Annotated in this window: 47 protein-coding genes (1 of these 47 cut by a window edge); 20 read left to right on the forward strand and 27 right to left on the reverse strand. The window is 68.3% G+C overall.

Annotated features, from left to right (window positions below; translation table 11 throughout):
- Window positions 1–129: 129 nt before the first annotated feature.
- Window positions 130–993, reverse strand: a complete 864-nt coding sequence (locus tag H3H36_RS00005) for a LysR substrate-binding domain-containing protein (RefSeq protein ID WP_229219644.1) — start codon at window positions 991–993, stop codon at window positions 130–132.
- A gap of 164 nt (window positions 994–1,157) precedes the next feature.
- Here H3H36_RS00005 and H3H36_RS00010 point away from each other — a divergent pair, with 164 nt between their 5' ends.
- Complete coding sequence (locus H3H36_RS00010; RefSeq protein WP_182212933.1) at window positions 1,158–1,445, forward strand: DUF1330 domain-containing protein; 288 nt, start codon at window positions 1,158–1,160, stop codon at window positions 1,443–1,445.
- Between the two features lie 931 nt (window positions 1,446–2,376).
- On the opposite strand, the gene H3H36_RS00015 is transcribed toward H3H36_RS00010, so the two are convergent.
- The 3 genes from H3H36_RS00015 to H3H36_RS00025 form a co-directional block, all read right to left on the reverse strand.
- Window positions 2,377–2,586 carry a DUF6500 family protein gene (locus H3H36_RS00015; protein WP_182212934.1) on the reverse strand — a complete coding sequence of 70 codons (210 nt, stop codon included), beginning with the start codon at window positions 2,584–2,586 and terminating at the stop codon, window positions 2,377–2,379.
- A gap of 239 nt (window positions 2,587–2,825) precedes the next feature.
- Window positions 2,826–3,221: a VOC family protein gene (locus H3H36_RS00020; RefSeq protein WP_182212935.1), complete on the reverse strand. Its 396-nt coding sequence runs from the start codon at window positions 3,219–3,221 to the stop codon at window positions 2,826–2,828.
- A 111-nt stretch (window positions 3,222–3,332) separates the two neighbouring features.
- The gene (locus tag H3H36_RS00025) at window positions 3,333–3,482 is read right to left on the reverse strand and encodes a hypothetical protein (protein ID WP_182212936.1); all 150 of its coding nucleotides are present in this window, start codon (window positions 3,480–3,482) and stop codon (window positions 3,333–3,335) included.
- Between the two features lie 597 nt (window positions 3,483–4,079).
- Here H3H36_RS00025 and H3H36_RS00030 point away from each other — a divergent pair.
- The 4 genes from H3H36_RS00030 (at window position 4,080) to H3H36_RS00045 (ending at window position 9,078) form a co-directional block, all read left to right on the forward strand.
- Entirely contained in the window at window positions 4,080–4,478 is a 399-nt protein-coding gene (locus H3H36_RS00030) for an OsmC family protein (protein ID WP_182212937.1), read from the forward strand.
- Between the two features lie 17 nt (window positions 4,479–4,495).
- Window positions 4,496–5,374 carry a pirin family protein gene (locus tag H3H36_RS00035; RefSeq protein WP_182212938.1) on the forward strand — a complete coding sequence of 293 codons (879 nt, stop codon included), beginning with the start codon at window positions 4,496–4,498 and terminating at the stop codon, window positions 5,372–5,374.
- Between the two features lie 195 nt (window positions 5,375–5,569).
- Window positions 5,570–7,348 carry a sigma-54-dependent Fis family transcriptional regulator gene (locus H3H36_RS27405; RefSeq protein ID WP_182212939.1) on the forward strand — a complete coding sequence of 593 codons (1,779 nt, stop codon included), beginning with the start codon at window positions 5,570–5,572 and terminating at the stop codon, window positions 7,346–7,348.
- Window positions 7,349–7,431: 83 nt separating this feature from the next.
- Window positions 7,432–9,078 carry a methyl-accepting chemotaxis protein gene (locus tag H3H36_RS00045; RefSeq protein WP_446033173.1) on the forward strand — a complete coding sequence of 549 codons (1,647 nt, stop codon included), beginning with the start codon at window positions 7,432–7,434 and terminating at the stop codon, window positions 9,076–9,078.
- A 78-nt stretch (window positions 9,079–9,156) separates the two neighbouring features.
- Here H3H36_RS00045 and H3H36_RS00050 read toward each other — a convergent pair whose 3' ends face one another.
- The 8 genes from H3H36_RS00050 to H3H36_RS00085 form a co-directional block, all read right to left on the reverse strand.
- Window positions 9,157–10,674, reverse strand: coding sequence for an FHA domain-containing protein (locus H3H36_RS00050; protein ID WP_182212941.1), 1,518 nt, complete (start codon window positions 10,672–10,674; stop codon window positions 9,157–9,159).
- Window positions 10,675–10,849: 175 nt separating this feature from the next.
- Entirely contained in the window at window positions 10,850–11,890 is a 1,041-nt protein-coding gene (locus H3H36_RS00055) for a PP2C family protein-serine/threonine phosphatase (protein WP_182212942.1), read from the reverse strand.
- Window positions 11,887–12,408, reverse strand: coding sequence for an SH3 domain-containing protein (locus H3H36_RS00060; RefSeq protein WP_229219646.1), 522 nt, complete (start codon window positions 12,406–12,408; stop codon window positions 11,887–11,889). The genes H3H36_RS00055 and H3H36_RS00060 overlap by 4 nt, the downstream gene beginning before the upstream one ends.
- A gap of 20 nt (window positions 12,409–12,428) precedes the next feature.
- The gene (locus H3H36_RS00065; RefSeq protein WP_182212944.1) at window positions 12,429–14,027 is read right to left on the reverse strand and encodes a hypothetical protein; all 1,599 of its coding nucleotides are present in this window, start codon (window positions 14,025–14,027) and stop codon (window positions 12,429–12,431) included.
- 12 nt (window positions 14,028–14,039) lie between these two features.
- Window positions 14,040–16,442: an FtsW/RodA/SpoVE family cell cycle protein gene (locus tag H3H36_RS27410; RefSeq protein WP_182212945.1), complete on the reverse strand. Its 2,403-nt coding sequence runs from the start codon at window positions 16,440–16,442 to the stop codon at window positions 14,040–14,042.
- A gap of 122 nt (window positions 16,443–16,564) precedes the next feature.
- Window positions 16,565–17,605, reverse strand: a complete 1,041-nt coding sequence (locus tag H3H36_RS00075) for a serine/threonine-protein kinase (RefSeq protein WP_182212946.1) — start codon at window positions 17,603–17,605, stop codon at window positions 16,565–16,567.
- A gap of 139 nt (window positions 17,606–17,744) precedes the next feature.
- Window positions 17,745–18,215: a glycine zipper domain-containing protein gene (locus tag H3H36_RS00080; protein ID WP_220459543.1), complete on the reverse strand. Its 471-nt coding sequence runs from the start codon at window positions 18,213–18,215 to the stop codon at window positions 17,745–17,747.
- Window positions 18,216–18,319: 104 nt separating this feature from the next.
- Window positions 18,320–18,895 (reverse strand): GNAT family N-acetyltransferase, encoded by a 576-nt coding sequence (locus H3H36_RS00085; protein ID WP_182212947.1) that lies wholly within the window; start codon window positions 18,893–18,895, stop codon window positions 18,320–18,322.
- Window positions 18,896–19,098: 203 nt separating this feature from the next.
- Here H3H36_RS00085 and H3H36_RS00090 point away from each other — a divergent pair, with 203 nt between their 5' ends.
- Both H3H36_RS00090 and H3H36_RS00095 read left to right on the forward strand, forming a co-directional pair.
- Window positions 19,099–20,547 carry a M20/M25/M40 family metallo-hydrolase gene (locus tag H3H36_RS00090; RefSeq protein WP_182212948.1) on the forward strand — a complete coding sequence of 483 codons (1,449 nt, stop codon included), beginning with the start codon at window positions 19,099–19,101 and terminating at the stop codon, window positions 20,545–20,547.
- 129 nt (window positions 20,548–20,676) lie between these two features.
- Window positions 20,677–20,925 (forward strand): hypothetical protein, encoded by a 249-nt coding sequence (locus H3H36_RS00095; RefSeq protein WP_182162365.1) that lies wholly within the window; start codon window positions 20,677–20,679, stop codon window positions 20,923–20,925.
- Between the two features lie 15 nt (window positions 20,926–20,940).
- On the opposite strand, the gene H3H36_RS00100 is transcribed toward H3H36_RS00095, so the two are convergent.
- The 4 genes from H3H36_RS00100 to H3H36_RS00115 form a co-directional block, all read right to left on the reverse strand.
- A complete protein-coding gene (locus H3H36_RS00100; RefSeq protein WP_182212949.1) occupies window positions 20,941–22,110 on the reverse strand; it encodes a GGDEF domain-containing protein in 1,170 nt (389 codons plus the stop codon).
- 107 nt (window positions 22,111–22,217) lie between these two features.
- Window positions 22,218–22,463 carry a helix-turn-helix domain-containing protein gene (locus H3H36_RS00105; RefSeq protein WP_182212950.1) on the reverse strand — a complete coding sequence of 82 codons (246 nt, stop codon included), beginning with the start codon at window positions 22,461–22,463 and terminating at the stop codon, window positions 22,218–22,220.
- On the reverse strand, window positions 22,460–23,521 hold the full coding sequence (locus H3H36_RS00110) for a response regulator (protein WP_182212951.1): 1,062 nt from the start codon (window positions 23,519–23,521) through the stop codon (window positions 22,460–22,462). The genes H3H36_RS00105 and H3H36_RS00110 overlap by 4 nt, the downstream gene beginning before the upstream one ends.
- Window positions 23,522–23,544: 23 nt before the next feature.
- Window positions 23,545–24,396, reverse strand: a complete 852-nt coding sequence (locus H3H36_RS00115) for a GGDEF domain-containing protein (RefSeq protein ID WP_182212952.1) — start codon at window positions 24,394–24,396, stop codon at window positions 23,545–23,547.
- A gap of 242 nt (window positions 24,397–24,638) precedes the next feature.
- On the opposite strand from H3H36_RS00115, the gene H3H36_RS00120 reads away from it, so the two are divergent.
- The 4 genes from H3H36_RS00120 (at window position 24,639) to H3H36_RS00135 (ending at window position 29,836) form a co-directional block, all read left to right on the forward strand.
- Window positions 24,639–25,283, forward strand: coding sequence for a response regulator (locus H3H36_RS00120; RefSeq protein WP_182212953.1), 645 nt, complete (start codon window positions 24,639–24,641; stop codon window positions 25,281–25,283).
- Between the two features lie 115 nt (window positions 25,284–25,398).
- The gene (locus H3H36_RS00125) at window positions 25,399–27,087 is read left to right on the forward strand and encodes a sensor histidine kinase (RefSeq protein WP_182212954.1); all 1,689 of its coding nucleotides are present in this window, start codon (window positions 25,399–25,401) and stop codon (window positions 27,085–27,087) included.
- Complete coding sequence (locus tag H3H36_RS00130) at window positions 27,084–27,464, forward strand: Hpt domain-containing protein (protein ID WP_182212955.1); 381 nt, start codon at window positions 27,084–27,086, stop codon at window positions 27,462–27,464. Before H3H36_RS00125 ends, H3H36_RS00130 begins: the two co-directional genes overlap by 4 nt.
- Window positions 27,461–29,836 (forward strand): hybrid sensor histidine kinase/response regulator, encoded by a 2,376-nt coding sequence (locus tag H3H36_RS00135; RefSeq protein WP_182212956.1) that lies wholly within the window; start codon window positions 27,461–27,463, stop codon window positions 29,834–29,836. Before H3H36_RS00130 ends, H3H36_RS00135 begins: the two co-directional genes overlap by 4 nt.
- On the opposite strand, the gene H3H36_RS00140 is transcribed toward H3H36_RS00135, so the two are convergent.
- Entirely contained in the window at window positions 29,742–30,761 is a 1,020-nt protein-coding gene (locus H3H36_RS00140) for a LysR family transcriptional regulator (RefSeq protein WP_182212957.1), read from the reverse strand. The genes H3H36_RS00135 and H3H36_RS00140 overlap by 95 nt on opposite strands.
- Window positions 30,762–30,867: 106 nt before the next feature.
- Here H3H36_RS00140 and H3H36_RS00145 point away from each other — a divergent pair, with 106 nt between their 5' ends.
- From H3H36_RS00145 to H3H36_RS00155, 3 genes are all read left to right on the forward strand, one after another.
- Window positions 30,868–31,500 (forward strand): glutathione S-transferase, encoded by a 633-nt coding sequence (locus H3H36_RS00145; protein ID WP_182212958.1) that lies wholly within the window; start codon window positions 30,868–30,870, stop codon window positions 31,498–31,500.
- Complete coding sequence (locus tag H3H36_RS00150) at window positions 31,497–32,366, forward strand: pyridoxamine 5'-phosphate oxidase family protein (protein WP_220459545.1); 870 nt, start codon at window positions 31,497–31,499, stop codon at window positions 32,364–32,366. Before H3H36_RS00145 ends, H3H36_RS00150 begins: the two co-directional genes overlap by 4 nt.
- Window positions 32,367–32,738: 372 nt before the next feature.
- Window positions 32,739–33,815, forward strand: coding sequence for a GGDEF domain-containing protein (locus H3H36_RS00155; protein ID WP_220459546.1), 1,077 nt, complete (start codon window positions 32,739–32,741; stop codon window positions 33,813–33,815).
- 18 nt (window positions 33,816–33,833) lie between these two features.
- Here the strand turns inward: H3H36_RS00155 and H3H36_RS00160 are convergent, their stop codons facing one another.
- The 10 genes from H3H36_RS00160 to H3H36_RS00205 form a co-directional block, all read right to left on the reverse strand.
- On the reverse strand, window positions 33,834–34,751 hold the full coding sequence (locus H3H36_RS00160; protein ID WP_182212959.1) for a diguanylate cyclase: 918 nt from the start codon (window positions 34,749–34,751) through the stop codon (window positions 33,834–33,836).
- Window positions 34,732–38,637 (reverse strand): hybrid sensor histidine kinase/response regulator, encoded by a 3,906-nt coding sequence (locus H3H36_RS00165; RefSeq protein ID WP_182212960.1) that lies wholly within the window; start codon window positions 38,635–38,637, stop codon window positions 34,732–34,734. The genes H3H36_RS00160 and H3H36_RS00165 overlap by 20 nt, the downstream gene beginning before the upstream one ends.
- 165 nt (window positions 38,638–38,802) lie before the next feature.
- Window positions 38,803–39,426: an Hpt domain-containing protein gene (locus H3H36_RS00170; RefSeq protein WP_182212961.1), complete on the reverse strand. Its 624-nt coding sequence runs from the start codon at window positions 39,424–39,426 to the stop codon at window positions 38,803–38,805.
- 13 nt (window positions 39,427–39,439) lie between these two features.
- Window positions 39,440–40,369: a diguanylate cyclase gene (locus H3H36_RS00175; RefSeq protein WP_182212962.1), complete on the reverse strand. Its 930-nt coding sequence runs from the start codon at window positions 40,367–40,369 to the stop codon at window positions 39,440–39,442.
- Window positions 40,366–43,833: a hybrid sensor histidine kinase/response regulator family protein gene (locus H3H36_RS00180; RefSeq protein WP_229219647.1), complete on the reverse strand. Its 3,468-nt coding sequence runs from the start codon at window positions 43,831–43,833 to the stop codon at window positions 40,366–40,368. Before H3H36_RS00180 ends, H3H36_RS00175 begins: the two co-directional genes overlap by 4 nt.
- A gap of 116 nt (window positions 43,834–43,949) precedes the next feature.
- Complete coding sequence (locus H3H36_RS00185; protein ID WP_182212964.1) at window positions 43,950–45,338, reverse strand: oxygenase MpaB family protein; 1,389 nt, start codon at window positions 45,336–45,338, stop codon at window positions 43,950–43,952.
- Entirely contained in the window at window positions 45,338–46,186 is an 849-nt protein-coding gene (locus tag H3H36_RS00190) for a carotenoid biosynthesis protein (protein WP_182212965.1), read from the reverse strand. The genes H3H36_RS00185 and H3H36_RS00190 overlap by 1 nt, the downstream gene beginning before the upstream one ends.
- Before the next feature lie 95 nt (window positions 46,187–46,281).
- A complete protein-coding gene (locus H3H36_RS00195; protein ID WP_182212966.1) occupies window positions 46,282–48,537 on the reverse strand; it encodes a TonB-dependent receptor in 2,256 nt (751 codons plus the stop codon).
- Between the two features lie 358 nt (window positions 48,538–48,895).
- Window positions 48,896–50,089 carry an E22 family MetX-like putative esterase gene (locus H3H36_RS00200; protein WP_182212967.1) on the reverse strand — a complete coding sequence of 398 codons (1,194 nt, stop codon included), beginning with the start codon at window positions 50,087–50,089 and terminating at the stop codon, window positions 48,896–48,898.
- A 66-nt stretch (window positions 50,090–50,155) separates the two neighbouring features.
- Window positions 50,156–51,382: a porin gene (locus H3H36_RS00205; RefSeq protein WP_182212968.1), complete on the reverse strand. Its 1,227-nt coding sequence runs from the start codon at window positions 51,380–51,382 to the stop codon at window positions 50,156–50,158.
- Window positions 51,383–51,799: 417 nt separating this feature from the next.
- Here H3H36_RS00205 and H3H36_RS00210 point away from each other — a divergent pair, with 417 nt between their 5' ends.
- The 6 genes in view from H3H36_RS00210 to H3H36_RS00235 are tightly spaced (at most 60 nt apart) and all read left to right on the forward strand, a layout consistent with a single transcriptional unit that may run on beyond the window.
- The gene (locus tag H3H36_RS00210; RefSeq protein ID WP_182212969.1) at window positions 51,800–52,570 is read left to right on the forward strand and encodes an ABC transporter ATP-binding protein; all 771 of its coding nucleotides are present in this window, start codon (window positions 51,800–51,802) and stop codon (window positions 52,568–52,570) included.
- A complete protein-coding gene (locus H3H36_RS00215; protein WP_182212970.1) occupies window positions 52,570–53,277 on the forward strand; it encodes an ABC transporter ATP-binding protein in 708 nt (235 codons plus the stop codon). Before H3H36_RS00210 ends, H3H36_RS00215 begins: the two co-directional genes overlap by 1 nt.
- 60 nt (window positions 53,278–53,337) lie before the next feature.
- On the forward strand, window positions 53,338–54,546 hold the full coding sequence (locus H3H36_RS00220) for an ABC transporter substrate-binding protein (RefSeq protein ID WP_182212971.1): 1,209 nt from the start codon (window positions 53,338–53,340) through the stop codon (window positions 54,544–54,546).
- A 6-nt stretch (window positions 54,547–54,552) separates the two neighbouring features.
- Window positions 54,553–55,437 (forward strand): branched-chain amino acid ABC transporter permease, encoded by an 885-nt coding sequence (locus H3H36_RS00225; RefSeq protein WP_182212972.1) that lies wholly within the window; start codon window positions 54,553–54,555, stop codon window positions 55,435–55,437.
- 10 nt (window positions 55,438–55,447) lie between these two features.
- Complete coding sequence (locus H3H36_RS00230; protein WP_182212973.1) at window positions 55,448–56,434, forward strand: branched-chain amino acid ABC transporter permease; 987 nt, start codon at window positions 55,448–55,450, stop codon at window positions 56,432–56,434.
- 11 nt (window positions 56,435–56,445) lie between these two features.
- Window positions 56,446–56,818 carry the 5' portion of a cache domain-containing protein gene (locus tag H3H36_RS00235; RefSeq protein ID WP_182212974.1) on the forward strand. It continues 89 nt past the right edge of the window, so only the first 373 of its 462 coding nucleotides appear in the window; it begins with the start codon at window positions 56,446–56,448; the stop codon falls past the right edge of the window.

Consider the following 56,818-nt stretch of genomic DNA (forward strand, 5'->3'; position numbering starts at 1 on the left):
TTACTTCGACCGGTTGGGCGTACCACGCCTGTCTTAACCTCAACTACTCGAACCGCCCGGTGCGGACCCGCATGCCGGGTGGTGTGGCAGGGGACCGGTCAGCTATGCTGGCCGCCCCTATGCCGATATTCAACCCAACCGCGCCAGCGCGAAGTCGACAAAACTGCGCACCTTGGCGCTGGGGCGCGGCTCAGGCCGGCGCACGATGTGCACGGCGCGCGATGGCAGCTCCCACTCCGGCAGCAGATGCACCATTGCGCCCGACAGCAAATGCTCCGTCAGCAGCGCATCGTTCTGCATCACCACGCCCATCCCCGCCAGTCCGGCCGCCAGCAAGGCGTGGCCGTGATTGCTGGTGAAATTGCCTTGGGCGCGCACGGCCACCATCGTTTCGCCCTGGCTGAAGCGCCAGCGGTGGTCGGCGCCCCAGCTGTCGAAGGACAGGCAGTTGTGCCGCTCCAGATCCAGCGGGTGGGCCGGCACGCCATGGCGCCGCAGGTAGTCCGGGCTGGCGGCGGCCAGCATGCGGCTGCGCGCCAGCGGACGGGCGATCAGGCCCGTGTCGGCCAGCTTGCCGGAGCGGATCGCCACGTCGATCCCTTCCTCCGCCAGGTTCACAACGCGGTCGTTCAGGACCAGATCCACGTGCACCAGCGGATAGGTGGCGGTGTAGGCATGGATGACAGGGACCAGGCGTTGCGCGCCATAGGCCACTGGCGCCGTGACGCGCAAGCTCCCCTGCGGCACTGCGCGCAGGGTTTCGGCCACGTTGTCGGCCGCTTCCACGCTGGCCAGCACATCGCGGCACCGTTCCAGGTAGCTGGCGCCGATCTCGGTCAGCGTCAGCTTGCGGGTGGTGCGTTCCAGCAGGCGGGCGCCCAGTTGCTGTTCCAGCGCGCTCACGTGCTTGCCCACCATGACGGCCGACATGTCCAGCTGGCGCCCGGCCGCAGCCAGGCTGTTGGCCGTGGCCGCCACCACGAATACTTGCATGCTGCGTAGCTTGTCGCTCATAGCCGGAATAAAAAGTTTCGATTCTCGGAATTGTAGAGTTATTTCCAGCAAATTGGTTCGGATTGATAATTTGACCACGACGAGCGCGATGGCACTCAGGCCAGCGCGCCGACCGTCACCTTCACCGACTCAAGGAGAATCCCATGGCAGCCTACGTGATTGGCGCTTTGACTGTACATAACACCGACTGGCAGCAGGAATATGGCGCGAAGATGCCGGCCCTGATCCAGAAGCATGGCGGCAAGCTGCTGGCGCGCGCGCCGGCCAGCCAGCTGGAGGGCGAGGCGCTGCTGCATGGCGTGACTGTGATGATCGAATTTCCCACTACGGAACAGGCGCAAGCCTGGCACGCTGATCCGGAACACCTGCCGCTGCAGAAGCTGCGCCAGGGCGGCTCGCACATGGACATGATGCTGGTCGGCGGGCTGTAAGGCGGTGCGCGGGCAGTTGAATATACGCATTTAAGCTGCTCTTGATTCACATAGGCGGCCATCGCGTATTCGGATTGGTCGCCACCACCCGCTCTCGTAAAACGCTACCACTGCAAAATTACAGAAAGCAGCAAGGGAGAGCGCGATATTAGCGCGAGCGAGGGCGTTAGCAGAGCAAGTCGAGGATGGATAGGCTTTGCGAATTTCCGCAGCCGAACGCGGCCGACGGCGTCCATGATAGCAGCTTACTCATCTGCAAGGCTCACGAATCCTCGCTCCAGGCCGACGCCGCACCACTAAGCGGACTTTTGCAATTGAGCAGCCTCGGACAAGATTTCTTCAGTCGTCCAATTGCGCGACAACCAGATCGCCAATGCTGCGCCGGACAAATGCCACCACCCCATCCCTTTATATCGTTTGTGAGTCACGAGGTAGTCGCGAGCAACCCACCATGTAACGAGTTGGTCAGGCGGAGTGCGGTTTGAATGTGCAAAAAGAACGCTGGCAAAATATGAATAAGGGTCATCTGGCGAGACGTAGGGTGTACCGGTTCCGCGTGCACGATTCCAGACAATGCGCTGCTGCTCAATGGAAGCAAGTTGTCGTGGCTTTTGAGGGCGACCTTCGACTGCACTTAAGCCCAACCAATAAAGGCCAAGCGGAAACACCAACAATAACGCGAACGTGGCACACGTGGCGACAGCTAAGATGTGGCGAAATCTACGCATGGCATCCCCGATTCTTAAGACTTCAACGCAGATGTCCACTGAGCAACTGCTATTGGCGGACAAGTGCCTGGACACCGCCGCCAATCTCGATAACTGTGCTCATCGGAGAATATCTATTTCCATGGCTTCACATTAATGCGCTCACCTCATTGCTCGACGCCTTTAGAGATAAGGGGGCGGCTCCTGGTTGGTTACGGTCTGGCCTACAGAACCATTTCTTTTATCTTCGTCGCTTTCTCAAAATGGTCTAGTTTTTGTTCGCGAATCCACCATTCAGCGGCCTCCATAAGCAACTCGGGATTATCATTCTTGTTGGCGAAAAATGCGTAAAAAGACAGACCGACATTCGGCCCATTTCTAGCTATTTTTTGATCGCAAACCGCAATCACTTTTTCCCTTAGTGTATTTCTCATTTTTTCAACATTTTCATGCGTTACTCCAGGCCGGAATGTACCAACTCGGCTTTTGTCCGACGCCAGGCCGAAGGAACAGGATCTTGATTTTCAGCGTCTTTTATCACCGGAATCTCGCTGACCCCCGGCATGTGTTTGCATTCGTTTACCCTCGAGAACTCGAAATCTTTATCCTGACAACCCGACCGCTCCGCAGCCGATTCCTGAAGTCATTCTCGAGCACTCTCAACAAATATTAGTCAGGCCGCGCAGTTCAGCATCCACTGCACGCCAAACCTGTCAGTCAATTTGCCGTAGTAATCACCCCAAATCTGCATATCCAATGCTGTTGTAACGACGCCGCCATCCGCCAATTGCTCAAAAAGCTGTTTGGTTAACTGCCTATCATTCATCTGCAAAATGTTTGCAGAACCTCGCATCGGTTCCGCATCATCATTGTCGGAAGCGAAGAACAAAACACCCGGCCCCTCAAATTTCGCATGCATAATTTTTCCTCGCATGGCTTCATTGTGAACTGGCATACCATCAACGCCAAATCGCAACACCTCGGTGATTTGTCCAAGCCCGCACTGAGCATAAAAAGTCAATGCTTGTTCACAAGTCGTCGTAAAAAAGAGGTAATTCGATAGTTGCATGAATTCATCCTTGGATTTAAGTTCAAAGCAGTGGAACTAATCATTTAGTGAATTTTTATCACATTTACAGATACTATGGACGCTCCGTTCATGACCGAAAGCGGGAGCGTTTCAATTCATCGAACTTCCACGAATTCGCTTGAACGATACCAGTTCAAATGCCGCACCAGCAAGAAAGAGGATGCCGGATCCATATTCGAGTCCCAAGTAGTAGGCAACCAGTGCCGCTGTAACAAATCCAGCAGTAATCAGAGGACGCATGTTATCTCCTAATTTCCCACAGGTGGCCGGCCAAACTGAGATGGATAGGTACTGCTCCCTCGACCTCTTCATTCAGCCCAAACGCCTGCCAGTCGTTATGTACAGGCTTGCCGGAAGCTTCTCGGTTTACATGCTCACTGCACATTAGCACCGCGCAAGCTGGCAGCTTCTTATTGCCGACGCCATCCGTGTTTTCAGCGGCTGACGCACATTCGATTGCCCCACCCGGTCCCGCATCTCTTGGACCACCTGGGCCCGCATATTGAGCGGGTGCTGTTGGCCGGAGTCCGATCGATGACACCGAGAATAGCATGTTAGTAATCTTGTAAATGCGTAAATTGTCACCCGGCGGCTGAGCGCGTGACTTGCAGGGCTAAACATCAGTGTTGCGGCGCAGGGATCGCCAGGCGGCGGTCAATGGTTGGGAAGCGGCTGCGTTCTATCAGTCTGTCTGGCGGCGCATTGCGCGCGTGGGCGGTTGAGTTCTGCGCGACCGGGTAGCGGTGGTCGTACGAATAATCAGGTGGTGGGGGCGGGCGCGAATCGGCCAAACGGTGTAAATTGCTGGTTCTGTATCATTGCCCAACAAGGAACGCCATGACTATCAAAGTAATCCGCGACCAGTCGCTGCCCATGCGCCACATCGTCCACGTGCGTAACCACCTGATCTCCACCGACGGCACGCTGGAGGAGGGCGGCAACGACGCCGGTCCGTCGCCGCACGACCTGTACGACGCCGCCATCAGTTCGTGCAAGGCGCTCACGGTGGTGTGGTACGCCAAGCGCAAGGGCATCCCTGTCGAGCAGGTGGAAGTGAGCTGCGAGCGCGACGCGAGCGAGGAGCGCAAGGGCACCTATCGCCTGGCCACCACGCTGCACCTGACGGGCCAACTGACGGACGAGCAGCGCGCCGACCTGCTGGCCGTAGCCCAGAAATGCCCGGTCCACAAGCTGATGACTTCCGTGACGACGGAAGTGACGACGGTGCTGGGATAACAGGCCAGGGATACGCGATGACCATTGCCACTGTATTGAAAGGCCACGAGAAGGACCTCGGCGGCGGCCTGATCGTGCGGCGCTACCTGCCGGCCGCCGTCAAGCAGGCCGTCGGCCCGTTCATCTTCTTCGACCACTTCGGTCCGATGGACGTGGCGCCCGGCGCCAACCACGACGTGCGTCCCCATCCCCACATCGGCCTGGCCACGGTGACCTACCTGTTCGAAGGGGCGATGGACCACCGCGACAGCATCGGCTCCGTGCAGCGCATCGAACCGGGCGCCATCAACTGGATGACGGCCGGGCGCGGCATCGTTCACTCCGAGCGCACCCCCAAGGACCTGGTGGACCGTCCGCACCGCACCCACGGCCTGCAATTGTGGGCCGCGCTGCCGCTGGCGCACGAGGAGGACGAACCCAGTTTCTGCCACACGGCCGCCGACGAGATTCCGGAACTGGCAGTGCAGGGCGCGCGCGTGCGGGTGCTGATCGGCAGTGCCTTCGGCAAGACCTCGCCCGTGCGCACCTACAGCCAGACCCTGTACCTGGACGTGACGCTGCAGGCGGGCCAGCAACTGGGGCTGGCGGGCCTGCCGCCGGAAGCGGCCATCTACCCCATCAGCGGCACCTTGGAAGTGGATGGCGTGCCGCTGGCGCTGCACACGATGGCCTTGCTCGACACGGTGGCCGCCCAGCGCGTGCTGGCCGGTTCGGACGCGCGCTTCGTCGTGATCGGCGGCGAGCCGCTGGAGGGGCGGCGCTTCATGTCGTGGAACTTCGTCTCCTCGCGCAAGGAGCGTATCCAGCAGGCGGCCGAGGACTGGGCCGCCCAGCGCTTCGATCCCGTGCCCGGCGAGACGGAATGGATACCGCTGCCGGCCAGGATGCCAATGTGAACGACGCTCCCGACCGCCTGTCATGGACAGCTTGTTGTCATAGCGCACCTTGGGATGCGCCTTGATCTAGATCAAAGTTCGTCGTTGTCCCAACCGGGTACAGTGTTGCGTCGGAATCACCATTCCCCAACCTACACTGTCATCCGGTAGTGCGCCCAGCGAATGCGCTCTTGCAGGTTGCAGCACGAGAGCGCCATGAACACTTTCAGTCTGCTGTCCGTACATGCATTACCCGTATTAGATCTACTGCAATATCAGCTCGGCGACAAGGACATGACGATCCTGGTGCTCGATGCCGAAGGGCAGCCGCTCCATGTCCGGGGCGATCCCGGCCTGGCCAGCCTGGGCGCCGGCCTGGCCGACACCATGCGGGCCGCGCTGGCTGGCGAATACCCGGCCTGCCTGCCGGCTCCGTGCGCCGGCCCATGTTCGCCCCAGTGCGGGCACGCCATGTCCGGCGGCGCGGCCGTCCCCATTGTGGACGCCCACGGCCAGTTGTGCGGCGGCCTGGCCATCCTCGGTGCTTGCGCCAGCGACCAGCCATGCATGCTGGCGCTGGCGCGCATGTCGGCCAACATGATAGAACGCCAAGTGTTCCTGGCCTCGGCCCCGCATGGCTTGACGCTGCACTTCCATGCCCGCAGCGCCTGCATCGGCACGCTGCAGGACGGACTGGCCAGCTGTAGCGCGGACGGCCGCGCCGTCATGGTCAACGCCGCGGGCCTGGCGCAGCTGGGCCTGCCCCGCGCGGCGCTGGCTTCGCACACTTTCCGCTCGCTGTTTGGCGCCACGCTGGCCGAGCTGGCGGAGCGTTGCCGGTCCGCCGCGCCCGGTCTGGCCAGCTTGCAATTGGGTCAAGGCGGCACGGTGCACTGCCGTGTGCAATTTTGGGACAGCTGTGACACGATGGACCGCCAGGAGGCCGTCGTCGACAGGGAGAGCGGCGGCGGCCAGGCCAGCCCGGTGCGGCGCGTGCGGGCCGGCCTGGGACGGCTGCCGGACCTGCCAGCGTCGCTGGCCGCCACGGCCCTGGGCCAACTGGACACGGGCGACGGCCGCATGGCGCAAGTGATCGCCAAGCTGCGCAAGGTGGCCGGCACCGATATCGCCGTCCTCATCACGGGTGAGACGGGCAGCGGCAAGGAATGGCTGGCGCAAGCCATACACCGCGATTCGCCGCGCGCGCGCCAGCCGTTCGTGGCCATCAACTGCGCCTCCATTCCCGAGACGCTGATCGAATCGGAGCTGTTTGGCTACGAGGAGGGGGCGTTCACGGGCGCCCGCCGCAAGGGCAGTCCCGGCAAGATCGCGCTGGCCAATGGCGGCACCCTGTTCCTCGACGAGATCGGCGACATGCCACTGCCGCTGCAGGCGCGCCTGCTGCGGGTGCTGCAGGAACGCCAGGTCACGCCGCTGGGCAGCGGCCGGTCCATCCCGGTCGATATCGCCCTGGTCTGCGCCACCCACCGCAACCTGCGCGAGCAGATCGAGGCGCGCACCTTCCGCGAGGATCTGTACTACCGGATCAACGGGCTGGTGGTGAAGCTGCCGGCCCTGCGCGAGCGCAGCGACCTGCCGGCCCTGCTGGCGCGCGTGCTGGCCGACGAGGGCAGTGGCTGCACGGTGGCGCCGGCCGTGGCGCGCCTGCTGGAACGCCACCGCTGGCCCGGCAACCTGCGCCAGTTGCGCAGCGTGCTGCGCACGGCGGCCGTGATGGCGGGGCGGGGCGAGGAGATCCGGCTCGAACACCTGGCCGACGATTTCATGGATGACCTGGCCCCCGTCGGCGCGGGCACGGAAGCTGCTTCTAACGACAGTGTACCGGCGCTAGGCCTGGACCAGATGGAATTGCAGCTGATCCAGCGCACGCTGGCCGCGCACGGCGGCAACACTTCCGCCGCCGCGCGTGCCCTGGGCATTTCACGCAACACGATTTACCGCAAGCTGGGCATGGACCGGCTGGCGGCCGCGTGAAGCGCGCCCGGGCCGGGCGCGACACCATAACGAGATAGTGGGAGACGACTATGTATGCGCAATCGGTTCCGCGGCGGCGGGTGATGGTTTGGATGACGGGGGCCTTGTTCTCCGGGCTGGCGCTGGGCATCAGCGCGCTGGCCGGCGCCGCATGGCCGGCGCAGCTGGCGGCGGCGCTGTCGGCCGCCAGCGGTATCTGGCTGGGCGCCATGCTGCGCGGGCGGGGCGCCGGCACGCCCGAACAGCTGCTGGCCAGCAGCGGCCCCATGATCGACCAGATGATGATAGGCGCGGCCGAAACGTCGCACTTCATCGACACCATCCGCAAGCAGGTCGAGCACGACCTGCAGGCCGTGCAGGAGATTGTGCGGCACGCGGCCCGCTCCACGGACAACACGGAACAGATCGCGGCCAACGCCGAACGCGCCTCGGTCGTGGCGGCGCAAGTGCGCCACGCCAGCACGGCCGGCCGCAGCGAGGCCGACCAGAGCCTGCAGCAGATCAGCCAGGCCCGCGAGGAAGCCCATGCGGCCGTCGCCCTGATGCGGGCCTTGCAGGAAAAGTCGCGCACCATCCACACCATCACCGACGCCATCAACCAGATCGCCCAGCGCACCAACCTGCTGGCCCTGAACGCGGCCATCGAAGCGGCGCGCGCGGGCGAACATGGGCGCGGTTTCGCCGTGGTGGCCGGTGAAGTGCGCCAGCTGGCCCAGCGCACCAGCGAATCGAGCAACGAGATCGGCCAGCTGGTGCGCGCCATCAGCGAACAGGCCGAACGGGCCGCCGAAGGCATGGAGGCCTTGAGCGGCAAGGTGGTGGCGGCCAGCGGCAAGGTGGAGCAGGTGCACGCCTTCTTCCAGACCATCGACCAGGCTTCGGCCACGGCCGAAGGCGAGGTGCAGGGCATCGCGCTGTCCGCGCGCGGCCATGTGGACAGCACGCGCGCCATCGGCGGCGCCATCGAGGCGATCCGGGACGGCATGCTCAACACGCAGACCGAGTTGCCGCTCGCCTCGCAGTCGGCCATGATGCTCAGCGAGCGTGCCGAAGCCCTGTTCCACGCGGGCGCAGGCGCCGGCGCCGGGGCCCATGACGCCATCCGCGCCGCCGCCCAGCAGGCCGCACGCGAAGTGGGCGAAATGTTCGAGCAGGGGATCAAGTGCGGCGCCATCAGCGAGCAAGCCCTGTTCGACCGGCGTTACACGCCCATCGCCGGCACCAATCCGCCCAAGTACCGCACCGCCTTCGACGCCTACACGGACAACGTGCTGCCGGCGATCCAGGAAGCGGTGCTGGAGCGCTTGCCGCAACTGGCCTATGCGGGCGCCGTGGACGACCATGGCTACTTCCCCACCCATAACCGCAAGTTCAGCCAGCCGCTGACGGGCGACAAGGACTATGACCTGGTGCACAACCGTACCAAGCGCATCTTCGACGACCGCATCGGCACCCGTTGCGGTTCGCACACCCAGCCCTTCCTGCTGCAAACGTACAAGCGCGACACGGGCGAGGTGATGCACGACCTGTCGGCGCCTATCATGGTGCGGGGCCGGCATTGGGGCGGGTTCCGCATCGGTTATCGTTCGGATGCGGCCAGTGCGCCGGCGACGGTGGCCGAACCGGCGGCCGCGCCAGCGCCCGCGCGCGGCGGGGCAGGCCGGAGTGCGCTCACCGCGCGCCGTCCGGCGCTGGCCGGCGCCACGGGCGTGGCCGCGCGCGCGCGTTGACGCGGCACGTCAGGCGCACAGGAACGATACCGGACGAGACAGGTTAATACGGCGAGGGCAATCCGGCGAGGCCGGCGCTCAGGCGGTCGACAGGTCGTGCGCGGCGATGGTGCTGTGCAGGCCTGCCGCGCCGGTGCGGATGATCCAGTGTTCGGGATAGGGTTCGCTGGCGAAGCGGTTGTGGCGTGCGATGCGGGTCAGCTTGTCGAGCGGGGTGGCGGGCGCCAGCGCCGTCTCCTTGCCGCTTAACTGGTCCAGGTGCCAGAAGCCGCCGTCGCGGTGCAGCAGCAGCGGCAGGCCGGACGCCAGCGGCGTGCTGGCGTAGGACGGCATCGGGTAGCCGGGATGGGTTTCCGGCGCCACCAGGTAGAAGCATTCGGCGCGCGCGCCCTCGTCGATGCGGTGCAGGATGACGGCGTGCGGCAGGATGGCCGACACGGTCAGCACCACGATGTCCCGGATGCTGGCGCTCAGTTCGATGCGCATGCCCAGCCGCAGCGGCGTGGGCTTGTGCTTGCCGGGCCAGACGCCGTCCAGCAGCAGCCCGTAGCGCGACACGTCCTCGATCTCGAACCCGTGGCCGGTGCGGCGGATCACGGCATGGCGCCCGGACAGGCGGCGCGTGAGGCCATTGGTCTCCTGGCCGTCGCCCGTGTAATGGGTGAGCAGCGCGTCGGCCTCGGGATCGACCAGCTCGAAGCGGCCGAACACGCATTCCTCAAGCGCGAACAGGCGCACCTGGCGCTGCGCGCCCGCTTCCGGCGCCGCGTTCACCAGGCAGGCCGCCCGGCTCGGATGGGGATGCAGGGCCGAGGTGGCCGGCATGTCGATCTCGATCAGGTCCTCATCCCAGGCGATGGTGGAGAAGCCCAGGTCCACCTTGCCCTGCGGCGCGCCCAGGTCCAGGTGGGCGATGCCGGCGTTGCGGGCCGTGACGTCGATGTCGAGCCGGTCGCCCCCTTGCGCGCTCACGCGCGCGATGGAGGCGTCGTCCGCCATCACGCGCACGTTCTTGTGGGTGGACAGGAAGATGCGGTGGATGTCGGTCAGCGTGGCGTCCGGCCGCGGCACCAGGATCACGAAGGTGCACACCCATTTGCGCGACGCCAGTTCCGGGTGCTGGCTGAGCACTTCGATGCTGATCTGGTACTGGCCATGCTCCATGCCGCGCGAGGAGAATTCCACGAACACGGGGCGCCACTCGCCATTGGTCGAGCGCACCATCTGCTGGCGCGCGGCGCCGTTCGGGATCAGGTCCGATTGCAGCCGCAGGTCAAGCTGGGGCGCGCAGCCTTGCGGCATGCCGCGCAATGCCATCTTCAGGGTCTGGCGGCCGCCGGCCGCGCGCGGGTCGAAGCCGCTGATGTAAAGCTGGGGACGTTCGGCCTGGGTCCGCACCAGCGTGCGGGCGTAGGCGGGGGCCAGGTCGGCGGCGATGGCGGCGGGATGGGATGCGTGGTCCGGTGCCGGGGCAGCCGCCTGCGCCGCCGCCGGAACTTCGGCGCGGGCATGGCGCACGGCACTAAGCAGGTCGTAGCTGGAGGGTTGCGCGGCGCATTGGGCGTGTCCGCCCGCGCACACATCTTCCCCAGGCATGACCCAGTACGTGCAGTGCGGGTGCTGCGGGTTACTGCATTTTTTCATGGCATTCGAACCGACGGGATAACCATGAGTTTATGCGCTTTTGCCGGCGCTTGGCAATCGACGCGGCAGGGCTGGCCATGATTTGTGGCCCGTTTGCGCCGGTTTGCTGTTTTTGTAACAACGTCCCTCAGCAAAATGTGGTCAGAATGGAATGTGGCAATGCTGTCTGGTCAATATTTTCGTTCGCGAAGCGGATGGCGATGGCCGTCATGTTGTCGATATATAACTGCGGCGGCGGGCTGCCGGTCCAGGCGTCGAACAGGCTGGCCAGCGCGTCGCCGACGCATGCCGTGCCTGGCGCGAGCAGGCGCGGCCAGCGGGCCAGCCACGGCAGCGGCTGGCCGCAGGACCACAAGCCGTCCGTGGCCAGCAGGTACAGCGCGCCGGGACGGAGCGCCAGCGCGCGGCGGTCGGCCAGCGGGTGCAGGAACGGCGGCAGCGTGGCCGGGGCCAGCGCGTGCAGGCCATCGTCCAGCACTTGCGGATTGGCCAAGGCGTTGCCGAGGATGAAGGCTTGCGCGATCTGGGCCCGGTGCTCGCCATGCACCTGCTGCCACCATTCCTGTGCGCCCAGCAGGCCGTGCATGGCGTAGCCGGTGGCCGGCACGTGGTCGATGGTGAGCGGCACGGCCATGTCGGCCGTCACCTGGTACAGGCGCGAGTCGCCCACGTGGTACAGCAGCGGCGCCTGGCCGGGCGCGATTTCCAGCAAGGTGAGGGTGGTGCCGGGACGGCGGAACGTGTCGGCGTCGCCGGGCTGGCGGAAGCGTGCCTGCAAGGCGGCGTGCAGGGCGTCGAGGCGGGACGACAGCTCGGCCAGCGTGCGGCAGGCCGGTACCGCCAGGAGGCCCGTGGCCACGGCTTCCGCCGCCTGCCTGCCGTGGCCATGGCCACCCATGCCATCGAGTACGGCCAGCCGTACGTGACCGGCGGGCCAGCCGGCCACGCGCGTGCGCCGTGGCGCTTGCCCGCACAGGTGCACGGCGTGGCCGCTGGCGTCGATCAGCAGCACATTGTCCTGGTTCTCCGGCACCACGAGCCGGCTGGCGCTGGCGGCGCTGCGGGCGGCCACCTGCAGGCCGGGGCCGAAATCGAGCCCGCCGGCCAGGCAGTGCAGGGGATCGTCCGTGGGGGGCGCCGGCGCGCGCGTGCCGCGCAGGAAGCTCATTCGCCGCTCCGGCGCAGCCACAGGCTGCTGACCCAGCCCACGCCGCCGCCATCGGCCATGGCGGCGCGCACCTGCCACCAGTCGCCCTCGCGCGCGCCCGTGGGCGTGACGGTGGCGCCGGCCGGCACGGTGGCCAGCAGCGGCGCGTTCACGCCAGCGGCCGCCCGCAAGTGCAGGGCGCGGTGGGTCAGGAACGGCTGGCCGGCCGTGGCGGGGCGCGGCGCATCATGCGCGCCGGGGGATTGCGGCTCCGGGGCCGCATCCTGCTCCGCGTTCGCGGACGCGTTGATGGGGGCGGCGGCGAGGCGGGCCGGGTCCGCCGTCCCCATCGCGCTTGCGCGCCACGCGGGCGCGAGGGCCAGGATCAGGCTGCCCAATCCCCAGCTGCCGGCCACGAGGATCAGCAGGGCGCGCGCGTTGGGGCGGCGCCACCACTGGCGCGGGGTCAGCACGGACGCCAGGAACAGCGTCAGCACCAGCCCGGCCAGGTAGGCGCCCGCGCCGTAGAGTTTAGCCATGTCCATGCCGCCTCCCGTCGTCATGCTTCGAAGCGCAGCACGTAGTGGCCCACGGCCAGGTGGTGGCCCGTTGGCAGCAGGTAGGGCGCTTCGGCGCTCGCTTCGGCGATGGTGGCCACGAAGGCCAGCTTGTCGTCCAGGTGGAACAGGGCCTGGGTGGCGGCCAGCCGGCCGATCCGGTAGCCTTGCGGCGTGGCCTCGAAGCTGAACGCGGTGCGCGACAGGCCAAGCCGGTCCGCGCTGGCGCCATCGGCGCCCGCCTCGCGCCGCAGGAAGCGGGGCGAGTCGAGCACGCGCAGCGCGGCCAGCACGGGGCTGCTGCGGCCGAAGGTGAAGCGGGCGCCGCCCGAAACAGGCGCCGTCAGCGGCTGGGCCAGCGACAGCAGCGCGCAATAGCGCTCGGCCATTTCCGGCGCCACGGGCTGTAACGCCATGCTGCGCCCGTCGACCGGGTTGAAGGTGGCCGGGGCGGCGATGCGCTGGCGGCCGGCGGCCGTGCGGGCATACAGTTCGTCGGCGGCCGTGACGCCGAAGGTGATGGCTGCCGCCGCATCGGCCGTCACGGCCAGCGTGGCGTCGAACGGCAGTTCCAGCGCGCTGGCGCCCGTGTCGCGGTAGCGGCTCAGGCGCGGCAAGGCCAGCGCCACCAGGCTCACGCGCTGCTGGGCGGTGGGGGCGTAGGTGGCTTCGCTTTCGGCCGGGCGGAACGCGGCCTTGTGGCTGGCGGGGAGGGCTGTCAGGTCGGCGCCGGCCGGGGCGGCGGCGTGGGGCGGCGCGGCGCGGGCGGCCGAACGGTTTTGCCAGACGGCGGGCCGGATGCTGTTGCGCGCCGCCGATGGCGAATCCGAGAGGGGCGGGGAGGCCTGGGCGCTCATGCTCGCCGGCGCGGGGCCGACGCGCGTGATCTTCAGCAGCAGGCGCGGGCCGGCGCCGTTGATGCCGCCGCCGGTGGACTTGATGGTGTAGTAGCCGCTGCGCGGGTCGAAGCGGCAATCGAAGCCATCCTTGGGGCGCATCTGCACACTGGGCGGCGCGTCCGGGCCATCGTTGATGATGAGGATGGCGCCGTCCGGGCCGAATGGCCAGCCGGGGGCGGCGCAACTGGCCTCGCTGGCGTCGGCGCCGATCAGCACCAGGCGCTGGTCGGGATAGACGGGGCACACGGGATGCCACACGGCGCTGTCGCGCGACACGCTGACGTTGAACAGGATTTTCTCGTCCGGCGCCGGCAAGTAGACGGCGTGGCCGAACTTGACTTCGATCTGGCCGGGCGCCAGCGCGTCCGCGCCCACCACGTCGTAGCGCACCTGGTCGGCGCCCAGCAGGTCGCCGAAGTCTTTCTGGTGCAGGGCCGTCAGCGTCTGGGCCAGGTCGCGCGCGCGGGCGCCGCGCGTGAGATGGTAGTCGTCGTCCACTTCCTCCTGCGGCAGCATCAGCGTCACGTGCGAGAAGCAGCGCGTGGCGGCGCGGCCCCGCTGTTCGCGCGGGCTGCGTTCGAGCAGGTCGCGCAACAAGGGGCGGCGCGCGAACAGCGCCAGGCCCGGCGCCTGCCAGATCGCCTCGGCGTTGAACACGTCCGGTATCCGGCCCAGGACTTGGTGTTGCACATAGATCGGCATGATGGGTTCTCCTCAAATGTCAGATGGCGCAGATGACGGCGCGCTGGCCTTGACCAGTGCTAGCAGGGGGCACAGGAAAAACAGCAGGTGGCTGCCGCCGGCCGACAGGAAACTCATGGGCTGGCCCATGATGGGGAAGATGGCCAGGTTGGTGCCCCACGACAGCAGGAAATGCCCCAGCACGAATGCGGCCCCGCCGCACAGGGCGAAATAGGCGAAGCGCCCGGCCCAGGCGGCGCGGTGGTGGCGGGCCATGGCGCCCGCGGCCAGGCGGCGCGCCGCCGCCACGGCGATGCCCGTCACGAACGCGGCCTGCGTGGCCCACAGCAGCAGGCCCGCCGCCAGGCCGTGGCGGTTCAGGAACAATGACGGCGCGAAGTCGTCCTGCACGGCCGGTATGCGCTGCACGGCGCCCAGCGGCTGGCCCAGCGTGCGCAGGCCAAGCAGGTGGTCGGCGCCCCACCAGCCGCCGTCTGTGATGGCTTGCGCGCCCAGCAGCAGTTGCTGGCCCGTGTGCGGATGTTCGGCCGGATTGAGCCAGACCAGGAAGCGGTCGGCGTAGAAGCCCCAGCGGATCAGGTCATCGGTGCCGGCCAGGCGCAGCCAGGCGATGGCGGCGATGGCCGCCAGCACCAGCAGCAGCAAGGCCGCGGCCAGCTTGCCGTTGCGCGCGGCGACCGCATAGGCGAGCGCCATCGACGTGCTCCACACCAGCAGCAGGATCAGGGGCGAATAATCGTCCACCTGCACCAGCGCCAGTCCCAGCAGCGCCAGGAACAGCAGGGCCGGCGCGGCCAGCCGCAGCCAGCGCATGGCGCGGCCGGGCCAGTCGCGCCCGTCGTGCCGCCAGCCAAAGCGCAAGGCCAGGCAGTGGGCCGTGAGGGCGGTCAGCGCCAGCTTGGCCAGTTCGACCGGCTGCAGGTCGAACACGCCCGTCTCGTCGCCCCACAGCACCTGGGCCGCCAGCGCGGCCAGGGCCACGGCGGCGAACAGCATCAGCAGCCATTCGACGCCGCGCTGCCGCAGGCGGTCCGCCAGCGCGGCGGTCCACAGCCGGCATCCGGTGGCGAGCGCCGTGCCGATGGCCAGCATGGCGGCGCTTTTCTGGTAGTAGCGCAGCCACGATGATTCGTCCGCGCCCAGGCCCAGCGCCAGTTGCGCCAGCAGTCCCGCCGCCAGCAGCACGGCGGCGGCGGCGATGGGCGGCGACCAGCGGCCCGGCGGCGCGAGCCACATGGCCAGCGCACAGCAGGCCAGCAGCAGCGAGCAGGCCGCGCCGGGCGGATGGCCGCCGCGCTGCAGCGCCAGTGCCGCCACGCCGGCCGCCAGCAGGCAGCCTGCCGCCCACCACGCCGCCACCGCTTGCCAGCTCCGCGTGGCGGCACCCGGGCCGCGAGCGTAGCGGGCCGCCAACAGCGGGCACAGGCCCGCCAGGCCGACGGCCAACAGACCCAGGACATAGCCGTCGCCGGCGCCATGCCACAGCGACCGCTGCTGCCAGCGCCATTCGACGGCGGACGGCAATCGCACCTGCGGCATGCTGTACAGGGCGACATGCCGGCCTGGCGTCATGGTCAGCTCATCCCCAGAGATGGCCAGGTCGAAGCGCGTGTGGCCCACGACGAGGGCGCGCACGGGGGCCAGCGCCGTCTCCTGCTGCCGCAGTTCATCGGGTTGCCGTTCTTGCAGCACCTGCACACTGGCCGGCTCGCCGTCCGGATTGCCGGCGCTGAGCACGATCCGCCCCCCATCGCGCGCCAGCCGCGCGGCGCCGGGCGCCACGTCGGGCAGGCCGAGGCGGTTGCCGCAGTGGAGGTTGCCGCCGAAGGTGAGCGGATGGGCCATCGTCAGCACGGCAGGTGCCCAGCGGTTCCACAGGGCCATCAGCCGTGCGCCGGGGTGGGTGTCGGGGCAGGCGGGCTGCGGCTGGCCAGCGCGGTACAGCGTGGCGCCGTCATAGCGCCAGTGCTGGCCGGCCATGCTGAAGGCGACGCTGCGGGCGTCCGCCTGCGCGATGGTGAAGCGCAGGCCGTCGATCTGGAAGGCACGCTTGCCCTGCAGGGGCGTGCTGCCCATGCGCCGTTCGCCGTCCCCGTCCTGCAGCACCAGTTGGCGGGACTGGCTCTGGTTGGCCAGCAGCCACACGCCATTGGCGTCGCGCCGCAGGGCCAGGTGGGACAGGTCGGCCTGCGGCGCGGCCAGTTCGTGCCGGCCCAGCGCAACGCCCGCGCCCGGCGCGAGCGTGACCTTGATGCTGGCGGGCAGCCACGCGGGCGGCGCGCGCCACAGCGCCCAGGCCTGCAATGCGCACAGCACCGCGATCAGCGCCAGCACGGCGGCGCGCGCGCCATTGCGGGCGATCGCATGGGCGGCGCGGTGCACGCCCATGATGAGCAACGCGCCGGATGGGGTCATGCGCGATGACGCGGGAAGTGGCCGCCGGGCCGTGCGGCCAGCTTGCCCGGCCAAGTTGGCTTTCCCGCTGGCGGCCGCGCCGGCGCGTGGCCGGTTGCGCTGGAATGGCAAGGTCGTCCCCATCATGCGCCCTGGATGGTGCGCCAGCCGTTGGCGGCGGTGGGACGGGCCAGCCCGTGCGACAGCTGGAACGGGCCAGGCTGGAACGATGCGGGCAAGCGCTGGCGGATGGCATCGAGCAGGCGGCTGATCTGCACCGCGTGCCGGGGCCGCAGCGCGGGCTCGGTGGCGAGCAGGGCGCGCAGCAGTTGCAGCGCCGGCGCGCGCGCTTGCGGCTGCGCGCGCGCGATGGCGTCACCGAAGTGCTGCGCTTCGTCCTCGCTCAAGGCGGGCGGGATGATGCCGCCGTGCGCGCTGCGCAGCAGTTGTGCGCCGGCCGTGTGATGGGCGCGGTAAGCCTGGCCGCAATCGTTGCAGAAGCGCAGCGGCTGGCCGCCGGTGGCCAGGAAGTAGAACAGGGCGCCCAGCGAGAAATAGTCGCTGCGCGCGTCGGTGGCGTAGTGGCCGTCGGCGCCGGGGAAGAACTGTTCCGGCGCCTGCCAGTTGGCGGTACCGGCGTAGGAATGGGGCTGGGCCTGATCGAGCGGGCGGTTGGTGCCGAAATCGGCCAGCTTGACGGAGGATAGTTGCGGGTCCAGCAGCACGTTGGCGGGCTTGAGGTCCAGGTAGCGCCAGCCATACTGGTGCACCTTGGCCAGCGCCTGGTTCAGCTGCGCGATCCAGTCCAGCAACTGCGCCAGCGGGATGGTTGCGCCGCGCGCCCGCAGGGCCGTGGTGTGCCGGCCCAGGTCGGTGCCCATCAATTCCAGCGCCAGCACGGGCAGGCCCTCGTGCCAGCCGCTGTCGAGCAGGCGCACGATATGGCGCTCGTCCCAAGGTTCCAGCGATTGCAGGAAGGCGATCTCGTTGCGGGCGCTATCGATCCAGCGCGCGCGCTGTTCCGGCAGCGCGCATGCCATCTGCTCCTGGTTGACCAGTTTGATGGCCACGTCGCGCGTGCCGCGCGGCCCGCTGGCGCGCCAGATCACGCCGTAGGCCGAGCCCCCGATTTGCTCACGCAGCCGGTAGTGCCCCAGCTCCAAGGTGATGACAGTATCCTTCATGATTCCCCCGCCGGCACCATGCCGTCACCTGGTGTAGCGGAGGGAGGACGAAAATGGGCGGAATATAAAAAAAGCCTGGCGCCGGGGAGACGTCAGGCCTTGGCCGCGGGGGGACGCGGCGCGTAATGCGCACGTGCTGTCAACGGTCGTAACCGCGCTCGTAGCCTCGCTCGTAACCCCGTTCGTAACCGTGCTCGTAGCCGCGGTGATGTTCGTGCTCATAGTAGCCGTGGCCACGGTATTCATGGTATTCGCGGTAGTAGGGCCGGGCCGGTTCCACGTACACCACGCGCGGCGGGCCGTAGTAGCGCGGCGGCGGGGCGTAGTAGACGGGCGCCTGCTGGTAGTACACGGGTGCCGGCTGCGTGTAGACGCGGGTCTCGGCATAGCCGCGGCGGTAGCCCCGGTCGTCCGTGCTGATGCTGTTGCCCACGGCCGCACCCAGCAGGCCGCCCACGATGGCGCCGTCGCGCCCGCCGGCGTTGCTGCCGACGGCCGCGCCGATCACGGCGCCGGCCGCCGTGTTGAAATCCCGGTCCCCCGCCATGGCGGCGGACGATACGGTCATCGCGGCCAGCGTGACCGCACCCAGGATTTTCTTGTTCAACATGGCAATTCTCCTTGCTCCGGCGCCGGTCGGAATGACCAGTTCGTCCGTTGTATGAGCTTCACTATATCGTCCGGCGGAAAATCCACCACGTCTTATACACATTCTTACATTCCGGGCAACCGTGTAACATTTGACGGCGCCCCTGCCGGGCGGGCGCGCCGGGCCTCCCATTCCGGGCGCAGCAGGCTGTAGACCGTCACGTCGCAAAAGCTGCCATTGATGAAGAACGACTGGCGCAGCGTGCCTTCGGCCGTGAAGCCGCATTTCTCGGCCACGCGCACCGAGGCCAGGTTGTCGGGCGCCGTCAGCACTTCGAGCCGGTGGAACTGGCTGGTCTTGAACAGGTGGTCGACCAGCAGGGTGCAAGCCTCGGTGACGTAACCGCGCCCGGCCAGCGTCTGGTCGAACAGGCGGTAGCCGATCTCGCGCATGGTCGGGGTGCGGGCCTTGAAATGGGTGAGCACGCCGACGATGTGGTGGGCCTGGTCCTCGATCACGAACAGTTCGCTGTCCTCGGACGCGAAGCCGCTCTGCATGAATTCCTTGCGCATGGTCTCGGGCGACTTGAACTGGCTGGAGAAGTAGTCGCCGCGCGAGGGCAGGTCGTTGACCAGCGCGATGAAGGTGTTCAGGTCGGCCGTGAGCAGGTGGCGCACGGTGCACAGTTTCCCTTTGAGCATGGACGCTTCCTTCCTGGCTGAGCACGAGCCCCCATGGTAAGGCAAGCTTGCTGTCGAATCAACAGTGCGCCGGACTGGCAAAACCGGCCCGCTTGCTGCGAAAAATAGTCAAATAGGCTATTGTTGCTATCCCCTTGCTAAGCGCCAGGGAAAGATTGTCAACTATGAAACGTTCCATCCAACACCCGAGAGACAGGATACGCATGTACACCGTTTTCAAGACCGCCCTGGGCCACAAGCCCGCACTGACCATGCTGGCCGGCTGCCTGCTGGGCGCCACCGCGCTGACGGCGCTGGCCGCACCGGCCAATGACAATGCCACGCTGGCCAGCATCCGCGACAGCGCCATGCACGATGACTGGGCCTACCAACGCCTGGCCGACTTGACGGACCTGGTGGGGCCGCGCCTGTCCGGCTCGCCCGGCGCGGCGGCGGCCGTGGAGCAGGTGGCCGACGCCATGCGCAAGCTGGGCGCCCGGGTCACGCTGCAGCCGGTCAAGGTGCCGCACTGGGTGCGCGGCGCCGAGTCGGCCGAACTGGTCGAGTATGCGGGCCGCCCGGCCGGCATCACCCAGCGCGTGGTGCTGACGGCCCTGGGCGGCTCCGGCGCCACCCCGGCAGCCGGCCTCACGGCGCCCGTGCTGGTGGTGCACAGCTTCGAGGACTTGCAGGCCCACGCGGCCGAGGCCAGGGGCCGCATCGTGCTGTTCGACGTGCCGTTCGACCAGCAGATGGCCGACCGCGGCATGGCCGGTCCCGCCTACGGCCATGGCGCCAACTACCGCGTCAACGGCCCGCGCAAGGCCGCCGAACTGGGCGCCGTGGCGGCCCTGGTGCGTTCCGTGGGCGGCGCCGATTACCGCATCGCCCACACGGGCGCCACCGTCCTCGACGACAAGGCCCGGATCCCGGCCGCCGCCGTCACCACGGAGGATGCGCTGCTGATGGCGCGCCTGTCCGCGCGCGGCGCGCTGCAGATGCACCTGACCCTGACCCCGCAAACCCTGCCCGACGCCGACAGCTACAACGTGATCGCCGACCTGCCGGGCAGCGACAAGGCCAATGAGGTGGTGATCGTCTCCGGTCACCTCGACTCGTGGGACCTGGCCACGGGCGCCAACGACGATGGCGCCGGCGTGGCCGGCGCCATGGGCGTGCTGGCCACGCTCAAGAAGCTCAAGCTGCAGCCGCGCCGCACCATCCGCATGATCGCCTGGATGAACGAGGAAAACGGCACCCGCGGCGGCAAGGCGTATTTCGCCGCCAACCAGAACCAGCTGGAAAAACAGGTGGCCGCCATCGAGAGCGACTCCGGGTCCGGCCGGCCGTTCGGCGTGTTGTCCAGTGTGGCGCCCAAGGCGGAACCGCTGTTTGAACCATTGATGGCGGCGCTGGAGCCGATCGGCGCGGGCGTGTTCACCCGCCGCGACGAGCTGGGCGCGGCCGACCTGCATCCGCTGGAACGGGCCGGCGTGCCCGTGTTCGAGCCGCACGTGGACACGCACAGCTACTTCCACTACCACCACACGCCGGCCGACACGCTCGACAAGGTCAATCCGGACGACCTGCGGCGCCACGTGGCCGTGATGTCGGCCTTGTCCTGGTACCTGGCCAACCTGGACCAGCCCATCGGCCGCAGCCTCAAGCCCTGAGGGCGGCGGCCTTGACCACGCGCGCAGGCGCGTGCCATTGCTTCGTGCTAGTCTGTAGGCTGGCGTTCGCGTGGAACGCCGGCCATCGCCGCGGCGCGCGGTGAACGGCAAACGGCAGAGGAGGACACCATGGACCAGCAGTCGAAAATCCACTACAAGGGTTGGGAAATCATGCCAGTGGCCTTGCCCACCAGCGACCGGCGCTGGACCGCCAGCTGCGACATCGCCCGCGCCGGGGTGGACGGGGTGGAAGTGTTCGAAGGGGCCACCATGCAGTTCCTGCGTGAGACCGAGGACGACGCCATCGCCGCCGCCTGCGACGAGGCGATCCGCCAGATCGACAACCTGATCGCCAACCCGCTGGTGCGGCTGGCCTGAAGCGCAAGGGCCGCCTCAGCGCGCGTGGGCCAGCGCCACGCGGTTGCGCCCGTCGTGCTTGGCCCGGTACAGGGCCAGGTCGGCGTCATGCAGCAGGGCCGGCCAGTTGGCGTGGCCGGGGCCATACACGGCCACTCCCACGCTGACGGTGAAATGGAGCGGCCCGAACGGGGTGGCGATGGCCAGCATGGACAGGCTGTGGCGCAGCCGTTCCGCACAGCGCAGCGCATCCTCGCGGTCCGTCTCGGGCAGCACGCAGACAAATTCCTCCCCGCCCAGCCGGCCGAAATGGTCGATCTCGCGCAACCCGGCGTGGCAGGTGCGCACCAGGGCCTGCAGCACGCGGTCGCCCGTCTCGTGGCCATACTGGTCGTTGACCTGCTTGAAATGGTCGATGTCGAGCATGGCCACGGCCAGCTTGCGGCCGTGGCGCTGGGCCAGCGCCAGTTCGCGTTCGGCCACTTCCTCCAGGTAGCGCCGGTTGCAGGCGCCCGTCAGGCTGTCGTGCTGGGACAGGTGCAGCAATTGTTGTTCGAGCAGGAAGGACTTTTGCTGGAACACCCGCATCACCAGCAGCACGACGACGGCCAGTGCGACGGCGAAAGCGTACTGCATCAGGCCGCTCACGCATTCCAGCCATGGCAGGCGCCACACGCTCAGCGCCACGTACAGCGCCGCCGGTCCGGCCAGCATGCGGGCCAGCACGGGCAGGCGCAGCGTGCACAGGGCCGCCGCGAAATTGCACGCGGCGATACCGGCCAAGCCATACACCAGGCCTTGCGGTAGCAGGAATTCGCACAGGACCAGCGCGCCCACGTGGGTGACGTAGATGTGGGTGCAGCGCCGTTGCACGCTCCAGCACAGCGCATTGGGAAAGTAGGCGGCGCTGCCGGCCAGCACGGCCAGCGCCCGCAGCGCCAGCGTGTAGCGGGCCAGGTGGGGATCGAGCAGCAGGTCCCACACCGAAAACAGCACCATGCCCAGGCCGAACAGGGGGCCCAGCACGGGCAGCATCTGTTCCAGTTCCGCGTCGTGCTGGGCGTGCATGGCGCGCTCGGCCGGTTGTGGCAGGGCCCGCAAGCGGTGCAGGCCCAGGCGTTGCAGGGCGGGGGTGGGGGCAGGCGTGGCGCTGTGGGGCGCGTGCGCGGCGTGGTGGGCAGCCGGGGGCCGCTGGGTGGCATTCATCGCATTTTCCGATTCGTTCGATTCAGAATAGCAAGTGAATAGTCATTCGGGTTTGATCTGCGTCAAAATGGCGGGGAAAGCCGGCCCGGGCCGGCATCCCGCGCCGTTCAGAGGCATTCCATGGTCAGGCTTTTCAGTTCCGCGATGGGGATCATGAACGTTTCGTGGATGCGCAGTACGAGGTCGGCGTTGACGGCCAGCTTGCCGTGGCGGATCTTGCTCAGGCGCGGCGCCGACACTTGCAGGGCCTTGCCGAGGGCGGCGTCGTTCTTCAGGTCGTGGCGCGCGATCACGGTGTCGAGCAGGCGGTGCGGATTGCGCGGCTTGTGCGGGCGGCGGGGCGTGGTGGTCATGCGGCTTTCCTTTCAGGCTGGGAGGGAGAGGTGTGGTGTTGTTGATGGATGGCGCACACGGCCGGCCAGTCGGCCAGCAGCGCGCGCACGCAGTCGGGATCGAAGTGGGCGCCGGCGCCGGCGCGCAGGTGCTCGGCGGCCGCTTCCAGGGTCCAGGCTTTCTTGTAGGGGCGTTCCGAGGTGAGCGCGTCGAACACGTCGGCTACGGCCGTGATGCGGCCATAGATGGGGATGGCGGCGCCGATCAGGCCCTGGGGATAGCCGCTGCCGTCGAACTTTTCGTGGTGCGACAGCGCGATCCGGGCCGCCACCTGCAATAGCGGCGAGCTGCTGCCTTCCAGGATGTCGGCGCCGATGCGGGCGTGGCCGCGCATGACGGCCACTTCCTCGCTGGTGAGCCGGCCCCGTTTGAGCAGGATGCTGTCGGCGATGCCGACCTTGCCGATGTCGTGCATGGGCGCGGCGTCGCGCACCAGCGCGCATTCGTCCGGGCCCATGCCCAGGCCGCGCGCCGTCAGCGCCGCGTAGGCCGCCATGCGCAGCAGGTGGTCGCCCGTTTCCGGGTCGCGGTATTCGGCCGCGCGCGACAGGCGCAGGATGATCTCGCGGTCGCGCTCGGCGATGGCGGCCGTGGCCTTGCGCACCTCGTCGGCCAGCCAGGTGGCGCGGTTGGCCAGTTCCTGCTGGGCCTTGCGCAGCGTGAGCAGGTTGCCGACCCGGGCCCGCAGCTCGGCCATGTTGACGGGCTTGGTGAGGAAATCGTTGGCGCTCAGCTGCAAGGCCTGGTGGCGCACGGCCGACTCGGTGTCGGCCGTCACCATCACCACCGGCGTCATGGCCTTGCCGGGCAGGGCGCGGAAGCGGCGCAGGAATTCCAGCCCGTCCATGGTGGGCATCATGTAGTCGAGCAGCACCAGGTCCGGCTCGTGGGTGGCGCACCAGTCCAGTGCCGCCACCGGGTCGCTGGCCAGGCGCGGCGTGGCGTCCACGGTGGTGGCCAGCATGTGGCTGAATAACGCGAGGTTGGTGGCTTCGTCGTCGACGATCAGCACGTTCATGGCAGTCGGGCTCCGCTCTGGGGTCAGGGGTGGCGCGCTGGTGTGGCGGCGGTGGCCAGCGCTTCGGCGCTGGCGTGCTGGCCGCTGCTGGCCACGCCGATGGCGCAGCTCAGGTGGCTGAAGCCGGCGAAGAAGGTGTGGCCGATCAGGTGCTGCAGGCGCACCGCCAGTTGTTGCGCGTCCTCGTGGGCGGTGCCGGGCAGCAGCAGCGCGAACGCCGTGTCATCCCAGCGCGCCACCACGTCGCCGCCGCGCACCTGCTGCGCCAAGAAGGCGGCCAGTTCGACCAGCACGGTGTCGGCCGCGGCCGTCCCGAACAGGGTGCCGATGCGCCCGAGCTGCTCGATGCGCACCATCACCAGCGCCAGCGGGCTGTGGAAGCGGCTGGCGCGCACGAACATCAGGGCCAGCATCTTGCGGCATTCGTGCTGGCTGTAGCTGCCCGTGAGCGGGTCGGCGGCGTCGCTGGCTGGCCTATCGTGCCCGGCCGGCTCGGCCGCACGGTGCGCGTCCGGCGCCGTCCTGGCGGGCGTGATCAAGCGTAATTGCGGGCGTGACGGCGGGCAAGCGCTCGCGGACTCGGGCGGGGCGCCGTTGCCAACCGGCGCCCGCGCCAACTGCAAGCTGTGCAGCCGGCCCGATTCGAGCACGGCGCGCAGCGTCAAGCCCGCGCCGCCGGCCACCAGCACCAGGACCACCAGCGTGTGTTGCCACGCCGCCAGGGCCGGGCCGTACAGCATGGCGCCCAGCAGCAGCAAGGCCGCGCACAGCAGCGGCACGGTGCGCAGGCTCTCCACGCCAGGCCGGGCCGGCGCCAGGCGCGGGCGGACGCCGGGCGGCGTGGCGGATGGGAAGGGGTGTTCTGGTCGGTTCATGGTGGCCTCGCGCCGTCGCCGGCATGCGTCATTCCTCGGTGGAAAAACGATAAATCCGCGCAATTCGCAATCTCGCATTGCGCCAGCCCGGCCCGCCGCTATCGCTGCGGACGTTTTGGCGGCATAATGCCCTCAGCGGTGCGAAGTGAAACATCAAAACTCCCGCCGCCTGAAACAATTATAATGAATTTATTTGCGAATTGTTGGAATTGCGAAAATTAATTTTGTCGAAAGCCCCCACCATGAAAATCAAGGAAGACACGCCGGACGAGGTGTGCACGACACAACAAGCGGCGGAGATCCTCGGTATTTCCGTATCGTCGGTGCAACAACTGGTGGAGGCGGGCGTGATCGAGGCGTGGAAGACCAAGGGGGGCCACCGGCGCATCCCGCGCCATGCCGTGCTGGCCTATAAGTCCACGCCGTCGGCGGCCACGGCGGCGCGCGCCGGCGGCGCTCAGGCCGCCACGCCGGCCGCACCGCGCGAGCTGGGGGCCGATGGCCGCGTGTCGATCATGGTGATCGAGGATAATCCCATGCAGCGCGCCCTGTACGAACGCCAGATTGGCGGCTGGGACTTGCCGGTCCGGCTCACGTTCTGCGAGAACGGCTACCAGGCCTTGTTGCAGATCGCCCGCGGCCAGCCCGATGTGCTGCTGGCCGACATCGTCATGGATGGCATCGATGGCTATGAAGTGATCAAGACCATCCTGGACGACCCCAAGCTGGCCACCATGCAGATCGCCATCCTGTCCGGCCTGACGGAGCAGCAGCTCGATGAGCGCGGCGGGGTGCCGCCGGGCGTGGTGTTCTTCGCCAAGCCCGTCAATTACGACGAATTGCGCGGCTACTTGCGGGCCTGCGTCGCCCACCGCCTGCGCGGTTGAAATGATTTTATCAAATTAACCGAATTTGACATTTCTTTGAAACGGGAGCACTATCTGACTGCAGGCGCAGCGCGTGGCCACTCCGGCCCGAGGCGGCCGCGGCGGGGAGAGCGAAATGTGGCGAGGGTCGGTCAGGAAACTGGATGTGCGCTGGCTGGTGGGCAGCTTCGGGTTGCTGCTGATCGCCGGCCTGTGGTGGTTGACGTTGACCCAGCTGGCCGACGCCAGGCGTACCGAGCTGGCCGATGCGGAGCGCGACGCGCAGGCGCTGGTGCGCCTGTCCGACGAACACGCCACCCGCACGCTGGAGGGGGCCGACCAGGCCGTCATTTTCCTGCGCCACCGCTACCAGAGCCAGGGCATGGCGCTGGACATTCCGGCGGAACTCAAGAGCGGGCTGGGCACGCTGGACTTGTACAACCTGTTCACCATCGTTGACCAGCGTGGCGACGTGGTGTTGTCGAGCCAGCCGTTCACGCCCATGAACTTGAGCGACCGCGAGCATATCCGCGTCCACATGCGCGCCGACACGGGCCAGCTGTACGTGAGCCAGCCCGTGCTGGGGCGGGTGTCGGGCAAATGGTCGCTGCAGCTCACGCGCCGCATCAACCACCCGGACGGCAGCTTCAAGGGCGTGGTGGTGGTGTCCATGGACCCCGAGTATTTCATCCGCCTGTACCGCGACATCGACGTCGGCCCGCACGGCGTGATCGCCCTGGTCGGCGAGGATGGCGTGATGCGGGTGCGGCGCGTGGGCGGCGAAGCGTCGCTGGGGCAGGATATCCATGCCAGCACGCTGTTCGCCAACATCGTGGCCCAGGGCCACGGCGGGCTGACGGCCGACGGCCCCATCGATGGCCGGCGACGCATCTACCGCTACGCCAAGCTGGAACGGTTTCCCCTGTACGTGGTGGTGGGCATCGACCTGGAGGACCGCATGGCCAATTTCGGCGTGCGGCGCGGCCAGGCGTTGCGGCTGGCGGCGGCCACCACGGTATTGATCGCCCTGTTCAGCGGCGCCATCATCGTGCTGGTGGCGCAACTGATCGCGCGCCGCGAACAGGCCGTGGCGGCCAGCCTGGCCAAGTCGCGCTTCCTGGCCAATATGTCGCACGAACTGCGCACGCCGCTCAACGGCATCCTCGGTTATTCCGAACTGCTGGCCGAGGAACTGGGCGAGAGCCGCCTGGGCGGCTTCGCGCGGGCCGTGCAAGCCAGCGGGCGCCGCCTGCTGGGATTGATCGAGTCGGTGCTGGAGCTGAGCGCGCTCGAATCGGGGCGCACCGCGCTCACCTTGCAAGCCGAGCCGCTGCGCGAAGTGGTGGAGCAGGCGCTGGGCATGCAGCGCGACACGGCCGCCGAGCGCCACGTGGGCCTGTGCGTCAACTACGGCCCCGATCTGCCGGAGCAGTTCGTGTGCGACCGGGCCCGCGTGCTGCGCGTGCTCGACATCCTGCTGCGCAACGCGCTGGCGGCCACCAGCTACGGCGCCGTGCAGCTCGACGTGCTGCCCGTGACGGAAGGCTTGCTGCTGCGCGTGACGGACACCGGCTGCGGCATTTCGCCGGAACAGCAGCGGCGCTTGTTCCAGATCTTTACCCAGCTCGATGACTCGGCCAGCCGCGCCAAGGGGGGCGCCGGCGTCGGGCTGGCCATCGCGGCGCGCCTGGTGCGGCTGATGGAGGGCCGGATCTGGGGCGAGCCGGGGCCGGTGCAGGGCAGCGTGTTTACCGTCGTGCTGCCGCCGCTGGCGCCGTCCGAGCGCCCGGCGCGGCCAGTGCTGCCCGTGGTGGAGACGGCATGATGCCGGCCCGCTACCAGGCCATCGCACCGGAGGTGCTGATGCAGGCCGTGGCCGGCGACCTGGCTTCGTTCCGCAGCCTGTCGCAGGTGTACCTGGGCATCGCGCCGCCGGCGCTGGCGCGCATGCGCGCCGCGCGCGCGGCCGGCGACGCGCGCGCGCTGGCGCACGAGAGCCACGCCTTGAAAGGCAGCGCCGTGCTGGTGGGCGCGCACGCACTGAGCGCGCTGTTGCAGCGCATCGAGCTGCAGGCCGGCGCCGGCGCGCTCGACGCCTGCGTGGCGCTGTGGCCGGAACTGGAGCGGCAATTCGGGCTGGTGATGGATGAAGTGAGCGACAGCGTCGTGCATTACCTGGGCGCGCCGCGGGAGGGGGCATGACGGAGCACGCGGGGGCGCACGAGCGGGCGCGGGAGCAGGGCGCCACCGGACGCCGGCGCGAGCGTCGCCATCCGCTGCGCTGGACGGGCCTGAGCGCGCGCCAGGCGGCGGCCGTGATCGGCGGCGCCGTGATCCTGCTGTTGTGCCTGGCCACCCTGGGCGCGGCCTGGCTGCTGCGCCAGCGCGCCATCGAGGACTGGCGCAGCGACATGAGCAGCCTGTCGCTGGTGCTGGCCGAGAACGTGTCGCAAACCATGGCCTCCACCTACCTGGTGCTCGACGGCCTGACGGACGTGGTGCACGCCATCCAGTTGCGCGCGCCGGGCCCGCTGGCGGCCGCCACCGGCACCGAGCAGCTGTTCCAGACCATGCGCGACAAGATCAGCGGCCTGCCCCAGGTGGACGTGGCCACCGTGGCCGACGCGGACGGCACGGTGCTCAATTTCACGCGCAGCTATCCGCCGCCACCGATCAACCTGGCCGACCGCGACTACTTCGCCTGGCACCGCGCGCATGCCGACAGCGCGCCGTTCCTGAGCCAGCCCGTGCGCAACAAGGGCAACGGCAAGTGGACCTTTTACGTGAGCCGGCGCCTGAACGACGCCCATGGCCGCTTCGCCGGCGTGGTGCTGGTGGGCGTGTCGTGCGATTTCTTCAGCCAGTTCTTCCGCAACGTGAGCCTGGGCGAGCACGCGGCCATCTCGCTGTACCGGCGCGACCAGACCTTGCTGGCGCGCTGGCCGCACGCGGACCAGCTGATGGGCAAGCGCTTCAACACGGGCAACACCAGCCAGGTGCTGGCCCAGGGCCTGGACCATGACGTGCGGCTGGCCACCGGCCCGCGCGAGGCGGCCGGCGGCCAGGCCGTGTACCGCATGGGCGCGGTGCGGCTGGTGCGCAATTATCCGCTGGTGATCAACGCCACCATCACGGAGGAGCTGCTGCTGGCCGGCTACTGGCGCAACCTGCGCCTGCTGGGCGGCATCGCGCTGGGCAGCCTGGTGGCGCTGTCGGTGGCGTTCTGGATGATGGGCCAGTTGCTCAAGCGGCGCGAGCAGGACGCGGAACAGGCCCGGGCCCTGATGCGCATGGCCGATGCGGCCAGCGAGGCCAAGTCGCGCTTCCTGGCCATGATGAGCCACGAGATCCGCACCCCGATGAACGCCATCGTCGGCATGTCGGAACTGATGCTGGGCACCCGGCTCGACGCCACCCAGCGCGGCTACGCCCGCAACGTCCACAGCGGGGTGCTCGAGCTGATGCAGATCATCAACGAGGTGCTGGACTTTTCCAAGATCGAATCGGGCCGCATGGAGCTGGTGCAGGGCTTGTTCGATCCGGCCGAGCCGTTGCGCCAGGTGGCCGCCCTGCACCAGGCCAGCGCCCAGGCCAAGGGCTTGCAGCTGGAGGTGCGGGTCGGCAGCTGCCCGCGCAAGGTGTATGGCGACGCGGCCCGGCTGCGCCAGGTGCTGGGCAACCTGGTCAGCAACGCCATCAAGTTCACGCCGTCCGGCGGCGTGTCGATCACCCTGGAGGCGCGCCCCGAGGAGGGGCGCACCGGCAACTGGCGCCTGTGCTACGCGGTGCGCGACAGCGGCATCGGCATGGACGCGGAGGCCCAGCATCGCCTGTTCGAGCCGTTCATCCAGGCCGACAGCACCATCAGCCGCCAGTATGGCGGCACGGGCCTGGGACTGGCCATTTGCCGGCGCCTGGTGCGGCTGATGGGGGGCCACATCGAATGCAGCAGCGCGCCCGGCGACGGTTCCGTGTTCCGGGTCGAGCTGCCGTGCCGCCTGCATGCGCCGGCCGGCGCCCTGGGCGGGGCGGTGCCGGACGGGCCGCCTGCGCCGCCGCCGGAGACGTCCGTCGCGGACCGGCGGGCGCCGGCCGGCGCCGGGTGGGACGGCGCGCAAGGCGCCGTGGCGGGCCAGGTGGTGGCCGCAGCGGCGGCGCCGCGCGTGCTGCTGGCCGAGGACACGGAGATGAACCGCCAGCTGGCGCGCATCCTGCTCACCCGGCTCGGCTGCGAGGTGGACGAAGCCATCAACGGCCAGCTGGCGCTGGAGGCGCTGGAGACGGCCCGCTACGACCTGGTGCTGATGGACTGCATGATGCCCGTGCTCGACGGCTACGAGGCCTGCCGCCGCCTGCGCCAGCGCGAGGCCGAGACGGGCGCGCCGCGCCTGCCCGTGATCGCACTGACGGCCAGCGCCATCGAGGGCGACCGCCAGCGCTGCCTGGCCGCCGGCATGGACGACTACCTGTCCAAGCCGTTCACGGCCGCCGAGTTTTCCGCGATGGTGGTGCGCTGGGGGCGCTTGCCGTGCGCGCCGCCCGCGGTGTCGTCGCCGCCGCCTTCCGTGCCGTAGCCGCGGCCAGGGCCGCTCGCTGCTGCGCTTGCGCCTGCAGCGGGGGCAGGGCGGCCAGTCGCGCGGCCAGGAACTCGAGCAGGGCGCGCAGCTTGGGCGCCATGTAGCGCGCGCTCGACACCACCAGGTGCACCGGCAGCGGTTCCGGTTCATAGGCCGCCAGCACCCGCACCAGCGTGCCGGTCGCCAGGTCGTCGGCCACCTGGTAGGACAGCGCCCGCCCCAGGCCAAAGCCATCGCGCACCGCCACCAGCGTCGCCTCCGTGTCGTTGAGCGTGAGGCGCGGCGCCAGCTTGACGGCCACGTCGCGCCCCGCATGGCGAAAGCGCCATTCCTCCAGTGGCGAACGGATGGCCGTAAACACCACGTCATGTCCTTCCAGCGCCTGTGGCGTGTCCGGTGTGCCGCGCCGCGCCAGGTAGGCCGGGCTGGCCACCACCATGCGCCGCACCTCGCCCACGCGGCGCGCCACCAGCCCGGCGTCGGCCAGCGGGCCGATGCGCACGGCCAGGTCCAGGCCTTCCTCGATCAAGTCCAGGTTGCGGTCGTTGAACAGCAGTTCCACCTGCATGGCCGGATGGGCGTCCAGGAAGCCCATCACCAGCGCCGTCACGTGGCGCCGGCCGAACACTTGCGGGGCCGTGATGCGCAGCTTGCCGCGCAGGGGCGCGTCCGGGTCCTCGCGCACGGCCTGCTCGTAGTCGGCCAGCACGCGGCGCGCCATGTCGGCCAGCCGCAGTCCGGCCTCGGTGGGCGCCAGGCGGCGCGTGGTGCGCTCGATCAGCCGCGTGCCCAGGCGTTCTTCCAGCGCGGCCAGCGCGCGCGTGACGGCCGGCGCGGACCGGCGCAGGCGGCGCGCCGCGCCACTGAGGCTGGCGCAATCGAGGATGGCGATGAAGATGGCCAGTTCGTCCAGGCGGTCCACGGATTATTCCATTTAGTGAAAAAGTAATTTCCACTATAGCATTATTTACATCGAATTGCGCAATGCCTACCATGGCTGCACCGATCAACGAAACGAGGAAAGCTCCATGACCACCACGCCCACCCGCACCCTGACCCTGCACGGCACCCACTTGTCCGGCCACGTGCACCGGGTCGAACTGCTGCTGCACATGCTGGGACTGCCTTATGAGCTGGTCGCGGCGCCGCCCGACGTGCGCGCCGGCGCCGCCTTCCTGGCCATGAATCCGCTGGGCCAGATTCCCGTGCTGCAGGATGGCGATCTGGCGCTGGCGGACAGCAACGCCATCCTCACCTACCTGGCGCGCCGCTACGCGCCCGCTGGCGGCTGGTTGTCGGACGACCCGGTGGAAGCGGCCGAGATCACGCGCTGGCTGTCGGTGGCGGCCGGAGAACTGCGCTTCGGCCCGGCCACGGCGCGCGCCGCCGCGTTGTGGAACATGGACGGCGACGTGCCGCGCGCCCACGCCATCGCCGCGCGCCTGCTGGCCTTCATGGAGCAGCACGTGGCCACGCGCACCTTCCTGGCCGCCGGCCGCCCCACCTTGGCCGACCTGGCCTGCTACGGCTACGTGGCCCACGCGCCCGAAGGCGGGGTGGCGCTGGACGCCTATCCGGCCGTGCAAGCCTGGCTGCGCCGGGTGGAGGGCTTGCCCGGCTTCGTGCCCATGCCCGACAGCACGCCGCCGGAGCGCACATGAGCGCGGACCTGGACGGCCCATTCCACCCCGGCGAGCTGCGCGCCCAGCAACTGGCCGGCAAGGGCAGCAGCGGCGGCGCCATCCGCGACTACATGCCGGACCAGCACCGGGAATTCTTCGCCCTGCTGCCGTTCCTGCTGGTGGCCACGGTGGCCGACGATGGCTGGCCCGTCGCCACGGTGCTGTGCGGCGCGCCCGGCTTCGTGCACAGCCCCGACCCCACCACGCTGCGGGTGGCCGCGCCGTCCGGGGCGCCGGTGGGCGCGCGCGTCGGCGTGCTGGGGCTGGACTTTGGCACGCGCCGGCGCAACCGCGCCAACGGCACCATCGCGCAGGCCGATGGCGCCGGGTTCACCATCGCCGTGGCACAATCGTTCGGCAACTGCCCGAAATACATCCGCCTGCGCGACGTGGTGCCAGCGGCCGGGGAGGGCGGGGCGGACCGGGTGGCGCCGGCCGTCAGCCACTTCGAAGGGCTGGGCGAACCGGCGCGCCGCATGCTGGCCGCCGCCGACACGCTGTTCGTGGCCACCACGGGCGGCCAGTACGGCGCCGACATCTCGCACCGGGGCGGCGCACCGGGTTTCGTGCGGATAGCCGGCGACACGCTGACCGTGCCCGACTACGCGGGCAACCGCTACTTCAACACGCTGGGCAATATGCTGGTGGACGAGCGCACGGCCTTGCTGGTGATCGACTATGCCAGCGGCGACGTGCTGCACTTGCAGGGCCGGGCCGAGGTGGACTGGGACGGGGCGGCGGCCGGCCTGCCCGGCGCCGAGCGGCTGTGGCGCATGCGGGTGCAACGGGGCACGCTGCGGCGCGCGGCCGTGCCGCTGCGCTGGCGCCTGCGCCCGCAGGACTGAGCCGCCGGGACGGGCGCCATGCCCGTCCCGTTGTCGCGATTTCGACAAATCTCACAAATTGTCGCTTGTTGTGGCCCCCATTCCTTGCTACGATGCGTGCAAAGCGTCAATTGTTTTGCAGTGCGCCGCCGCTCCCGCGCGGCCTGGCAGGCAGCTTCCGACGCCGGCCGCCCCATCCCCGCAGCCCCACCCTGATTCGTACCGCTGGCATCCCGCGCGGCCTTCGCCGGCGCGCCGTGTCGCAAGGCATGCCGTCCTTGCCCAGACTTCCGATGCGCGCTGCCCGTTGAAACACTGCTAGTCCCGTCCCTCCCGCCCTGGCGTTGCGCGCCCGCTGGAGTGCCTTCTTGTACCCGCACCTGGAATGACATCATGCTGACTCTGAAATCGGAACGCCCCGCGCCCAGCGTACTCAAACAGCTGGGAGAAATGACCGCCTGCCGCGACATGCACCTGGTCGAGCAAAGCCTGTTGCGCACGCTGGGGCCGGTGCTGGGCGTCAAGCGCACTTCGCTGTACCGGGTCGACGAGCAGGGCCTCGTCACGCGCGCGCTGCACCACACGCGCGACGCGGCCATCGTGGGCGGGGAGCTGCACCGCACCAGCGACCAGATCGAGGAATTGAGCAGCGCCATCGCGCTCGATCCGGCCGTCGCCAACCTGCTCGACACGCTGCGCCTGCTCGACCGCAGCTGCACCCGCCAGCAGCCGGACGGCTACCTGATCGGCTACCCGCTGCACGGGGCCGACCACCTGTGCGGCTACTTCGTGTTCGAGCGCGACCACGAGGTCACGCCCACCGAGCATGCCGTCATCCATGGCGTGCTGGAAGTGTTCTCCAATTACTATGCGCTGCTCGACGCCAGCCAGCGCGACCGCCTCACGGGCCTGCTGAATCGCTATTCGCTGGAACTGAACCTGAACCGCATGTGGGATGTGCTGGCCCAGCGCCTCAAGCATGGCGGCGAGCGGGCCCAGGCCAACCGGCGTGGCGGCCGGGCCCAGAGCTACTGGCTGGGCGTGCTCGATATCGACCACTTCAAGAAAGTCAACGACACCCATGGCCACATCATCGGCGACGAGATCCTGCTGCTGACGGCGCGCCTGCTGGAAGGGGCGTTTCGCCGCTCCGACCTGCTGTACCGCTACGGCGGCGAGGAATTCATCGTCATCGTGGCCGCCCACGACGTGGCCACGGCCACCCAGATCTTCGAGCGGGCGCGCCAGGCCGTGGCCCATTTCATCTTCCCCCAGGCGGGGCGCTTGTCCATCAGCGGTGGCTTCAGCATGGCCGATCCCGCCGTGCTGCCGCAGACCATCATCAACCGCGCCGACCGCGCCCTGTATGAAGCGAAGGCCGATGGCCGCAACCGCATCTATTTCTACGATGAGCTGATCCGCACCGGCCGGCTGGAGGAAGTCCAGTCGGGCACCATCGACCTGTTCTGACGACGGCGCCGCGCCGTCTCAGGCGGCCAGGCGGCAGCGGTCGCGCCCTTCGTGCTTGGCCCGGTACAGGGCCTGGTCGGCCAGTCCCAGCAGGGCGGCGCTGTCGCCGTCGGGCGCGGGCCGCAGCACGGCCACGCCCACGCTGATGGTGACGTGGTCGGCCACCGGGCTGTCTGCGTGGGCGATGGCCAGCGCCGCGATGGCCAGCCGCAGTTCCTCGGCGATGGCCAGCGCGCCCGCTTCGTCCGTGTCCGGCAGCATGCAGGCGAATTCCTCGCCGCCGTAACGGGCCACCAGGTCGTAGGGCCGCTTCAGGTGTTCCTTGAGCGCGAGCGCCACCCGCTTGAGGCAGTCGTCGCCGGCCTGGTGGCCGTAACGGTCGTTGTAGCGCTTGAAGCAATCGACGTCGATCATCAGCATGGCCAGCGGTTCGCCGCTGCGCCCGCAACGCCGGAATTCGGCGTTCAGCGTATCGTCGAACAGGCGCCGGTTGGCCACTCCCGTCAAGCCGTCGGCGAACGCCATCGCCTGCAGCGCGTCCATGTGCAGCTTGAATTGCAGGTGGGCCAGCACCCGGTTGCGCAGCGTGAGCGGGTTGACGGGCTTGGACACGAAGTCGGCCGCGCCGGCGCTCCAGCAGGCGTTCTCCTCCTCGGCCAGGGTGCCGGCCGTGACGAAGATGACGGGGATGGCGCGCGTGTCCTGGTCCTGCTTGAGGCGGCGGCACACTTCCAGTCCATCCATGCCCGGCATGACCACGTCCAGCAGGATCAGGTCGGGCTTGTTGCCGCGGCAAAATTCGAGCGCCTGTTCCCCACTGGTGGCGGCGAACACTTCGAATTCCTCGGCCAGCACGGCGTGCAGCATGCGGATATTGATCGGCTGGTCGTCCACCACCAGCACCCGGCCGCGGCGTTCAGGAGAGAGCTTGGGCATGATCACGATTCTGCCTTCCAGAGTGAGAGGTGGCGTCCAGGCGGTGCAAGATGGCCTGGCAGATGGCGCCCGCCCGCGCCAGGTCGAAGCTGTCCATGGCCGCCTCCAGGCTGGCCGCTTCCGGCTCCATGGCGGCCCGCTGCTCGCGCAGCAGGCGTTCGAACAGGGGCAGCGCGTCGAGGCTGGAGGCGTCGAGCAGGCGGCGCAGGCGCGCCAGCTCCTGCGGCAGCGCGCTGGCGTGGGCGGCGTCGCCGGTCCCGTCGTGGGCCGGCCGCGTGAAAGCGGCCAGGTGCTGCGCCATGCCCGATGCCAGTTCGGCCGCCGCCGAGGCGGCGCGCCGGGCTTCCGCGATCAGGTTGGCGTGTTCCACCTGCCAGGCCATCGGGCTGCCCTGGCTGCGCAGCAGCAGTTCCATCGATTGCGCCAGCGTCGCCAGCGCGTCCGCGCCGACGGTGGCGGCCAGGCCCTTGAGGCTGTGCAGCTGGCGCCCGGCCGCGCCGATGTTGGCGGGGCTGTCCAGCGTTTCCGGCACTTGCGCGGCCAGCGGGCCGCAGTCGGCCGCGAAGCGCCGCAGCGCGCGCTGGTACACGGAGGCGTTGCCATTGAAGCGCGCCAGCGCGGCCGCGCCGTTGATGCCCAGCGCCGGCGGCACGTGCAGCGGCGCCAGCGCGGCCGGCGCCGCCTGGCCGCCATCGCCCCCGGTGGCGGCGCGCCCCGTATGGTGGGCGATCACGGCCAGCAGTTGGGGCAGGTCGAAGGGCTTGCCCACGTGGTCGTTCATGCCGGCCTGGAAGGCCTGCTCGCGGTCCGACTGCATGGCGTTGGCCGTCATGGCGATGATGGGCAGCGCCGCCATGCCCGGCTGGGCGCGGATCAGGCGCGTGGCCTGGTAGCCATCCATGCAGGGCATTTGCACGTCCATCAGCACGCAGTCGTAGTGTGGGTCGGCCGCCAGCGCCTCGAGCGCGGCCTGGCCATGGTCGGCCACGTCCACGCGGGCGCCGGCGTGGCGCAGCAGTTCGCCCGCCACTTGCTGGTTGATCGGGTTGTCCTCCACCAGCAGCAGGCGCAGGCCGGCCAGCGGGGCGGGCGCCGTGGCGTCGGCGTCGGCAGCTTGCGCCGCGGCCTGCGCCGGGGGCGTGCCCGGTTGCAGCGGCAGCACGAAGCTGAAGGTGCTGCCGGCCCCCGGCGCGCTGTCGACCGTGAGCGTGCCGCCCATCATCTGCACCAGCCGCCGGCAGATGGCCAGGCCCAGCCCGGAACCGCCGTAGCGGCGCGCCGTGGAAGCCTCGGCCTGCGAAAAGCCGTCGAAGATGTGCCCGAGCTGCTCGGGCGCGATGCCGATGCCCGTGTCGCGCACGGCGAAGCGCAGCGCCAGGGCGGCCGTCCGGTCCTGGCTGGCCTGGCCATCCTGGCCTTGCTGGCCATCGCCGGGCGCGCTCGCCAGCGGCGCGACCGAGATGGTCACTTCGCCCTCGTGGGTGAACTTGATGGCGTTGCCGCCCAGGTTGAGCAGCACCTGGCGCAGCCGCAGTGCGTCGCCCACCACCCACGGCGGCAAATCGCCGGCCAGTTCATAACGCAGCGCGATGGCGCGCGGGCCCACGTTGGCGCTGAGGATGATGTCGACCTCGTGCAACAGGTCACGGATGCTGAAGGTGTGCGGATCGAGCGTCAGCTTGCCGGCCTCCACGCGGGAAAAGTCGAGGATGTCGTTGAGGATGCCCAGCAGGGCGCGGCCGGCCCCTTCGCACTTGTCCGCGTAGTCGCGCTGGCGCTGGTCCAGCGTGGTTTGCTTGAGCAGGGCCAGCATGCCCAGCACGGCGTTCAGCGGCGAGCGGATTTCGTGGCTCATGTTGGCCAGGAATTCCGACTTGGCCCGGCTCGCCGCGTCAGCCGCCGCCATGGCCGCCCGCAAGGCTTGCTCGGCCTCGTGCTCGGAGGTGATGTCGCGGTTGATACCCAGCACCCGCACCACCTGGCCCTGGCGGTCCCGTTCCTGCGACGTGACGGCCTGCATGGTGCGCAACGAGCCGTCGCGGCAGACGATGCGGAAGGTGGCTTGCTGGCGCGCCGCCCCATCGGCGGCGGCGCGCAAGCCGGCCAGTACGCGCGGCCGGTCCTCCGGATGCAGCCGCTTCTGCCAGCCAGCGTAGAACGGGCCGCCCCGTTCCCGTTCCGGCACGTCGTAAAAGTCGAACATGCGCTCGTTCCATTCCATGGCCCCGCTGCCCGGTTCCCAGGTCCAGATTCCCAGTTCGGCCACGCGCGAGGCGTTCAGCAGCTGGTCGCGCGCGGCCACCAGCGTGCGCCGGTCCTGCTCGCGGGCGGAGATGTCGGAGGCGATGCCCAGGAAGCCGATGATGGCGCCGCTGTCCTCGCGCAGGGCGCTCACCGACAGCATGACGGGGAAGGTGCCGCCATCCTTGCGCACATAGGTGTAGGCATACTCGTTGTGCATGCCCAGCCTGGCCTTGGCCACGAACACTTCGAAGCCGGGCGCGATCGGGCGCCCCAGTTCCTGGCTCAGGGCGGCGGCGCGCGCGGCCACCTCGTCCCGGTCGTGCAGCCGCTCCGGGGTGCACTTGCCCAGCAGTTCGGCCGCCGCATAGCCCAGCATGCGCTCGGCGGCCGGGTTGAACAGGCGGATGATGCCGTCCGTGTCGGTGGCGATGATGGCGTACGAGGCGTGCGCCAGGATGGCACGCTGCAGGATGGTGACCGACTCGATCTGGCGCGTGCGCTCGCGCACCTGCTGTTCCAGCGACACGTTCAGTTCCTGGATGCGGGCCGTGGCGGCGGCGCGGATTTCCTCGAGCCGGCGGCGCTGGCGCCGCCGCAGGTGGTTGGCGCCGCCCACCAGCAAGGCGCCGCACAGCATCGAGGCCAGCAGGGTGAGCTGGGCCGTGTGGCGGGCCGCCAGCACGGGCGCGAACGGGGCCGTCAGGGCCAGCGTGAGGTCGCGTTCCGGATGGCCGGGCGCGATGCTGACGCGGCGCGTGATGGCCACCACCGTGCCGCGCGGGCCGTCATAGCGGCCCAGCAAGGTGCTGGCGCCGTGGTCCAGGCGGCGGAACTGGTCCTGCCAGCGCAGCGGGTGGCCGCGCTCGAAGCCAAATGCGCTGGCCGGGTCCGGGTGCAGCAGGAAATCGCCCCGGCCATTGGTCAGATAGGCCCGCAAGTCCTCCGGCAAGTTGGCCGCGGGCGGCGCCAGGATGCCGCGCGCGGCGTAATCGACCACCACCACCCCGAACAGTTTGCCCTGGCTGTCATGGATGGGCGTGGCGGCCCGCAGCACCGGCACGGCCGGCGTGACGGCGTGGCCCGCGATCCGCTCGAAGCCGATGTCCGACACGTGTACCTGGCCTGGCGCCAGATGGGCGGCGGCTTCGATGTCGGGTTCCTGGCCCACCTGCCGCAGCCGCCCGCCGTCGGCCGCGCCGATGGTGTCGCCGGTGCGGTCGATGCGCACCAGTTCGCGGCCCTGGTCGGCCAGGCCCACCAGGCTCACTTGCCGGATGTCGGGATTGGTGGCGGCGTAGGCCTGGAAGATGCTGGTCAGGCGCCGGTGCCAGAGCGCGACCGGGGTCGATTCGAGCGCATCGTAGCCGTCGTTGGCGCTGGCGCGCATGATGCCGCCCATCGGCGGCAGGCTGGCCAGGAACAGCACATCGCGTTCCAGTGTGCCCAGTTGCTGGGTCAGCAGGCTGGCGCTGGCGGCGCTGCGGCCCAGCAGGCGGCTTTCGAGCGTGGCCAGCGCACGCTGTTCCTCGCGCTGGCCCACCCACCAGGTCGCCACGCCCAGCGCGCCGGCCAGCAGCAGTGCCGCGCCGGCCCGGCGCCAGGTGGCTTGCCGCTTGAGGTAGGGCGCGATCGCGCTCATCATGTCCCGCATTGTCTTGTTCTATATGGCCCGCCTGGGGTGCTCCGCGCCCGTCGCGCCGGCGCCACAGGGGCCAGGCGCGTGCCTAGGGGGAATTTTCATTGTACCGCCTTGTATTGGACAGCTGGAGAAAAAAGTGGCGCCGCTGTGATGGCGCAGGGGCATTTGTCAGCCCAGCGCGACGCCCAGCCGCTCGGCCAGCAGGGCCGCCTGTTCCGTTTCCAGGTCGTCGAATTGCTGGCGGATGGCTGCCAGCAGGGCCGCGTGCTCGCCGCCGCCCAGCAAGCCATCGAGCTGGTCGAGCAGCGCCGTGGCCCCGTAATCGCCGTCGTGCAGCAGCGGCGCCAGTTGCCGCGCCAGCGTGGCCGCTTGCGCGCGCTGCGCCGGGTCGGCATCCGCCGGTGACGCGGGAGCGGCCTGCGGCGCGGGTGCCGGCGTGAGCGGCGTCAATGCCCGCACGGCGGCCAGCGCCGCCGCCAGTTCCGTGGCGAAGGCGTGGGCCACGCCCGGCAATGGCGTCGGGTCGCCCGCGCGCACGGCCTCCTCGAGCGCGGCGGCGGCGGCGCCCAGCCGGTAGGCGCCCAGCAGCGTGGCGGCGCCCTTGACCCGGTGCGCGCCCTGGCCCAGCGCGGCCAGCTCGCCGGCCGCCAGCTGGCCCACAACCTGTTGCGGCAGCGCGCCATAGGCTTGCGCGAACGCGCGCGCGGCGCTTAGCAGCAGCGGGCGCTGTACCCCATTGCGGGCGCTGGCGTCATCGAGGTCCAGGATGGGCGGGCCGGCGTCGTGGTGCATGGTCTCCACCGCTTCAAGCCTGGGCCGGGGCCGGGTCCGGCCGCCAGACGATACGGTTGCGGCCAGCTTGCTTGGCCAGATACAGGTGGCTGTCCACGGCGGCCAACAGTTCGTTCGCGCTTTCGCCCTCGGCCAGGCGCAAGGTGGCGCCGCCGGCGCTGACGGTGAGCAGCGGCGCGGCCGTGGAGGCGGCGTGGACGATGGCCTGTTGCGCCACTTCCGCGCAGATCGCCTGCACCACTTGCAGGGCCTGGGCCGCGTCCGTGTCGGGCATCAGCAGCACCAGCTCCTCGCCGCCGTAGCGGGCCGCCAGGTCGGCCGGACGGCGCATGTGGCCGGCGGCCGCGCGGGCCACGGCGCGCAGCGCGCGGTCGCCGGCCGGGTGGCCGTAATGGTCGTTGTATTGCTTGAAACAGTCGATGTCGAGCATGGCCAGCGACAGCGGCCGGCCGTTGCGCTGGGTGCGCAGCCATTCGTTGGCGTACACGTCGTCGTAGCGGCGCCGGTTGGCCAGCTCCGTCAGGCCGTCCACGTGGGCCAGGTGTTCCAGCATGCGCCGCTGGCGCACCACTTGCAGGTGCAGGGCCACCCGCGCCAGCACCACGGTGGCGTTGAACGGCTTGGCGATGTAGTCGGCCACGCCCATCTTCAGGCCGTTGGCCTCGTCCTCGGGGCGGTCCAGGCCGGAGATGAAGATGACGGCGATATCGGCCGTTTGCGGGTCGGCCCGCAACTGGCGCAGCACCTCGTAGCCATCCATGTCGGGCATCATCACGTCCAGCAGGATCAGGTCCGGCGCGTGGCGCGTGGCCCGTTCCAGGGCCTGGGTGCCGTTCTTGGCCAGCAGCACCGTGTAGTCCGGCTTGAGCAGCTCGGCCAGCACCTGGCGGTTGATGGCGTCGTCGTCGGCGATCAGGACTTTTTGCATTACAGGCAAATTCATGCGCTCAATTCCACGTTCAGATTCAGGGCGCGCGCCAGTTCGGCCAGCGGTGCCAATGCGCCATCATATTCGATCTCATCGACCGCCTGCTGAATCGCCGCCAGCAGGGCGCCGTGGCGGGCCGCGCCGGGCAGGGCCTGCAGGGCGTGCAGGGCATCCTCGGCGCGCGCGTCGTCGTGGCGCAGGAAGGCTTCGAGCTGGCGGATCAGGGGGGCGGCGCCGGGCATGTCCGGCGCCGGCGCGTCCGCGTCCGCGACGCTGGCCGCGATGGCGGGGCGGCTGGCCGAAGCGGGAGGCCGGGCCGCGACGGCGGCCAGGCCGGCCAGCACGGTGTCCAGGGTGTCGGCCAGTTCCTGGGCCAGCGCCGCGCAGCGCTCGTGCTGGCCCGAACGCAGCGCCTGTTCGACGGCGTTGGCCTGGGCCGACAGTTCGGCCGCACCCAGGTAGGCCGCGCTCGACTTGAGGTTGTGGGCCAGGCTTTGCAGGGCCGTGTGGTGGCCGGCCCGCAGTGCCTCGCGCACCACCTGCGGCCCGCCCTGGTATTCCTGCAGGAAGCTGACGATGCGCTTGTGCAGGCGGGAGCGCTGCTGGCCCACGCTGTCGAGCGCCTGCTGCCAGATGATGCCAGGCACGGGCGGCAGCGGCGCGGCCGCCTGCGCGTCGCCCTCGTCGCCGGCGGCCGCGGCGGGTATGGCTGGCGGCTGGCGGCCGGCCAGACGGGCCGGGTCGATCCACTTGTGCAGGGCGCGGAACAGCAGTTCCGGGTTGATCGGCTTGGTCACATGGTCGTTCATGCCGGCCGCCAGGCTTTTCTCGCGGTCGCCCGCCATGGCGTGCGCCGTCATGGCGATGATGGGCAGCGCGCCCAGGCCTGGCAGGGCGCGGATCTGCAGGGTGGCCGTCAGCCCGTCCACTTCCTGCATCTGGATATCCATCAGCACCAGGTCGTAGTCGCGCTGCTGCACCATGCGCACGGCCTCGCCGCCGTGCATGGCCACGTCCACCTCGACCTGTGCCATGGCCAGGAAATCCTGCGCCACTTCGCGGTTGTTGGCGTTGTCGTCCACCAGCAGGATGCGGGCGCCGGCCAGCCGGGCCAGGTCGGGCGCCCGCATGCCCGGGCCGGACGGGTTGCCGGCGGCGCCGGCCAGATCGGGGCGCAGCACCTGCAGCAGGCTGTGATAGAGCAGGGCCGGGCCGACCGGCTTGGTGAGGAAGCCATGCAGCTGGAACGGGCCTTCCTGCTGCTGCACCGTCTCGCGGGTGCAGGCGCTGACCATGAGGATGGCCGGCGGCGCGGCCAGGCGCGGGTCGGCGTGGATGCGGCGGATGGTCTCGACCCCGTCCCAGCCCGGCATCATGTAGTCCATCAGCACCACCTGGTAGGGCGCGCCCTCGTCGGCCGCGCGCGCCAGCAGGTACAGCGACTCCTCGCCGGAGCTGGCGCCATGGGCCGACACCCCGAACGAGGCCAGCATCTCGACCAGCGCGTCGCGCGCCGTGGCGCTGTCGTCGACCACCATCACGCGCACCTGGCGCAACGCTTCGGCCGGCGCCACCACGGGGGCGCTGGCCGGATCGGCCACGCCCAGCGTGATGGTGAAGCTGAAGCGGCTGCCCACGCCGGGCGTGCTGTGGACGCGGATGGCGCCGCCCATCAGTTCCACCAGCTGCTTGGAGATCGACAGGCCCAGGCCGGTGCCGCCGTAGCGGCGCGTGATGGAGCCGTCGGCCTGGCTGAAGGACTGGAACAGGCGCACCAGCTGTTCCTCGTTCATGCCGATGCCCGTGTCGCTGACGCTGAAATGCAGCGTCACCTGCTCGCCCTTGCGCTCGGCCACCTCCACCGCCACCACGATCTCGCCACGGTCGGTGAACTTGACGGCATTGTTGGTCAGGTTGATGAGGATCTGGCCCACCCGCAGCGGGTCGCCCACCAGGCGGGCCGGCACGCCGCGCTCGACGCGGAACACCAGTTCCACCCGCTTGTCGTCGGTCTTGATGGCCGTCAGGCTGGCCAGGTGCTCGAGCAGCTCGTCCAGCGCGAACGGCACCGATTCGAGCGCCAGCTTGCCCGCTTCGATCTTGGAGAAGTCCAGGATGTCGTTGATGATGCCCAGGAGGTGCTGGCCGGCTCCTTCGATCTTGCTCAAGTAATTGCGCAGCCGCGGGCTCGGTTCGGCCATCATGGCCAGCTGGCTCATGCCGATGATGGCGTTGAGCGGGGTGCGGATCTCGTGGCTCATGTTGGCCAGGAAATCCGACTTCATGCGAGTGGCCGCTTCGGCCCGCAGCATGGCGCTTTGCATGGCCTTGGTGCGCAGGCCGAGGATGCGCATGAACACCAGCATGTCGAACATGTTGCCGAACTGGAGCGCGTGCATGGTCCAGAAGTTGGCGGCCACGGCGCCGTTGATGACGCGCGACAGCAGCACCGAGGACATGAAGCTGACGGCCCAGCCGATCAGGAAGTAGATGCCGACGGCGTCGCCGCGGCGCGCGCGCATGAAGGCGCCGGGCAGGCCCAGCAGCATGGGCATCAGGCCCAGCGTGCTGACGATGGCCACCAGCGTCTGCACGCCGATGATGTCGGTGGCGTAGGCGCCGGCGCTGACGAGGGCCAGCACGGCGCCCGTGTGCATCAGGCGGCTGAACACGCGGTCCATGCCGGGGCGGGCCAGCGCCTGTTCCACGAACAGGTAGGCGCCGCACGAGGCCATCAGCGCGAACAGGCCACCGGCGTGCATGGTCATCCACTGCTGGTTGCCCCACAGGTATTGGGTGCCCAGGCCGAAGAATTCGACCGAGAACATGGTGGTGCCGGCCGTGAGCAGCGCGTATTTGCCAAACAGCGGTTCGCGCAGGTTGATCCACTGGGCCAGGCTGTAGAGCAGCAGGCACAGGCTCAGGCCGATCAGCAAGCCTTGCAGCATCTGCTCGTTGAGGGCGGTCGCGTGGAAGGCGCCCGGCGTGGACAGGCGGATCGGCAGGATCATGGAACCGGTGTTCTCGACCCGCAGCCACAGTTCCTGGCCGGCGCCCGGCGCCAGCTTGAGGGCCACGGCCGGGGCGCGCCCCCGTGCGCCGGCACGGTCGCGCGGCAGCAGGTTGCCCATGGCCGCGTGGCGCACGATGGCGCCGTTGGCGCTCACGTACACGTCCACCCGGTTCAGGGCGGCGTAGTCGATATTGAGGATCCAGTCGCCCTCGCCGCCGGGCGCCACCGTGACGGGAATGCGCAGCCATAGCACGTCGCGGTGCACGCCCAGGGTGGCGTAGGCGGAATCGGGCGCGGTGAAGCGGGCGGCGGCGGCGCGCGCGCCGTTCACGTCCAGTTGGCCGCCCGGATCGGACAGCACGGTCAGGGCGGGCCAGGCGTCGATCTGGCCCCTGGCGTCGTCCAGCAGCAGGGCCGCGGGGGCGGCCCGGCTGGCGCCGGGCAGCAGTAGCAGCAATGACAGCAAGGCTGATAGCAACGCGGACCGCCAGGACGCTGGCAGCAGCGGTGGCCATGGCGACGGCCGGGCGCGGGCGCCATGGCCCGCGCGTAAAACTGGCAAGGTGTATGGTGGCGCGCCGGTCATGGCTGCGGCCCGGTCGGGATCAGGCGTTTGCGGCGGCCCGTGAGGCGCGCTTCGAGCGCGTTGACCCAGCGCGGCGCCTGGCGGTCCTCGTCCCAGCCGGAGGTGACGGCGTCCACCTGATTGAGCAGGGCTGCGGGCAGCTTCAGGGGCCGGGTCTGGTCCATCAGCAGCTTGACCGTGAACTGGTAGCCCACCACGCGGGTGACGAGGCGCGACAGGGAGAACTGGGGGCAGAACAGGCGCGCCGTGGCGTCGATCAGGCGGATCGTGCCCATCGCGACGGCGAACAGGGCGCGCGAGGGCAGCGACACGCGCTGCGTCAAGCCGAGGTCGCGCGAGGCGGCCGGGCCGCACAGGTGGCGCGTGAGCAGCACGGGGAAGGGCTTGAGGATGCGCAGCGGCAGTTCCTTTTCCATGGTCTGCATCAGGGCCGCGCCCAGCGCGGGACGGGAATCGGGCAGGAAGGGATGCGCGCGGCCGCTGGCCTGCATGCGGTTGAACAGCGCCTCGGCCTGCTCCATCGTGTCGGCCATCATGCTGCGCTCGATGCCCAGCACGTGGCCCACCACGTTCCAGGCGTGCAGGTAGGCGTGTTCATCTTCGGCCGGCAGGCCCAGGCCCAGCTTGCGCAGGGCGCGCAGGAACACGAAGCTGAAGGTGAGCAGCGTGTAGGCCAGTTCCTCCTGGTTGCACGGCAGGCCATCGCGTTCCACGTTCCAGCCGTGCGCGTACAGCGTGCCCTGCATGCTGCGCAGTTGCTCCGCCACCATGGGCAGCGGCGGCACCACGGCTGGCGCCTCGGGGCGCGCGGCGTCGGACGGATTACCGCGCAGGATGAGGTGGCGGATGGTGGCGTGGATCAGCCGCACCTTGAGCGTTTGCGCCACGCCACCGCCGCTGGCGTCGGTCAGGCCGCCGTGCATCATGACAGGGAACAGCATGGCGGCCGTGGAGCGGATGCGGTAGTCGGTGTGCTGTTCGAGCTGGCCGGCCGCGTGCAGCACGCCGGCCAGGTCGGGGATCACATAGCATTCGGGCAGGCTGGCGCAGAACAGCAGGGTGCACGAGAGCATGCTCATGTCCATGAACAGTGCTTCGGCGCGGGCGATCCTGGCCGGATCGGCCCACTCGGGCAGGCGCAGGCCGGCCTGGATGTAGTCTTCCAGCGCGGCGGCGATGGCCGGCGGCACGTGCGCGCCGGCGCGCCAGCCGGGCAGGGCGCCGTTGCTCTGCCATTGCGAGAGCTGGTCATTGACGGTGGCGATGGCTTGCCACTGGGCCGCGTTGTCGCCGTGCTTGTCCCATGGGCCCAGGATGCGGGCGATGGTGTCGTCGGCCAGCGGATCGGCGCGCAGGGTGCTGGAACGGGAGATGGTGTCGCGCATTATGCCCTCGCCGCTTGTGTGGTTGGTTGATCGGCCGGCGCGCTGGCGTGGGCCGGCCGCTGCCAGCGTTCAAAGCCGCACACGGCCACCAGCAGCGGGATGCCCATCGCGAACAGGGCGATGGTGCGGGTTTCCACCGGCGTGCCTTCGGCCACCTGGAACACCATGCTGCCGCCGTAGACCAGCAGCGGCACCAGGGCGTGGCGGCGCGCCACGGGCAGCGCGGCCACGGGGGCACGCTTGCGCAGCGTGAGGCGGAACAGGAACACGATGGTAAACGACACCAGCATCCAGCCCACGAAGCCTTGCAGGGTTTCGCCGAACCACCAGCCATCGGTCTTGGTCATGATCCAGGCCTTGATGCCATAGACCATGTAGGGATCGGCGCCCAGGTCGTAGGCCGTCACGATCATGGCCGCCAGCAGCGACATGACCAGGGTCTGGCGCAGCGCCGGCTTGCCGTCGGTGGGCGATTGCCACACGATCAGGTTGCCGATCACGTAGGCCACGTAGCACAGCGCGAACCACATGAGCGGGATGATGACGGGCACGTCGCCCAGCCGCGGGCCCAGCACGTCCGTGTAGGTATAGCTGCCGAAGAACCAGCCGTAGCTGGAACCGAGCTGCTCCGCGATCCAGCCCAGCACCACGCCGATGATGACGAAGTTGCGGGCCGCGCGCGCCCCCAGCAGGTGGATGGCGCTGCTCCAGCAGCAGGCGAACATGACGAGCGAACTGGCGATCAGCAGCCTGGTGGTGTCGCCGTAGCCGCGCGAGAGCGTCACGGCCAGGAACACGATCAACAGGACGTTGGTGAAGCGGGGCAGGTGGTGCAGGGCAGACTTCATGAGCGGTTTTTTCGGATCATAGAGTTGACGGGCGCCGCGCGCACGCGGCGGACTGGCTGCGGACTTTCAAGAACAGGTTTTCAATAAGGGGATCTTCAATAACGGTAATCGAACCGCACGGCGACGGTGCGCGGTTCGCTGGGCACCACCATGCCGAAACTGTCGATGGCGATCGGTTGCACCTTGTTTTCCAGGTTCTTGACCTGTGCCTGCACGCTCCACGGGGCGCCGCCAGGCTGGTAGCGCACGGTGGCGTCGCTGGCCGTGCGGGCCGGGATGGTGTAGCGCAGTTGCTGGGTCGGCACGCCGATGAGGTAGGCGGCGCTGCGGCGCGCCACGATGCCGGCCCGCAGCTGGCCGCCGGCCAGCAGGAAGCGGTGTTCGTAGCCGGCCGTGACGGTGTTCGACGGCGCCCGATCGAGCTTGGTGCCGGCCCACGAATGCACGCCGTCCGGCGTGTAGGACACGTAGTGTGCGTCGAGCAGGGTCAGGCCGTAGCTGATGCGGTCGTCGGCCGTGGGGTTGACCTGGCCATCGGCCTCCAGGCCCTTGACGCTGGCCACGCCGGCATTGGTCGTGACGTACTGCGGCGCGCCGTGCACGATGGCCACGCCCGACAGTTGCAGGTTGCGGTAGTCGTAGTCGAACACGGCCAGGTTCAGGCTGGCGCGCTTGTCCCAGAAGCGGGTCTTGAGGCCAGCCTCGCGGGCAGTCAGCGTTTCGGGCTGGTAGTACAGCGTGCTGGCCGGGACGGCCACGGCGGCCGGGCACGGGATGCCCAGCGCGCTGGTGCCGGCCAGGCAGCCATCGTTGAAGCCGCCCGCCTTGTAGCCGGTCGACAGCGTGGCGTAGGCGAAGGTGGTGGGCGTGACGTCATAGTCCAGGCCCAGGCGCCAGGTGTTCTTGCGGGTGTCGATGTCGGCCGCGTTGAGCAGCCTGAAGTCGGTGGCCGGATTGAAGCTTGGGCCTTGCTGGAAGTTGGTGGAGCCGATGCGCGACTTGTCGTCGGCCGTGTAGCGCACGCCGGCCGTGGCGCGCAGCCGGTCCGTCACGCGCCACGTGGCCTGGCCGAACACGGCCTTGCTGCGCGCGATGGTGGGGCCGGTGGGGAACACGTAGTACGGCGGCAGCCCGAGCAGGGTCAGGTCGCGGAAGGTGTACAGCGTGTTCGTCTCTTCGTGGAAGTAGTACAGGCCGGCCTGCGCGCTGAGCGGGCCGGCGCCATTGGTGGCTATGCGCAGCTCGTGCGAGTCCTGCGCGTTGACGCCGTCGAAATTCTGGTGCACGCCGATGGCGAAGGTCGGCTTGACGCGGTAGTAGTAGTTGAACAGGATGTGGTTGTCGAAACGGCGGTGGGCGCCCAGCCAGGTCACCGTGGCCGGGCCCAGGTTCCACGCCAGTTCGGCCGACAGGCCGGTGGTGGTCTTGTGGTCGTAGCCCTGTTCGGGACGGGTGTTGGGCGGCACGAAGCCGTTGGTCAGGCGCTGCTCGGTGCTGGCGTCGTACCAGGTGGGCTGGCCGCTGGCGATGCCGTGGTAGAAATTGGTGTCGGGGACGATGCGGTCGCTGTTGTCGTGCACCGTGCTGTGGTCGGCCCGCAGCAGCAGCGAGGCGGCGGGGCTCAGCGTGAGCCTGGCCGACAGGCGGCCCGACACGTCGTCGCGGTCCAGACCCAGCGCGTAGGGCGTGCCCTGGCCGTTGATCAGGTAGCTGTCGTGGCGGTTCGCGGCCACGGCTGCGCGCAGCGCCAGGGCGTCGTTGACGGGCACGTTGAGCATGGCGTTGACCTTGCGGCTGGCGTAGTCGCCCAGTTCCACGCCGACGGCGCCTTCCAGCTGGCGGCTGGGGGCGTTGGTGATCACGTTGATGGCGCCGGCCGTCGTGTTGCGGCCGTACAGCGTGCCTTGGGGGCCGCGCAGCACTTCGATGCGGTCCACGTCGTAGAAGCTCAGGTTCTGCTGGGTGGGGCGCGCCAGGTAGACGCCATCGACCATGAAGGCGGCCGACGGGTCGCCTTTTTCCGTGGTGTCGGCGTTGGTGACGCCGCGGATGGTGATCTTCAGCGCGGCGGCGGCGCCGTCCAGGTGCACATTGGGCAGGCGGGCGGCCAGCGCGGACGGCTGGTCCAGGCCGGCCTGGCGCAGTTGTTCGCCCGTCAGCACGGACATGGCCACCGGCGTGCGCGACTCGAGCGAGGCGGTGCGCTGTGCGGTGACGATTACTTCCTGTACCTGGCCATCGGTGTTGTCGGGCGCGGCGAGCGTGGTTTGCGCATGGGCCATGCCGTGCAGCGCGGCCGACACGGACGCGGCCAGCAGCGCCGGCTTCCAGCGCGCTTTGTCGTTGATCATGAAACCATTCCCCAGTCTGGTCGTGCTACCGCCACCCCCGGCCCGGCCATGGAATGTTAGTGTCACCACACATGTAATTATTTGATAATGATGTTGCCTGATACAGCAAGGCTTACGAGTCTAACAGGTCATGATGCTGGGCAATAGTCCCTCGCTGGGGCGCGAGTGTAAAAAGGGAGACATTCTGGCCTGTTCGGGGTGAGGGAGGCGCCATCAGCGCCACCAGGACGTGGCAGGGCGTGATAACGATGGCAAGGAAAACTGAAGATGGATGTAAAAACGGGGCCGCGAGGTCAATGTGTGCCGCTTGAACCGGCCAGGGGCGGGCCCAAGCGGAGGCACACATTGCATTGCTCTGTTATTTGCTCAGGAAGTCGCGTATGGCCGGCCCGGCCTGCATGATCTGGGTGATGCCGTCCAGATGCCCGCCGTCGCCGTGGAGCTCGAACAACTCGGCCTGCTTGCCTTGCGCGCGCAGCAGCGCCATCGCTTGCCGGCTGTAGTCGGGGAACAGCAGCAGGTCCGACTCGGCCGGGATGAACAGCACACGCGCCTTGATCCGCTGCAGGCCCTGTTGCAGGTCGGCTGCCTGGTACACGCTGAACAGCTGGTTGGCCTTGATGGTGTACAGCAGCGAATTGGCGTCCGTGCGCTTGGCGGCGGCGGCGGCGCCGGCGTTGAAGGTGGCTTCGATCGCGTACAGGTTGTCCCAGCTGTCGATCGGCTCATGGCCGGCCTGTGCGGGCTTGCGGCCGAACGTGCGGTCGGCCCAGCCGTAGTGACGCGACGACAGGCTGACCATCTTCATCGCTTCGGCCACGCCTTGCAGCGGTTCGTCCTTGCCGTAGTAGTCGCCGTGGTTCCATTTCGGATCGTTGGTGACGGCCGATGCCCACACGCTGGCCACTTCCACCGCATACGGATTGAAGGCCAGTCCGCCTGGAATCACGGGGATCGCCCGTTCCACCAGCTCGGGATAGGAGGCGGCCCATTCCATCGTCAGCATCGAGCCGCCCGAGGCGCCGATCACCGCTTGCAGGTGCTTGACGCCCAGCGCGTCCACCAGCGCCTTGTGGACGTTGACGGAGTCGCGGAAGGTCACGATGGGGAAGGTCATGCCGTACGGCTTGCCCGTGTCCGGGTCGATGCTGGCCGGGCCGGTGGTGACGACGTGCGGATCCTTCACGTTCAGGTTGACCAGGTTGTCGGCCGAGACGATGAAGTATTTGTCCGTGTCGAGCGGCTTGCCGGGGCCGATCAGGGCGTCCCAGTAGCCGGGTGCGGGGTCGGTGGCCGCGTATTTGCCGGCCGCGTGCGAGGTGCCGGAAAAGTAGTGGGGGATGAAGATGGCGTTGCTGCCGTCCGCGTTCAGGGTGCCGTAGGTTTCATAGCCGACTTGCACATGCTTGATGGTCTTGCCGCCCACCGTGGTCAGCGAGGGCAGCGTGAAGGTCTTTTTCTCCACCAGTTGGTCGTAGGACCAGGCTGGATGGACGTTGCACAGGCTGGCCACGGCCAGCGCGAATACTGCCAGGCGATTCAATGTACGCATAGGATGTCCAGAAAAAAGGGGGGGCGGGAACGGCCGGAGCCGGCCGTTCCGCGAGACTGCGCTGGCTTAGAACCAGTAGTTGATGTCGAGCGAGAACTGGCGGAAGCCTTCCCCGGTCTTCGGTGCCGAGCCGCCCAGCGCGCTGCCGCTCAGGAATGGCGAGTAGCTGCCGTTGCTGTCGTTCTTCAACTGGGTGAAGAACACGCCGATGAAGGTGTTCTTGGCAAACGCGTAGTCGTAGCCCAGGTTCAGTTGCTTGGCGCCGCTGTTATCGAGGTTGCTGGTGCTGCCGGCCTTGGTGTAGGTCAGGTAGGCGGCGTGCTTGTCCCACATGTAGCTGACGGGGATAGAGAACACGCCGCGCTTGGCGTCGCCGGTGGCGCCGGGGATGCCGTTGCGGACGTTGGTGTTGTCGTACACCAGGCCCACCTTTACGTTGGACGGGAAGGTGTAGGCGACGCCGGCGCGGTAGCCGGTCTTGTCCAGCGGGCCCAGGTAGGGCGCGGTGACGACGGCGCCTTGCACCTTGGTGTGGAACACGCTCATCGAGGCCGAAACCGGGCCTTCGTTGTAGCGCAGGCGGCCATACCAGGTGCCGCCCGATTCATAGTCCACGGCGCAACCGGCGCAACCGAAGTGGTTTTCGTCGCCGGACGCGTTCTTGGTGTAGGCCAGGCTGCCGTCGAAGCCTTTCACGGTGGGCGAGTCCCAGCGCACCACGTTTTGCGAGCGGGTGATGCCCAGCGTGGTCAGCACGCCGCCCTTGGTGCCCACCTGGCTCAGCATGTTGAAGGTGCTCAGGCCGTTGCCGTCCCAGATGCGGTACGACTCGCCGGCGCCCTTGATGCCCAGGTTGGGGATGGCCATGGTGTCGGCGTAGTACAGCGTGGACTTGCCGAAATAGACGCTGCCGAAGTCACCGGCCAGGCCGGCCCAGGTGTCGCCGTCGGCCCAGCCGGTGCCGGCACCGACGTTGGTGGTCGAGCCGGGCACCAGCGGGGTGCTGGGGCGGGTGTCGGCCGTGAAGCGGCTTTCCAGGCGGAAGATGGCCTTGACGCCGTTGCCCAGATCCGTGTTGCCGGAAATGATGACGCGCGAGGTGTTGTCGTCCACGCGCGATTCGCGTTGCACGGCGCGGCTGGTGTCCGTCACTTCGGCGCTCTTGGCGCCCACGGCGAACAGGCCGCCCAGGTTGATGACGGTGTTGCTGCCGACGTTGAACTCGGCCGCGTGGCCCAGCAGGGGAGCGGCCAGGCAGATCGCGAGCGCCATCGGTTTGAGTCGTTGTTGCATGTCTTCCTCTATCTCTTGTTGTGTTGCGGTCCAGAAAATAAGCGATGGGTGCCGGGCAGACCGGGCCGGCGCCATCGTCGCTTGCGCCAGGAAAAGGGCTGTTTTCCCTGTTCGACCATAAAATTAATTGGTCGATGAATAAATGCTAGCAGTCGCAAAAATTTACGGCAAGCTAAATCAATTGCCTGTGGTGTAACTTGAACAGAGGGCGTTGTAAGCCGCATGAATGTGTGACTTGCACAATAAAATCGCTTGCGGCACGGAGAACACGTTGATATAGTTTATTCACCGACGCATGAATAAGGTCACGAAATGGCCAACAGCAGCCATACGACGGCAGGGTGCACAGCATGTACGCACCGTCATGCGCGGGACGGCCAAGGCCGGCGATAAGAACGATATAAACAAGGAGACAAGATGACCGACGTCATCCTGGAAACCCGCAAGCTGTCCAAACAGTTCCGGGGTTTTAGCGCCGTGCAGGGCGTGGATTTGCGCGTCAAGCGCGGCCATATCCACGCGCTGATCGGCCCCAACGGCGCAGGCAAGACCACCTGCTTCAACCTGCTCACCAAGTTCCTGGTGCCTAGTTCGGGCCAGATCCTGTTCAACGGCAAGGACATCACGGCCCACCAGCCTGCGCAGATCGCCCGCATGGGCGTGATTCGCTCGTTCCAGATTTCGGCCGTGTTTCCGCACCTGACCGTGCTGCAGAACGTGCGCATCGGCCTGCAACGGAAGCTGGGCACCAGCTTCAATTTCTGGCAAAGCGAACGCAGTTTGTCCAAGCTCAACGCGCGCGCCATGGAATTGCTGGCCGAAGTGGACTTGACGGCGTTCGCCGACACCATCACGGTCGATCTGCCTTACGGCCGCAAGCGGGCGCTGGAAATCGCCACCACCCTGGCGATGGAACCGGAACTGATGCTGCTTGACGAGCCGACCCAGGGCATGGGCCATGAGGACGTGCACCGGGTGACGGAACTGATCAAGAAAGTGTCGGCCGGGCGCACCATCCTCATGGTCGAGCACAACATGAAAGTGGTGTCCGGCATCTGCGACAAGATCTCCGTCCTGCAGCGCGGCGCCATGCTGGCTGAGGGCAGCTACGCGGAAGTATCGAGCAATCCGCAAGTGATGGAAGCGTACATGGGCACGGAAGCGGCAGTGCTGGAAGGTGCGCACTGATGACGGCCGCTCTGGAAATCACCAATCTTCAAGCGTGGTACGGCGAATCCCACATCCTGCACAACGTGAACCTGGTGGTGCAGCCTGGCGAAGTGGTCACGCTGCTGGGCCGCAACGGCGCCGGGCGCACGACGACCATGCGCGCCATCATGGGCCTGACGGGCGCGCGCAAGGGTTCGATCAAGATCAATGGCGTGGAAGCGATCGGTTTGCCGACCCACAAGGTGGCGCACCTGGGCGTCGGTTATTGCCCGGAGGAGCGTGGCATCTTCTCGTCGCTGTCGACGGAAGAAAACCTGATGATGCCGCCGCAACTGGCGACGGGCGAGCAGGGCATGTCGGTGGCGGAAATCTACGCCATGTTCCCCAACCTCGAGGAACGCAAGCATAGCCAGGGCACGCGGTTGTCGGGCGGCGAGCAGCAGATGCTGGCCGTGGCCCGCATCCTGCGCACTGGTGCGCGGCTGCTGCTGCTCGATGAAATCTCCGAAGGGCTGGCGCCCGTTATCGTGCAGGGCCTGGCCCGCATGATCACCACGCTCAAGGCCAAGGGCTACACCATCGTCATGGTGGAGCAGAACTTCCGCTTCGCCGCGCCGCTGGCAGACCGCTTCTACGTGATGGAGCACGGGCAGATCGTGGAAACCTTCGTCGCCTCCGAATTAGACGCCAAGATGCCGCTGCTGACCGAGCTGCTGGGCGTGTAGTACCGGCGCAGCCGGAATCAGAACCAAACCAAAACAACAACCAATCCGAACGGAGACAATATGCAACTGAAATCTATCGCCATCGCCGCTGCGACCGTGTGCGCCATGGGCCTGTCCGGCGCCGCGCAAGCGCAGGTGTCGGGCGACACCATCAAGATCGGCTTCATTTCCGACATGTCCGGTCTGTATTCGGACATCGATGGACCGGGCGGCGCGGAAGCGATCAAGATGGCCATCGCCGACGCGGGCGTGGTAGTGGCCGGCAAAAAAGTCGAATTCATCTCGGCCGACCACCAGAACAAGGCCGACATCGCTGCCTCCAAGGCGCGCGAATGGTTCGATCAGCAAGGCGTGGATCTGCTGATCGGCGGCACCAACTCGGGCGCCAACCTGGCCATGGCCAAGGTGGCGGCCGAGAAGAAGAAAGTGTTCATTTCGATCGGCGCCGGGTCGGCCCGTTTGACCAACGAGGAATGCACCCCCTACACCGTGCACTACGCCTACGACACGGTGGCGCTGGCACGCGGCACGGGCGGCGCGCTGCTCAAGCAGGGCGGCAAGTCGTGGTTCTTTCTGACGGCCGATTACGCGTTCGGCGCCGCGCTGGAAAAGGACACGGCCGACGTGGTCAAGGCCAACGGCGGCGCGGTGCTGGGCAGTGTCAAGCACCCGCTGTCGGCGGCTGACTTCTCGTCCTTTCTGTTGCAGGCCAAGGCCTCCAAGGCGCAGATCCTGGGCCTGGCCAACGCCGGCGGCGACACCATGAACGCCATCAAGGCGGCCAATGAATTCGGCATCCTGCGCAGCATGAAGCTGGCCGGCCTGCTGGTGTCGATCAACGATGTGCATTCGCTGGGCCTGAACGTCACCCAGGGCATGTACCTGACCGACGCCTGGTACTGGGACCGCACGCCCGCCTCGCGCGAATGGGCCAAGCGCTACTTCGCCAAGATGAAAAAGGAACCGTCGATGCTGCAGGCGGCCGATTATTCCGCCGCTGCCACCTACCTGAAGGCCGTGCATGCGCTGGGTACGGACGATGGCGACAAGGTCATGGCCTACCTGAAGAAGACGCCGATCAACGACATGTTCGCCACCAACGGCGTCATCCGCCCGGACGGTCGCATGGTGCATGACATGTTCCTGATGGAGGTGAAGAAGCCATCCGAGTCCAGGTATCCATGGGATTACTACAAGATCGCCGCCACCATCCCCGGTGAGCAAGCCTATCTGACCAAGAGCGAGTCCAAGTGCGCGCTGTGGAAGTAAGCTGACATGGAAATCTTTGGTATTCCGCTGCAAGCGCTGTTGAGCCAGTTGCTGCTAGGGCTGGTCAACGGCTCGTTCTACGCCATGTTGTCGTTGGGGCTGGCGGTCATTTTCGGCTTGCTGAACGTGATTAACTTTTCCCACGGCGCCCTGTACATGATGGGCGCCTTCCTGGCCTGGATGGGCATGAGCTACCTGGGCCTGAACTACTGGGTGATGCTGGTGCTGGCGCCGCTGCTGGTGGCCGCCTTCGGCATCGTCATCGAGAAGACCATGCTGCGCTGGCTGTACAAGCTCGATCACCTGTATGGCCTGCTGCTCACCTTCGGCATCACGCTGATGGTGGAAGGCGTGTTCCGCTCGTTCTACGGCGTGTCCGGTCAGGCGTTCGAGGTGCCGGAACTGCTGGCCGGCGCCACCGACCTCGGTTTCATGGTGCTGCCCAACTACCGGGCCTGGGTGGTGGCCGCGTCGCTGGCCGTGTGCCTGGGCACGTGGTTCATGATCGAGAAGACCCGGCTTGGCGCCTACCTGCGCGCCGGCACCGAGAACCCCAAGCTGGTGGAAGCGTTCGGCGTCAACGTGCCGCTGATGGTCACGCTGACCTATGGCTTCGGCGTGGCGCTGGCCGGTTTCGCCGGCGTGCTGGCCGCGCCCATCATCCAGGTGCAGCCGCTGATGGGCTCCAACCTGATCATCGTCGTCTTCGCCGTGGTGGTCATTGGCGGCATGGGTTCCATCATGGGCTCCATCGTCACGGGGCTGGGGCTGGGCGTGATCGAGGGCTTGACCAAGGTGTTCTATCCCGAATTCTCGTCCACCGTCGTGTTCCTCGTGATGATCGTCGTGCTGTTGTTGCGTCCCGCCGGCCTGTTCGGCAAAGAGAAATAAGAGGTCTGCCATGAACAAGAATCTGGGCTACGCCATCGCGCTGGCCGTCGCACTGGCCGCGCCGCTGGCCGGTTATCCACCATTCCTGGCCAAGCTGCTGTGCTTCGCGCTGTTCGCCTGCGCCTTCAACCTGTTGATCGGCTTTACAGGCTTGCTGTCGTTCGGCCATGCGGCCTTCTTCGGCGCGGCCGGCTACGTGGCCGGCAATGCGCTCAAGGTGTGGGGCTGGCCCACGGAGCTGGGCCTGTTGGCCGGCGCCGGCGCGGCGGCGATGATCGGCCTCGTGATGGGCGCGCTGGCCATCCGTCGGCAGGGCATCTACTTTTCGATGATCACGCTGGCCTTGGCCCAACTGGTGTTCTTCGGCGCCTTGCGGGCCGGTGAGCTGACGGGCGGCGAGGATGGCTTGCAAGGCATCCCGCGCGGCAGGCTGCTGGGCATGTTCGACCTGGCCAACGACACCACCTTGTACTACTTCGTGCTGGCCGTGTGCGTGGCCGGCTTCGCGCTGATCGTGCGCACTGTCCATTCGCCGTTCGGGCAGGTGCTCAAGGCCATCAAGGAAAACGAGCCGCGCGCCGTCTCGCTGGGCTACGACGTGGCCCGCTACAAGCTGCTGGCGTTCGTGCTGTCGTCCGCGCTGGCGGGGCTGGCCGGCGCCACCAACGCGCTGGTGCAGGGCTTTGAAACGCTGACTGACGTCCACTGGTCCATGTCCGGCCTGGTGATCCTGATGACGTTGGTGGGCGGCATGGGCACCCAGGCCGGCCCGCTTTTAGGCGCCATGCTCATCATCGCACTGGAAAACAAGCTCGGTGACGTGGGCACGCTGCTGGCCGGCCACACCGGCATCGACTGGTTCAACAGCCTTGGCGAGGCTGTGGGCATGGTGACGGGTCTGATTTTCGTCGCCTGCGTGTTGTTGTCCCGGCGTGGCATCGTCGGCGAGCTGGCTGCTCGCTGGGGTGCGCGGCCGTCTCCATCTTCTTCAAATTAATGAAAGAGCATATGAAAACGATCTTGAAAAATATCCTGTTCGCTTGCTGCCTGGCCGCCTTCGTTCCTGTCGCCGGTGCGGCGCAGCGGGGTACGGCGGAGGAAGCGTCTGCCCTGGTCAAGCAGGCCATCGCCTACCAGAAGAAGAATGGCGTGGACAAGACGCTGGCCGAGGTGAGCAACCAGCAGGGCCAGTTCGTGGACCGCGACCTGTACCTGAGCGTGTACGACCTTAATGGCAAGGTGGTGGCGCACGGCGCCAACAAGCGCATCATCGGCATCGACGCCTCGCAGGTACGTGACGCCGACAACAAGTATTTCGTGCGCGAGATCCTCGCCAAGGCGGCCAGCGCCGGGCAGGGCTGGGTGGACTACAAGTGGGTGG

Origin of the sequence: Rugamonas fusca, from assembly GCF_014042365.1 — a bacterium.
Classification (GTDB): Bacteria; Pseudomonadota; Gammaproteobacteria; order Burkholderiales; family Burkholderiaceae_D; genus Rugamonas; species Rugamonas fusca.

Excerpts from the sequence above, each read along its gene's own strand:
- H3H36_RS00200 (WP_182212967.1), bottom strand. The coding sequence starts at position 50,089 with ATGCGTACATTGAATCGCCTGGCAGTATTCGCGCTGGCCGTGGCCAGC.
- H3H36_RS00080 (WP_220459543.1), bottom strand. The coding sequence starts at position 18,215 with ATGTTGAACAAGAAAATCCTGGGTGCGGTCACGCTGGCCGCGATGACC.
- H3H36_RS00185 (WP_182212964.1), bottom strand. The coding sequence starts at position 45,338 with ATGCGCGACACCATCTCCCGTTCCAGCACCCTGCGCGCCGATCCGCTG.
- H3H36_RS00085 (WP_182212947.1), bottom strand. The coding sequence starts at position 18,895 with ATGCTCAAAGGGAAACTGTGCACCGTGCGCCACCTGCTCACGGCCGAC.
- H3H36_RS00230 (WP_182212973.1), top strand. The coding sequence starts at position 55,448 with ATGAACAAGAATCTGGGCTACGCCATCGCGCTGGCCGTCGCACTGGCC.
- H3H36_RS00065 (WP_182212944.1), bottom strand. The coding sequence starts at position 14,027 with ATGCCGATCTATGTGCAACACCAAGTCCTGGGCCGGATACCGGACGTG.
- H3H36_RS00115 (WP_182212952.1), bottom strand. The coding sequence starts at position 24,396 with ATGAACCGACCAGAACACCCCTTCCCATCCGCCACGCCGCCCGGCGTC.
- H3H36_RS00160 (WP_182212959.1), bottom strand. The coding sequence starts at position 34,751 with ATGCCCAAGCTCTCTCCTGAACGCCGCGGCCGGGTGCTGGTGGTGGAC.
- H3H36_RS00095 (WP_182162365.1), top strand. The coding sequence starts at position 20,677 with ATGGACCAGCAGTCGAAAATCCACTACAAGGGTTGGGAAATCATGCCA.
- H3H36_RS00020 (WP_182212935.1), bottom strand. The coding sequence starts at position 3,221 with ATGCAACTATCGAATTACCTCTTTTTTACGACGACTTGTGAACAAGCA.
- H3H36_RS00100 (WP_182212949.1), bottom strand. The coding sequence starts at position 22,110 with ATGAATGCCACCCAGCGGCCCCCGGCTGCCCACCACGCCGCGCACGCG.
- H3H36_RS00210 (WP_182212969.1), top strand. The coding sequence starts at position 51,800 with ATGACCGACGTCATCCTGGAAACCCGCAAGCTGTCCAAACAGTTCCGG.
- H3H36_RS00195 (WP_182212966.1), bottom strand. The coding sequence starts at position 48,537 with ATGATCAACGACAAAGCGCGCTGGAAGCCGGCGCTGCTGGCCGCGTCC.
- H3H36_RS00060 (WP_229219646.1), bottom strand. The coding sequence starts at position 12,408 with ATGGCTAAACTCTACGGCGCGGGCGCCTACCTGGCCGGGCTGGTGCTG.
- H3H36_RS00150 (WP_220459545.1), top strand. The coding sequence starts at position 31,497 with ATGAGCGCGGACCTGGACGGCCCATTCCACCCCGGCGAGCTGCGCGCC.
- H3H36_RS00170 (WP_182212961.1), bottom strand. The coding sequence starts at position 39,426 with ATGCACCACGACGCCGGCCCGCCCATCCTGGACCTCGATGACGCCAGC.
- H3H36_RS00050 (WP_182212941.1), bottom strand. The coding sequence starts at position 10,674 with ATGCCTGGGGAAGATGTGTGCGCGGGCGGACACGCCCAATGCGCCGCG.
- H3H36_RS00165 (WP_182212960.1), bottom strand. The coding sequence starts at position 38,637 with ATGATGAGCGCGATCGCGCCCTACCTCAAGCGGCAAGCCACCTGGCGC.
- H3H36_RS27405 (WP_182212939.1), top strand. The coding sequence starts at position 5,570 with ATGAACACTTTCAGTCTGCTGTCCGTACATGCATTACCCGTATTAGAT.
- H3H36_RS00025 (WP_182212936.1), bottom strand. The coding sequence starts at position 3,482 with ATGCGTCCTCTGATTACTGCTGGATTTGTTACAGCGGCACTGGTTGCC.
- H3H36_RS00045 (WP_446033173.1), top strand. The coding sequence starts at position 7,432 with ATGGTTTGGATGACGGGGGCCTTGTTCTCCGGGCTGGCGCTGGGCATC.
- H3H36_RS00205 (WP_182212968.1), bottom strand. The coding sequence starts at position 51,382 with ATGCAACAACGACTCAAACCGATGGCGCTCGCGATCTGCCTGGCCGCT.
- H3H36_RS00120 (WP_182212953.1), top strand. The coding sequence starts at position 24,639 with ATGAAAATCAAGGAAGACACGCCGGACGAGGTGTGCACGACACAACAA.
- H3H36_RS00155 (WP_220459546.1), top strand. The coding sequence starts at position 32,739 with ATGCTGACTCTGAAATCGGAACGCCCCGCGCCCAGCGTACTCAAACAG.
- H3H36_RS00030 (WP_182212937.1), top strand. The coding sequence starts at position 4,080 with ATGACTATCAAAGTAATCCGCGACCAGTCGCTGCCCATGCGCCACATC.
- H3H36_RS00110 (WP_182212951.1), bottom strand. The coding sequence starts at position 23,521 with ATGAACGTGCTGATCGTCGACGACGAAGCCACCAACCTCGCGTTATTC.
- H3H36_RS00190 (WP_182212965.1), bottom strand. The coding sequence starts at position 46,186 with ATGAAGTCTGCCCTGCACCACCTGCCCCGCTTCACCAACGTCCTGTTG.
- H3H36_RS00105 (WP_182212950.1), bottom strand. The coding sequence starts at position 22,463 with ATGACCACCACGCCCCGCCGCCCGCACAAGCCGCGCAATCCGCACCGC.
- H3H36_RS00090 (WP_182212948.1), top strand. The coding sequence starts at position 19,099 with ATGTACACCGTTTTCAAGACCGCCCTGGGCCACAAGCCCGCACTGACC.
- H3H36_RS00145 (WP_182212958.1), top strand. The coding sequence starts at position 30,868 with ATGACCACCACGCCCACCCGCACCCTGACCCTGCACGGCACCCACTTG.
- H3H36_RS00225 (WP_182212972.1), top strand. The coding sequence starts at position 54,553 with ATGGAAATCTTTGGTATTCCGCTGCAAGCGCTGTTGAGCCAGTTGCTG.
- H3H36_RS00015 (WP_182212934.1), bottom strand. The coding sequence starts at position 2,586 with ATGAGAAATACACTAAGGGAAAAAGTGATTGCGGTTTGCGATCAAAAA.
- H3H36_RS00135 (WP_182212956.1), top strand. The coding sequence starts at position 27,461 with ATGACGGAGCACGCGGGGGCGCACGAGCGGGCGCGGGAGCAGGGCGCC.
- H3H36_RS00055 (WP_182212942.1), bottom strand. The coding sequence starts at position 11,890 with ATGAGCTTCCTGCGCGGCACGCGCGCGCCGGCGCCCCCCACGGACGAT.
- H3H36_RS00175 (WP_182212962.1), bottom strand. The coding sequence starts at position 40,369 with ATGAATTTGCCTGTAATGCAAAAAGTCCTGATCGCCGACGACGACGCC.
- H3H36_RS00035 (WP_182212938.1), top strand. The coding sequence starts at position 4,496 with ATGACCATTGCCACTGTATTGAAAGGCCACGAGAAGGACCTCGGCGGC.
- H3H36_RS27410 (WP_182212945.1), bottom strand. The coding sequence starts at position 16,442 with ATGACCCCATCCGGCGCGTTGCTCATCATGGGCGTGCACCGCGCCGCC.
- H3H36_RS00220 (WP_182212971.1), top strand. The coding sequence starts at position 53,338 with ATGCAACTGAAATCTATCGCCATCGCCGCTGCGACCGTGTGCGCCATG.
- H3H36_RS00010 (WP_182212933.1), top strand. The coding sequence starts at position 1,158 with ATGGCAGCCTACGTGATTGGCGCTTTGACTGTACATAACACCGACTGG.
- H3H36_RS00125 (WP_182212954.1), top strand. The coding sequence starts at position 25,399 with ATGTGGCGAGGGTCGGTCAGGAAACTGGATGTGCGCTGGCTGGTGGGC.
- H3H36_RS00215 (WP_182212970.1), top strand. The coding sequence starts at position 52,570 with ATGACGGCCGCTCTGGAAATCACCAATCTTCAAGCGTGGTACGGCGAA.
- H3H36_RS00075 (WP_182212946.1), bottom strand. The coding sequence starts at position 17,605 with ATGAAGGATACTGTCATCACCTTGGAGCTGGGGCACTACCGGCTGCGT.
- H3H36_RS00130 (WP_182212955.1), top strand. The coding sequence starts at position 27,084 with ATGATGCCGGCCCGCTACCAGGCCATCGCACCGGAGGTGCTGATGCAG.
- H3H36_RS00005 (WP_229219644.1), bottom strand. The coding sequence starts at position 993 with ATGCAAGTATTCGTGGTGGCGGCCACGGCCAACAGCCTGGCTGCGGCC.